57 protein-coding genes, 1 tRNA gene and 2 pseudogenes (1 of these 60 running past the window's edge) are annotated in these 56972 nt (G+C 56.2%); 34 read left to right on the top strand and 26 right to left on the bottom strand.

Features of this window, described 5'->3' with window-relative positions:
• From SHIM_RS10045 to SHIM_RS09970, 16 genes are all read left to right on the top strand, one after another.
• A protein-coding gene (locus SHIM_RS10045; RefSeq protein WP_054002526.1) for a CpaF family protein crosses the window boundary here: on the top strand, positions 1 to 1091 show its 3' portion. The gene continues 388 nt to the left of window position 1, outside the view; 1091 of the gene's 1479 nt are visible here — the last part of the coding sequence; its start codon lies off the left edge, out of view; the stop codon is at positions 1089 to 1091.
• A 5-nt stretch (positions 1092 to 1096) separates the two neighbouring features.
• Positions 1097 to 2065, top strand: a complete 969-nt coding sequence (locus SHIM_RS10040; RefSeq protein ID WP_054002525.1) for a type II secretion system F family protein — start codon at positions 1097 to 1099, stop codon at positions 2063 to 2065.
• 13 nt (positions 2066 to 2078) lie between these two features.
• Positions 2079 to 3059, top strand: coding sequence for a type II secretion system F family protein (locus SHIM_RS10035; RefSeq protein WP_054002524.1), 981 nt, complete (start codon positions 2079 to 2081; stop codon positions 3057 to 3059).
• A 147-nt stretch (positions 3060 to 3206) separates the two neighbouring features.
• Positions 3207 to 3638, top strand: coding sequence for a tetratricopeptide repeat protein (locus tag SHIM_RS10030; RefSeq protein WP_342585514.1), 432 nt, complete (start codon positions 3207 to 3209; stop codon positions 3636 to 3638).
• Positions 3639 to 3664: 26 nt separating this feature from the next.
• Complete coding sequence (locus tag SHIM_RS10025) at positions 3665 to 4513, top strand: tetratricopeptide repeat protein (RefSeq protein WP_054002523.1); 849 nt, start codon at positions 3665 to 3667, stop codon at positions 4511 to 4513.
• Between the two features lie 7 nt (positions 4514 to 4520).
• The gene (locus tag SHIM_RS10020; protein WP_054002522.1) at positions 4521 to 5054 is read left to right on the top strand and encodes an A24 family peptidase; all 534 of its coding nucleotides are present in this window, start codon (positions 4521 to 4523) and stop codon (positions 5052 to 5054) included.
• A gap of 117 nt (positions 5055 to 5171) precedes the next feature.
• Positions 5172 to 6479 (top strand): ATPase, encoded by a 1308-nt coding sequence (locus tag SHIM_RS10015; protein WP_054002927.1) that lies wholly within the window; start codon positions 5172 to 5174, stop codon positions 6477 to 6479.
• A gap of 60 nt (positions 6480 to 6539) precedes the next feature.
• Positions 6540 to 6776, top strand: a complete 237-nt coding sequence (gene yidD, locus SHIM_RS19985; protein WP_082358356.1) for a membrane protein insertion efficiency factor YidD — start codon at positions 6540 to 6542, stop codon at positions 6774 to 6776.
• Positions 6777 to 6863: 87 nt separating this feature from the next.
• Positions 6864 to 7364, top strand: coding sequence for a hypothetical protein (locus SHIM_RS10010; RefSeq protein ID WP_054002521.1), 501 nt, complete (start codon positions 6864 to 6866; stop codon positions 7362 to 7364).
• Positions 7365 to 7717: 353 nt separating this feature from the next.
• Entirely contained in the window at positions 7718 to 8587 is an 870-nt protein-coding gene (gene ttcA / locus SHIM_RS10000) for a tRNA 2-thiocytidine(32) synthetase TtcA (RefSeq protein WP_054002519.1), read from the top strand.
• A gap of 61 nt (positions 8588 to 8648) precedes the next feature.
• The gene (locus tag SHIM_RS09995) at positions 8649 to 10202 is read left to right on the top strand and encodes a putative bifunctional diguanylate cyclase/phosphodiesterase (protein WP_152926512.1); all 1554 of its coding nucleotides are present in this window, start codon (positions 8649 to 8651) and stop codon (positions 10200 to 10202) included.
• A 116-nt stretch (positions 10203 to 10318) separates the two neighbouring features.
• On the top strand, positions 10319 to 12151 hold the full coding sequence (yidC, locus tag SHIM_RS09990; RefSeq protein ID WP_054002518.1) for a membrane protein insertase YidC: 1833 nt from the start codon (positions 10319 to 10321) through the stop codon (positions 12149 to 12151).
• On the top strand, positions 12151 to 12894 hold the full coding sequence (locus tag SHIM_RS09985; RefSeq protein WP_054002517.1) for an MOSC domain-containing protein: 744 nt from the start codon (positions 12151 to 12153) through the stop codon (positions 12892 to 12894). The genes yidC and SHIM_RS09985 overlap by 1 nt, the downstream gene beginning before the upstream one ends.
• The gene (gene yihA / locus SHIM_RS09980) at positions 12894 to 13547 is read left to right on the top strand and encodes a ribosome biogenesis GTP-binding protein YihA/YsxC (RefSeq protein ID WP_054002516.1); all 654 of its coding nucleotides are present in this window, start codon (positions 12894 to 12896) and stop codon (positions 13545 to 13547) included. The genes SHIM_RS09985 and yihA overlap by 1 nt, the downstream gene beginning before the upstream one ends.
• A gap of 45 nt (positions 13548 to 13592) precedes the next feature.
• Positions 13593 to 14423: an NAD(P)-dependent oxidoreductase gene (locus SHIM_RS09975; RefSeq protein ID WP_054002515.1), complete on the top strand. Its 831-nt coding sequence runs from the start codon at positions 13593 to 13595 to the stop codon at positions 14421 to 14423.
• A gap of 112 nt (positions 14424 to 14535) precedes the next feature.
• On the top strand, positions 14536 to 15231 hold the full coding sequence (locus SHIM_RS09970) for a CDP-alcohol phosphatidyltransferase family protein (protein WP_054002514.1): 696 nt from the start codon (positions 14536 to 14538) through the stop codon (positions 15229 to 15231).
• A gap of 4 nt (positions 15232 to 15235) precedes the next feature.
• Here SHIM_RS09970 and SHIM_RS09965 read toward each other — a convergent pair whose 3' ends face one another.
• Together SHIM_RS09965 and ileS are read right to left on the bottom strand one after the other, a co-directional pair.
• Positions 15236 to 15688: a methylated-DNA--[protein]-cysteine S-methyltransferase gene (locus SHIM_RS09965; RefSeq protein WP_054002513.1), complete on the bottom strand. Its 453-nt coding sequence runs from the start codon at positions 15686 to 15688 to the stop codon at positions 15236 to 15238.
• 120 nt (positions 15689 to 15808) lie between these two features.
• On the bottom strand, positions 15809 to 18718 hold the full coding sequence (ileS, locus tag SHIM_RS09960; RefSeq protein ID WP_054002512.1) for an isoleucine--tRNA ligase: 2910 nt from the start codon (positions 18716 to 18718) through the stop codon (positions 15809 to 15811).
• A 215-nt stretch (positions 18719 to 18933) separates the two neighbouring features.
• On the opposite strand from ileS, the gene SHIM_RS09955 reads away from it, so the two are divergent.
• Both SHIM_RS09955 and SHIM_RS09950 read left to right on the top strand, forming a co-directional pair.
• A complete protein-coding gene (locus SHIM_RS09955; RefSeq protein WP_054002511.1) occupies positions 18934 to 19365 on the top strand; it encodes a hypothetical protein in 432 nt (143 codons plus the stop codon).
• 60 nt (positions 19366 to 19425) lie between these two features.
• Positions 19426 to 19833, top strand: a complete 408-nt coding sequence (locus SHIM_RS09950; protein ID WP_054002510.1) for a group III truncated hemoglobin — start codon at positions 19426 to 19428, stop codon at positions 19831 to 19833.
• A gap of 20 nt (positions 19834 to 19853) precedes the next feature.
• Here the strand turns inward: SHIM_RS09950 and SHIM_RS09945 are convergent, their stop codons facing one another.
• The 3 genes from SHIM_RS09945 to SHIM_RS09935 are packed head-to-tail and all read right to left on the bottom strand — an operon-like array spanning position 19854 to position 22987.
• Positions 19854 to 20567, bottom strand: a complete 714-nt coding sequence (locus tag SHIM_RS09945) for a VIT1/CCC1 transporter family protein (protein WP_054002509.1) — start codon at positions 20565 to 20567, stop codon at positions 19854 to 19856.
• 12 nt (positions 20568 to 20579) lie between these two features.
• A complete protein-coding gene (locus SHIM_RS09940) occupies positions 20580 to 21575 on the bottom strand; it encodes a YcjF family protein (RefSeq protein WP_054002508.1) in 996 nt (331 codons plus the stop codon).
• Entirely contained in the window at positions 21572 to 22987 is a 1416-nt protein-coding gene (locus SHIM_RS09935; RefSeq protein ID WP_054002507.1) for a YcjX family protein, read from the bottom strand. Before SHIM_RS09935 ends, SHIM_RS09940 begins: the two co-directional genes overlap by 4 nt.
• Before the next feature lie 109 nt (positions 22988 to 23096).
• Between SHIM_RS09935 and truA the strand changes: the two genes are divergently transcribed.
• Positions 23097 to 23882 carry a tRNA pseudouridine(38-40) synthase TruA gene (gene truA, locus SHIM_RS09930; protein ID WP_054002925.1) on the top strand — a complete coding sequence of 262 codons (786 nt, stop codon included), beginning with the start codon at positions 23097 to 23099 and terminating at the stop codon, positions 23880 to 23882.
• A gap of 359 nt (positions 23883 to 24241) precedes the next feature.
• Here the strand turns inward: truA and SHIM_RS09925 are convergent, their stop codons facing one another.
• The 4 genes and pseudogenes from SHIM_RS09925 to SHIM_RS09900 form a co-directional block, all read right to left on the bottom strand.
• Positions 24242 to 24724 (bottom strand): 2-oxoglutarate and iron-dependent oxygenase domain-containing protein, encoded by a 483-nt coding sequence (locus SHIM_RS09925; protein WP_152926511.1) that lies wholly within the window; start codon positions 24722 to 24724, stop codon positions 24242 to 24244.
• A 107-nt stretch (positions 24725 to 24831) separates the two neighbouring features.
• Positions 24832 to 25002, bottom strand: a pseudogene (locus tag SHIM_RS20175) (TRAP transporter large permease subunit); the annotation flags it as partial.
• 627 nt (positions 25003 to 25629) lie between these two features.
• Positions 25630 to 26871, bottom strand: a complete 1242-nt coding sequence (locus SHIM_RS09915; RefSeq protein WP_054002504.1) for an NAD(P)/FAD-dependent oxidoreductase — start codon at positions 26869 to 26871, stop codon at positions 25630 to 25632.
• Between the two features lie 751 nt (positions 26872 to 27622).
• Positions 27623 to 28306, bottom strand: a complete 684-nt coding sequence (locus tag SHIM_RS09900) for a TIGR04283 family arsenosugar biosynthesis glycosyltransferase (RefSeq protein ID WP_054002501.1) — start codon at positions 28304 to 28306, stop codon at positions 27623 to 27625.
• Positions 28307 to 28390: 84 nt separating this feature from the next.
• Here SHIM_RS09900 and ygfZ point away from each other — a divergent pair, with 84 nt between their 5' ends.
• A complete protein-coding gene (gene ygfZ, locus SHIM_RS09895; RefSeq protein ID WP_054002924.1) occupies positions 28391 to 29128 on the top strand; it encodes a CAF17-like 4Fe-4S cluster assembly/insertion protein YgfZ in 738 nt (245 codons plus the stop codon).
• A gap of 136 nt (positions 29129 to 29264) precedes the next feature.
• On the opposite strand, the gene efp is transcribed toward ygfZ, so the two are convergent.
• Positions 29265 to 29828 carry an elongation factor P gene (gene efp / locus SHIM_RS09890; RefSeq protein ID WP_054002500.1) on the bottom strand — a complete coding sequence of 188 codons (564 nt, stop codon included), beginning with the start codon at positions 29826 to 29828 and terminating at the stop codon, positions 29265 to 29267.
• 217 nt (positions 29829 to 30045) lie between these two features.
• On the opposite strand from efp, the gene SHIM_RS09885 reads away from it, so the two are divergent.
• The gene (locus SHIM_RS09885; RefSeq protein ID WP_054002499.1) at positions 30046 to 30366 is read left to right on the top strand and encodes a DUF6280 family protein; all 321 of its coding nucleotides are present in this window, start codon (positions 30046 to 30048) and stop codon (positions 30364 to 30366) included.
• Between the two features lie 71 nt (positions 30367 to 30437).
• Here SHIM_RS09885 and SHIM_RS09880 read toward each other — a convergent pair whose 3' ends face one another.
• The 3 genes from SHIM_RS09880 to SHIM_RS09870 form a co-directional block, all read right to left on the bottom strand.
• Positions 30438 to 31631: a hypothetical protein gene (locus SHIM_RS09880; RefSeq protein WP_152926510.1), complete on the bottom strand. Its 1194-nt coding sequence runs from the start codon at positions 31629 to 31631 to the stop codon at positions 30438 to 30440.
• Between the two features lie 73 nt (positions 31632 to 31704).
• Positions 31705 to 33126 (bottom strand): TolC family outer membrane protein, encoded by a 1422-nt coding sequence (locus SHIM_RS09875; protein WP_054002497.1) that lies wholly within the window; start codon positions 33124 to 33126, stop codon positions 31705 to 31707.
• 46 nt (positions 33127 to 33172) lie between these two features.
• Positions 33173 to 33826 (bottom strand): protein-L-isoaspartate O-methyltransferase family protein, encoded by a 654-nt coding sequence (locus SHIM_RS09870; protein WP_054002496.1) that lies wholly within the window; start codon positions 33824 to 33826, stop codon positions 33173 to 33175.
• A gap of 219 nt (positions 33827 to 34045) precedes the next feature.
• Between SHIM_RS09870 and SHIM_RS09865 the strand changes: the two genes are divergently transcribed.
• Positions 34046 to 34119: transfer RNA gene (locus tag SHIM_RS09865), tRNA-Cys, on the top strand.
• A 68-nt stretch (positions 34120 to 34187) separates the two neighbouring features.
• On the opposite strand, the gene SHIM_RS09860 is transcribed toward SHIM_RS09865, so the two are convergent.
• The 3 genes from SHIM_RS09860 to SHIM_RS19975 all read right to left on the bottom strand — a co-directional run bounded on the left by SHIM_RS09860 (position 34188) and on the right by SHIM_RS19975 (position 35626).
• Positions 34188 to 35135: a site-specific integrase gene (locus SHIM_RS09860; RefSeq protein ID WP_241488831.1), complete on the bottom strand. Its 948-nt coding sequence runs from the start codon at positions 35133 to 35135 to the stop codon at positions 34188 to 34190.
• 80 nt (positions 35136 to 35215) lie between these two features.
• Positions 35216 to 35407, bottom strand: coding sequence for a hypothetical protein (locus SHIM_RS09855; protein WP_054002494.1), 192 nt, complete (start codon positions 35405 to 35407; stop codon positions 35216 to 35218).
• Between the two features lie 24 nt (positions 35408 to 35431).
• Complete coding sequence (locus SHIM_RS19975) at positions 35432 to 35626, bottom strand: Arc family DNA-binding protein (RefSeq protein WP_082358355.1); 195 nt, start codon at positions 35624 to 35626, stop codon at positions 35432 to 35434.
• Positions 35627 to 35710: 84 nt separating this feature from the next.
• On the opposite strand from SHIM_RS19975, the gene SHIM_RS09850 reads away from it, so the two are divergent.
• A complete protein-coding gene (locus tag SHIM_RS09850; protein ID WP_054002493.1) occupies positions 35711 to 36025 on the top strand; it encodes an Arc family DNA-binding protein in 315 nt (104 codons plus the stop codon).
• A gap of 2 nt (positions 36026 to 36027) precedes the next feature.
• Here SHIM_RS09850 and SHIM_RS20530 read toward each other — a convergent pair whose 3' ends face one another.
• On the bottom strand, positions 36028 to 36420 hold the full coding sequence (locus SHIM_RS20530; RefSeq protein WP_241488830.1) for a hypothetical protein: 393 nt from the start codon (positions 36418 to 36420) through the stop codon (positions 36028 to 36030).
• Positions 36421 to 36827: 407 nt separating this feature from the next.
• Here SHIM_RS20530 and SHIM_RS09840 point away from each other — a divergent pair, with 407 nt between their 5' ends.
• Together SHIM_RS09840 and SHIM_RS09835 are read left to right on the top strand one after the other, a co-directional pair.
• Positions 36828 to 37040 carry a helix-turn-helix domain-containing protein gene (locus tag SHIM_RS09840; protein WP_054002491.1) on the top strand — a complete coding sequence of 71 codons (213 nt, stop codon included), beginning with the start codon at positions 36828 to 36830 and terminating at the stop codon, positions 37038 to 37040.
• A gap of 2 nt (positions 37041 to 37042) precedes the next feature.
• A complete protein-coding gene (locus tag SHIM_RS09835) occupies positions 37043 to 37243 on the top strand; it encodes a hypothetical protein (protein WP_054002490.1) in 201 nt (66 codons plus the stop codon).
• Between the two features lie 462 nt (positions 37244 to 37705).
• Here the strand turns inward: SHIM_RS09835 and SHIM_RS09830 are convergent, their stop codons facing one another.
• From SHIM_RS09830 to SHIM_RS09810, 5 genes are read right to left on the bottom strand one after another with little or no spacing between them, the layout of a single operon-like run.
• Positions 37706 to 39691: a TRAP transporter large permease subunit gene (locus SHIM_RS09830; protein ID WP_082358354.1), complete on the bottom strand. Its 1986-nt coding sequence runs from the start codon at positions 39689 to 39691 to the stop codon at positions 37706 to 37708.
• A gap of 29 nt (positions 39692 to 39720) precedes the next feature.
• A complete protein-coding gene (locus SHIM_RS09825) occupies positions 39721 to 40782 on the bottom strand; it encodes a C4-dicarboxylate TRAP transporter substrate-binding protein (protein ID WP_062946301.1) in 1062 nt (353 codons plus the stop codon).
• Between the two features lie 51 nt (positions 40783 to 40833).
• Complete coding sequence (locus SHIM_RS09820; protein WP_054002489.1) at positions 40834 to 41463, bottom strand: nuclear transport factor 2 family protein; 630 nt, start codon at positions 41461 to 41463, stop codon at positions 40834 to 40836.
• Positions 41464 to 41474: 11 nt separating this feature from the next.
• Positions 41475 to 42971: an aldehyde dehydrogenase family protein gene (locus SHIM_RS09815; protein WP_241488829.1), complete on the bottom strand. Its 1497-nt coding sequence runs from the start codon at positions 42969 to 42971 to the stop codon at positions 41475 to 41477.
• Between the two features lie 60 nt (positions 42972 to 43031).
• The gene (locus SHIM_RS09810; protein ID WP_193749902.1) at positions 43032 to 43751 is read right to left on the bottom strand and encodes a GntR family transcriptional regulator; all 720 of its coding nucleotides are present in this window, start codon (positions 43749 to 43751) and stop codon (positions 43032 to 43034) included.
• A gap of 188 nt (positions 43752 to 43939) precedes the next feature.
• Here SHIM_RS09810 and SHIM_RS09805 point away from each other — a divergent pair, with 188 nt between their 5' ends.
• From SHIM_RS09805 to SHIM_RS09775, 7 genes are all read left to right on the top strand, one after another.
• Positions 43940 to 45007, top strand: coding sequence for a maleylacetate reductase (locus SHIM_RS09805; protein ID WP_054002920.1), 1068 nt, complete (start codon positions 43940 to 43942; stop codon positions 45005 to 45007).
• A 28-nt stretch (positions 45008 to 45035) separates the two neighbouring features.
• On the top strand, positions 45036 to 45935 hold the full coding sequence (locus SHIM_RS09800) for an intradiol ring-cleavage dioxygenase (RefSeq protein ID WP_054002487.1): 900 nt from the start codon (positions 45036 to 45038) through the stop codon (positions 45933 to 45935).
• Entirely contained in the window at positions 45932 to 46480 is a 549-nt protein-coding gene (locus SHIM_RS09795; protein WP_054002486.1) for an NADPH-dependent FMN reductase, read from the top strand. Before SHIM_RS09800 ends, SHIM_RS09795 begins: the two co-directional genes overlap by 4 nt.
• 80 nt (positions 46481 to 46560) lie before the next feature.
• The gene (locus SHIM_RS09790; RefSeq protein ID WP_054002485.1) at positions 46561 to 47343 is read left to right on the top strand and encodes a coniferyl-alcohol dehydrogenase; all 783 of its coding nucleotides are present in this window, start codon (positions 46561 to 46563) and stop codon (positions 47341 to 47343) included.
• An 11-nt stretch (positions 47344 to 47354) separates the two neighbouring features.
• The gene (locus SHIM_RS09785; protein ID WP_054002484.1) at positions 47355 to 48536 is read left to right on the top strand and encodes an OsmC family protein; all 1182 of its coding nucleotides are present in this window, start codon (positions 47355 to 47357) and stop codon (positions 48534 to 48536) included.
• Between the two features lie 44 nt (positions 48537 to 48580).
• The gene (locus SHIM_RS09780; RefSeq protein ID WP_054002483.1) at positions 48581 to 49429 is read left to right on the top strand and encodes a 3-keto-5-aminohexanoate cleavage protein; all 849 of its coding nucleotides are present in this window, start codon (positions 48581 to 48583) and stop codon (positions 49427 to 49429) included.
• A 480-nt stretch (positions 49430 to 49909) separates the two neighbouring features.
• On the top strand, positions 49910 to 50320 hold the full coding sequence (locus SHIM_RS09775; protein ID WP_054002482.1) for a GFA family protein: 411 nt from the start codon (positions 49910 to 49912) through the stop codon (positions 50318 to 50320).
• Positions 50321 to 50632: 312 nt separating this feature from the next.
• Here the strand turns inward: SHIM_RS09775 and SHIM_RS09770 are convergent, their stop codons facing one another.
• The 4 genes from SHIM_RS09770 to SHIM_RS09755 all read right to left on the bottom strand — a co-directional run bounded on the left by SHIM_RS09770 (position 50633) and on the right by SHIM_RS09755 (position 55082).
• A complete protein-coding gene (locus tag SHIM_RS09770) occupies positions 50633 to 51460 on the bottom strand; it encodes a sulfite exporter TauE/SafE family protein (RefSeq protein ID WP_054002481.1) in 828 nt (275 codons plus the stop codon).
• 97 nt (positions 51461 to 51557) lie between these two features.
• Positions 51558 to 53522 (bottom strand): TRAP transporter large permease subunit, encoded by a 1965-nt coding sequence (locus SHIM_RS09765; protein ID WP_054002480.1) that lies wholly within the window; start codon positions 53520 to 53522, stop codon positions 51558 to 51560.
• Complete coding sequence (locus SHIM_RS09760; protein ID WP_054002479.1) at positions 53519 to 54592, bottom strand: C4-dicarboxylate TRAP transporter substrate-binding protein; 1074 nt, start codon at positions 54590 to 54592, stop codon at positions 53519 to 53521. Before SHIM_RS09760 ends, SHIM_RS09765 begins: the two co-directional genes overlap by 4 nt.
• A gap of 13 nt (positions 54593 to 54605) precedes the next feature.
• Positions 54606 to 55082, bottom strand: coding sequence for a RidA family protein (locus tag SHIM_RS09755; RefSeq protein WP_082358352.1), 477 nt, complete (start codon positions 55080 to 55082; stop codon positions 54606 to 54608).
• 264 nt (positions 55083 to 55346) lie between these two features.
• Here SHIM_RS09755 and SHIM_RS09750 point away from each other — a divergent pair, with 264 nt between their 5' ends.
• Both SHIM_RS09750 and SHIM_RS20525 read left to right on the top strand, forming a co-directional pair.
• Positions 55347 to 56150 carry an AraC family transcriptional regulator gene (locus tag SHIM_RS09750; RefSeq protein WP_054002477.1) on the top strand — a complete coding sequence of 268 codons (804 nt, stop codon included), beginning with the start codon at positions 55347 to 55349 and terminating at the stop codon, positions 56148 to 56150.
• Positions 56151 to 56359: 209 nt separating this feature from the next.
• Positions 56360 to 56818, top strand: a pseudogene (locus SHIM_RS20525) (DDE-type integrase/transposase/recombinase).
• Positions 56819 to 56972: the final 154 nt, after the last annotated feature.

Raw genomic sequence — 56972 nt, 5'->3', positions numbered from 1 at the left:
TTCAGGAACTTTATGACGAGGTTACCGGCCTCGGCCCATTGGAAACCCTGCTGCAAGACGACACCGTGAACGACATTCTGGTCAACGGTCCGAAACAGATTTTCGTCGAGCGAGACGGCAAATTGCAGCTGAGCGATATCGTCTTCAAAGATGAAAAGCATCTGATGCGCATCATCGACAAAATTGTATCCGCCGTGGGTCGTCGCGTCGATGAATCCAACCCATATGTGGATGCCCGTCTTCAAGACGGATCGCGTTTCAACGCCATGGTTCCACCCGTCGCGGTGGACGGATCGCTGGTGTCCATTCGTAAGTTTAAAAAGGACAAGCTGGGCATTGATGATCTGGTGCGCTTCGGGGCTTTCTCCGAAGAAATGGCCGCCTTCTTGCAAGCTGCCGTGTCCACTCGCCTGAACGTGATTGTGTCGGGCGGTACCGGTTCTGGTAAAACCACAACGCTCAACGCGCTCAGCTCCTTTATTGATGACGCCGAACGCATCCTGACCATCGAGGATACTGCGGAACTTCAACTGCAACAGACCCACGTCGGCCGCATGGAAAGCCGCCCGCCCAATGTTGAAGGCAAAGGCGAAGTCTCCCCACGCGACTGTTTGAAAAACGCCCTGCGTATGCGCCCGGACCGCATTATCGTGGGCGAGACGCGTGGCGAAGAAGTGATCGACATGCTGCAGGCCATGAACACCGGTCACGACGGCTCGATGACGACAATCCACGCCAACAACGCGCGCGACGGGATTTCCCGACTGGAAAACATGATTGCGATGGCCGGTATCGAAATGCCGCTCAAGGCTGTGCGCTCGCAGATTTCCTCGGCTGTGAACCTGATTGTACAGGCGTCACGCCTGCAAGACGGGTCGCGTCGTATGACCTCGATCACCGAAATCACTGGCATGGAAGGCGACGTGATCTCCATGCAGGAACTGTTCCGCTTTCAGCGCACCGGCCTGACGCCAGACAACAAAATTATCGGGCACTACACCGCCACCGGTGTGCGCTCGCACTATTCCGAACGTTTCCGCCTGTGGGGCTATGACCTGCCGGCGGCCATTTATGAACCGACCGCGGAGTAAGACCTATGCCATTTTCTCCCGAACTTCTTGTCTATGGTGCTATTTTCGTTGGGGTATTCTTCCTCGTCGAGGGCGTCTACCTGACCGTTTTCGGCAAATCCATCAGTCTCAACAGCCGCGTCAATCGCCGCCTCGAGATGATGGACAAAGGTGCGCGCCGCGAAGAGGTGCTTGATCAACTCCGCAAAGAGATGAGCCAGCACTCCGAAAACAGAACCATTCCGCTTTACTCAATTCTGGCGGACAAAGCGCAGAAGGCTGCCATCGCCTTTACGCCACAGCAGCTGATGTTGATGATGCTGGGTATGTCTGTGTTTGCCTTTGCCGGCTTGTCGATTGGTACCAGCACCAGCCTGGCTGTACGCAGCGGAATCGCAGTGATGGTGGGTGTTGGCGGCGTTTACACTTGGGTTTCTATGAAAGCCGGGAAGCGAATCTCCCTCATAGAAGAACAACTGCCTGACGCCATCGAACTGATGGTGCGCTCCCTGCGCGTCGGCCATCCATTTTCCTCGGCAATTCAGATCGTTTCCAAGGAGATCGAAGATCCCTTGGCCACCGAATTTGGCGTGATTGCCGACGAAAATGCCTATGGCCGCGATATGGGCGAGGCGCTCAAGGACATGTCTGATCGTCTGGACATGCAAGACATGCGCTTCCTCGCGATGGCGGTGACGATCCAGCAGCAAGCCGGTGGTAACTTGGCCGAGATCCTTGCGGGTCTGTCAAAAGTGATCCGCGCCCGCTTTCGTCTGTTCCGTCGTGTGAAAGCCATCACTGCCGAGGCGAAGTGGTCCGGCAAGTTTCTGTCCGCGTTCCCGATTGGCGCATTGATTGTCATCAACGTGATGGACCCGAATTATTACGACGAAGTGAAAACCCACGAACTGTTCATTCCTGGCTGTATCGCCGTCGGGATGTTCCTTGCCGTCAACCTGTTTGTGATGCGCGTGCTCACCAACATCAAAGTCTGAGGAGACCACCGAAATGACCACGATGGAAGCCCTCGTCCTAATGCTCACTGAAATGTTGGGGCCAAATGGTCCGATGATTGCAGTTGGTGTGATTGTTGCTTTTGTGGCGCTGGCGGCTGTGCCGCTGATCCTCACGCGTCAGGATGACCCGATCGAAAAGCTGAAACGTGCGCAGTCTGGCGGCAACGACCAAGTCGTCGACAAAAAAGAAAAACTTCGCCGCAAATCAGCCAACGCCAAGCTCGACAAATACAAAGCCTTCCTTGAACCGCAGGATGCCGAAGAACTGTCCTCTGTGCAACTCAAACTGATGCAGGCTGGTTATCCTTCCCGCGACGCAGTGCGCGCCTTTCACCTCGCCCAGATGGTGCTGGGCATTGGCGGGCTGATCGCAGGGGTGGCCTATTTCGTGATGGTCAAACAGACCGACGCGTCGACCACCAAAGACATGCTGATGTGGACACTCGGTCCCGGTGCTGCCGGCTATATGCTGCCTAAATATTGGGTCACCCGCCGCGTCGAAGCCCGCAAGGAAGAAATCACAGCTGGCTTCCCCGACAGCCTCGACATGATGCTGGTTTGCGTTGAAGCCGGCCAATCACTTGATCAGGCCATCGTGCGTGTTGCCGAGGAATTGCGTCCCTCTCACCCCGCACTTGCGCATGAGTTTCAGATCGTGGCGCACGAAATGAAGGCGGGCAAAGAGAAATCACAAGTGCTGTCTGACATGGGCGAACGGTGTGGCGTCCAGGACGTGTCGTCATTCACCACCGTTTTGGTTCAATCGGCCACTTTCGGTACGTCGATTGCCGACGCGCTGCGGGTTTACGCTAGTGAAATGCGTGACAAACGTGTGATGCGCGCCGAAGAGGCCGCAAACAAGTTGCCAACCAAAATGACGCTTGCCACAATGATGCTCACAGTGCCGCCGCTGTTGATCATTCTGGTGTCTCCATCCATCATCGGGATCATGAACTTCGGTGCACCCCAATAACCGATTGAATATGCCATGATCCGGGCCACCGCCCTTCTGATGACGATATGCTTTTTCCTGGCCGCCTGTATCACGGGCGGCCAGAGTGTTTCTCCTGACAGCCCCTTCGCCCCCCCTGTCGACACAGCCAAAGACGCCGTAGATCCAGTGATTGTCGGTTGGCGGCTGATGGAGGCAGGCGAATACGAATTGGCTTTGCAGACCTTTTATCGGGCGGCAAATGCCCATGGCCCCACGCCAGAAATTCTGGCCGCGGCGGGTACAGCTAACCTTGGACTTGGCCGATTGGGGCAGGCCGAAGATCTTTTGCGTCAATCTCTGGACAAACAACCCAAACACGCGGAAACATGGAATAATCTCGGAATTGTCCTTATGGAAAAGGGCGCGCTGCCAGAAGCGGAACTGGTTCTGAAAAAAGCATATGCGCTGGACAATGGCGAAAGTGACGCAATTCGTGATAATTTACGCTTAGTACTCGCAAAAGCTGAAAATCCTGCTTATGATGACAAAAAAATACAAGAATATAAATTGGTGCGTCGGGGAAGCAGCGACTATTTGATCCGACAGACGCCAGAATGAGGTTGAAGCAGTAAAGGACGCACACTATGCGCCATCCTTTGATCGGGACAATTTGTCTTGCAGGGACTCTGGTCCTGTCAGCGTGCGCTGACAAGGAACAGGAAAATGTTGAACGCGCCCTTCAGGACGTGAATGCCGTAGACGGTGCCAATCTTTCGGATGTGATGCTCACTGTCGCAGACCCGAACGAAGGCGTGATCTATTTCCAGCGCACTCTCCAAGAATCCCCTGACCGCGTCGATATCCAGCGCGGCCTTGCGATTTCATTTGTGCGCGCAAAACGGTTCACCGAGGCCGTGCCTGCCTGGCAACGTGTGGTCAAACACGCAGACAGCACGCCAAGCGACAAGGTTGATCTCGCGGATGCCCAAATTCGCGCGGGTCAGTGGAAAGAGGCCGAAAGCACTTTGGACGCGGTTCCGCCAACGCATGAAACCTTCAAACGCTACCGTCTCGAAGCGATGATTGCCGACGTCAATCAGGAATGGAAAAAGGCCGACAGCTTTTATGAAACAGCCGTGGGTTTGACCACCCGCCCGGCTGGCGTCATGAACAACTGGGGCTATTCCAAGCTGACCCGTGGAAACTATGCCGAAGCCGAACGCCTGTTTGGTGAAGCCATCCGTCAGGACAGCACGCTTTTCACCGCCAAAAACAATATGGTTCTGGCCCGTGGCGCCCAACGCAACTACACGCTTCCGGTTGTGCCAATGGTTCAGACTGAGCGCGCACAATTGCTGCACACGCTGGCGCTTTCGGCGATCAAACAAGGTGATACCGAAACCGGCAAAGCCCTGCTACGCGATGCAATTTCCACCCACCCACAACACTTTGAGGCCGCAGTAAGAGCGCTGCGCGCACTCGAAAACACCTGACGTTGGTATGATGCACATCCCGGCCACCACGGCATTCTGGTTTCTTTTGCCAGTGCTGCCGATTTGTGTGCACATATTTTTTGTGGACATGAAATACAAAAAGATCAGCAACCGCATCGTCTGGGTTCTGTTCCTTGTTTTTGTGATCTTTGGTCTGCTCCTGCTGCCATTTGAAGACTTCCTTTGGCGCTTTGCAAACTACGGCGTTGTTTTCGTCGTGGGCCTCTTGATGTGGATGCTGCGTCAGGTTGGCGCCGGCGATGTAAAGCTCGCCGCAGTTATGGCGCTGTTCATCGACCCCGCCGATGCGGGCGTGGTGATGTGGATTGCCTTCGCGGCCATCCTCGGCGCCACTGCAGCAACGCTCTTGGCGCGCTGGACCCCGCTCAAACGTATGGCCCCTGACTGGGCTGCATGGCGTAGCCCCGACAAAGACGACCCCAACACAGTGGGGGGCGGAACGCAATTTACCGTCCCTATGGGCACCGGTCTTGGCTTGATGCTGTGCGCCTATCTGATCCGCGCCGTGATGACCGGGTAATCAGCGCCCACATTCCCTACCGCTGGCCACAACCGGCCCCAAAATCGCCCATTTTGCATTGTTTAAGGTTTGGAAACACAGAAGGGCCAATATGGCCTGAACTTGGAGTTTTCGACGATGAACATGCAGACCGGCAACGTCATGGCCCCGCCCCCACCCAAACGGCTGGAGGACATGAAGCTTCCCGTGGTGATGATGCGGGATATCATGCTCAAAACCATGTTCCGCAAAAACATCGACATGGTGTCTGATGTTGCACGTGCCATCTGCCTGCCAACGGCGGTTACTCAGGAACTTATCGATATGGGCCGCGAGCAGCGCCTGCTCGAGGCAACCGGTACGCTCAATGCCAACAGCGGCAATGAAATGGGCTATCAGCTGACCGACGTCGGCAAAGCCCGCGCACTGGATGCACTGGCACAATCCGAATATTTCGGCGCCATGCCGGTTCCGCTGGATGTGTATCGCGAACAAATCAAACGTCAGTCGATCCGCAACATTCAAATCACGCGCGACCAGTTGACGAACGCCATGGGACATTTGATCCTGCCACCATCACTACTTGGCGAACTTGGACCAGCTGTCAGCTCCGGTCGTTCGATCCTGATGTATGGCCCGCCCGGCAACGGCAAGTCCTCGATCTCCAACGGCATCCGCGACGCAATGGGTGACAAGGTCTATGTGCCCCACGCCATCGAATATGCCGGTCAGGTTATCACGGTGTACGATCCCATCGTGCACTCGGCCGCCGAGGGTGACACGCAAGACGCCGGCAGCCTGCGCCGCACCGCACGTTTTGACAGCCGCTATGTGAAATGTGACCGCCCCACTGTGATCACCGGTGGTGAATTGTCACTTTCGATGCTTGATCTGGTCTACAACCCGACGGCCCGCACCTATCAGGCACCGCTGCAGCTGAAATCCACCGGCGGCATCTTCATCGTTGACGATTTGGGACGTCAGGAAGAACCCCCGCAGTCTCTGGTGAACCGCTGGATTGTTCCGCTAGAAGAAAGCAAAGACATCCTCGCCCTGCAATCGGGCGAAAAATTCGAGGTGCCGTTTGACACGCTGGTGATTTTTTCCACCAACTTCCACCCGAACGAAATCTTTGACCAAGCGGCGCTTCGCCGGATTTTCTACAAGATTAAAATCGACGGCCCAAGTCAGGAAAACTTCCTGAAAATTTTCGCCCTCGTGGCCAAGAAAAAAGGCCTGCCATTGAATGAGCCCGCGCTCATTCACCTGTTGAAAAACAAATACCCAACGATCGATAACATCTATGCCAACTATCAGCCGGTTTTCCTCATCGACCAGATGATCGCGATCTGCGAATTCGAGGGCATCCCCTATCAGATGACTCCCGATCTGATCGACCGCGCATGGGCAAACATGTTCGTCAAAGACGAACACATCGTGAAATAACACCAGCGGGGCCATGGTCCCGCTCTTCTCATTTCATTTCCACGTCCCTAAATAGGCGTCATGACACCGCTCGCCCACATCGCCGCCCTGCCGGTCCGACTTTATCGCCTGCTGTTCAGCCCTTGGGTGGGATTTAACTGTCGGTACCAGCCCACTTGCTCCGCCTATGCTCTGGAAGCATTGGAAAAGCATGGTGCGGTAAAAGGCAGTTGGCTCACTCTGCGCCGCATTGGCCGCTGCCATCCCCTAGGGGGAAGCGGATATGATCCCGTGCCGGACTCCAAGGACGAGCCGTGAGCGCATCCAAAGGCATTGCCAAACTGGACAGCGCCACCGCCGGGCTCTAGCGTCAGGATATTCAATCTAGGTATCCGGAGTTTTATTATGCGCATTATGTCCCACGTCTTTGCAGCCGCCTTGACCTTAACTGCCCTCCCTGCCGCCGCCGAAAAATTTGTCGGGTACGGCGCCATCGAAGGGTGGAATGTCTATGTCGATACCGAAAAAGGCACCTGCATGATCGAGGCCAAGGACGATCTGGACAACGTGGTTCAGATGGGTCTGACAGAGGAGCGCGACGTGGCCTATATCGGCGTATTCACCAAAGCCAAAACCAAAATCAAGCGCGGTTCCAAGGAAGAAGTGGCCATCCTTATCGGACCCAACCTCTATTGGGGCGAGGCAACTGGCATGCGTGGCAATATCACCAAAGGGTATAGCGGCGGCTACGTTCTCACCAATGATCCCCAAGTGATTGAAGACATCGCCAAAGAATATGTCATGACCGTATTTCCCGAGAAAGAATACGCCTTCTCTGTGAATTTGGCAGGCACCTACAAGGCAATAGAACTGGCCCGTCAGTGCAACGATGACCAACTGAACTAAACGTCGCAGTCCAATCAGCCCGGACAATTTCAGAACCGCAGCCTTGCTGCGGTTCTTTTCGTTCGCGCCAAACGATGGGTCCGAACAATCGCCGATTCTGGCCCGTTTTTGCTTCCCAAGCCGCGCCAACGATGCATCGCGCACCCAATTTGTTGGCGAATTTCCACAAACCGGGCCGAATTCGGCGGAGATTCACATCTTTTTGGCACCGCCGGACAATCCAATGTGCCGCAAAATTAAATAAATTCCGCCCAAACAGCAGACACATTACGGCCGTGCGCGGCTCTAAACGTTAATCCAACCAATCCGGGTCGCCGATTGACCACAAGTAAAGAAGTCACGTAAGCCAAGCCATGATTGATGATCTTGATGATATTCACCCACTTTTTCACGGCGCCCCAACTTCGACCTCTTTCAAGAAATTGCGCAAACGCATTGTTCGCCAAACACGTGAGGCCATCGAACAGTATGGCATGATCCAGCGCGGGACCCGCTGGCTCGTCTGCCTTTCAGGCGGCAAAGACAGCTACACCCTGCTCGCAGTGCTGCACGAACTCAAATGGCGTGGACTTTTACCCGTCGAATTGCTCGCTTGTAACCTGGATCAGGGTCAACCCCACTTTCCAGCCACAGTTTTGCCAGAGTTTTTGGAGCAAATGGGAGTCGAGCATCGAATCGAATACCAGGACACCTATTCAATTGTTAAAGACAAAGTACCAGCAGGACGCACCTATTGCGCGCTGTGCTCCCGTTTGCGGCGAGGAAACCTTTACAGGATCGCACGCGAAGAAGGGTGTTCCGCAGTGGTTCTTGGCCATCACCGCGACGATATTCTCGAGACGTTTTTCATGAATCTGTTTCACGGTGGGCGACTCGCCACGATGCCTCCAAAATTGGTTAACGAAGAGGGCGACCTCTTTGTCTACCGCCCCCTCGCCCACGTCGCCGAGGAGGACTGCGAAAAGTTCTCTAAGTCCATGAATTACCCAATTATTCCTTGTGACCTTTGCGGGTCTCAGGACGGCTTGCAACGCCAGCAAGTCAAACAAATTCTCGACCAATGGGAGCGCAACAACCCCGGACGCCGCCAAGTCATGTTCCGTGCGCTCACCAACATCCGCCCCTCACACATGCTCGACCCTAAACTCTTCGATTTTTCCGGCCTCTTAACAGAACCGTTCAAATTTGAAGAAAAGGACGAGGATGTACCCGTGTTCCGTTAACCTCAGGATGAGGAAACTCACGTAGTTTCGTCGTCACAAATATTCCGATCAGGACGTGCCCATGCCTCTGCGCAGTGCAAAACTAATTCAGTCCCTAAAGTCCGCAGCGGCGCACGATTTCATGCGACGCCGTGCGTTTCCGGCCGCCATCCCGTTTTTGACACTGGCGGCTTGGGCAGCGCTGGGTGAGGTCGGGTTGATGTTGGCCGCGACGCTTTTACCGTTGCCGTTCCTTTTGTCTCCTTTGAAATCCAGAGACCGGGAAACTTCTGATGATGGTGACTTTGACGGCCTGACCGGCCTGCTGCTACAGGCCGCGCTAGAACGCCGGATGGAAGCACAGATGGCGAACTTGACCGACGCCGGCAACGCCACATGCTGTTTTTCGATAAAAGTCGACGGGTTCGCCCGTTTACGCGAGAACCACGGCGACCAAACCGCTGAAGAAGTGTTGCGCGTTTTGGCAAACCGCATCCGCAGCGCCTTGCGTGCCCGCGACATCGTCGCACGCTCAGGTGACAGTGCGTTCCTGGTGTCTCTCGATCCGGTGGCAAACCTTGATCTCGAAACCGCGATCCAGATGGCCAACCGTTTTCAAGCTTCGGTAGAAGAAACCATTCCCCTCCAGATGGCCTCGATTTATGTCACCTGCTCTATCGGGTTCTGTCTGTCATCACGTTTAAACCGACCCAGCGCCACGGCGATGATCCAGGGGGCCGAAATGGCCATGTCCGAGGCCCATCTGTCTGGCACGTCCAACATCCGCGCCTACACCGCCGATATGGGCCGCAAGGTGATCTCGCGTCGCAAAACTGAAAGCGAAGCTGCGCGCACCCTGCAAAAAGATCAAATAAAGGCATGGTTCCAACCGCAGATCTCCACAGATACTGGCGAAGTAACCGGCTTTGAGGTTCTGGCTCGGTGGGAACACCCCGAACGCGGCATCCTCGCCCCGGTGCAGTTTCTGGATGTGTTGAACCAAACCGGTCAGATGGGCGAGCTCGCGGATCTGATGACCCGTCAGGCTCTCAATGCCGTACGAGCATGGGACGATGCCGGCTTTTATGTGCCATGTGTTGGCGTCAATTTTGCCGGTGACGAATTGCGCAGCCCCACGCTCGTGGAACGCCTTCAGTGGGAACTTGACCGCAACGAACTCAATGCGAGCCGCCTTGGCATCGAAGTTCTGGAAAGCGTGATCGCCGGCACGCCGGACGATATGGTCGTGCGCAACGTTGAGGCCATTGCCAAAATGGGCTGCAACATTGATCTCGATGACTTCGGCACCGGCCACGCGTCGATTTCTTCGATTCGCCGCCTGCCCGTTAAGCGCATCAAGATTGACCGCTCATTTGTCACCAACGTCGACCGTGACACCGATCAGCAACGCATGATCGCCGCAATCGTCACGCTGGCTGAGCGGCTCGATCTCTCGACACTGGCGGAAGGTGTTGAAAACGCAGCGGAACACGCAATGCTGTCGCAACTGGGCTGCGCCCATGTGCAGGGCTTTGGCATCGCCCGACCCATGCCCTTTGAAGACACCATCCAATGGATGGAAGATCACAAAGCCAAGCTTGGCCCCGCGATCACCATCGGGCAAAAGTCCGGCTAAGCCGCTTTTCCCCAACAAACCCGCCGACAAGCAGGTGCCCAAGCGGAATCCGCTTGACCTTTGCCCCCCTTCTCTGTTGAACCTCCCCAACGTTTCAACGACAGATGGCAGTGGCTATGGACGATCAGAACAAGAACCTCATTCTCGCGACGGTGCTCAGCTTTGCCGTCATCCTGGTCTGGTTCCTCCTGTTCCCACCCCCAGAGGCCGTGGAAGATCCTAACGCGCCCGCCGTGGCCGAGGCCACTTTGGGCGACACCGCTGTGCCCGCGGCCACCGCCAATGCAGACGCGACAGCGGCAGCAGCCAACACCGGCACATCCGATGCGGCGGATACCGCGGTTGATGCGCCTCGCGTCGACATCACCACAGACCGTTTGTCCGGCTCGATCTCGCTCCAGGGCGGGCGCATCGATGATCTGAAACTCAACGACTATCGCGAAACACTGGACGATGATGCCGCCGTTGTTTCGCTTCTGTCGCCCACAGGTTCGGCCAACGCTTATTATGCGATCTACGGCTGGGCCCCCGGTGCGGGTCTGACGCTTGATCAAGTGCCCGGCGCAAATACAATTTGGTCGGTAAGTGGCAACGACACGCTGACCTCCACTTCGCCTGTGGTCCTGACATGGGACAACGGCGCGGGCCTGACGTTCGCACGCACCATTTCTGTCGACGAAGACTTTATGTTCTCGGTCGATCAGTCCGTACAAAACTCTGGTGCTGGCGTCGTATCATTGGCGCCGTACGCCATGTTGACCCGCCATGGCGAGCCCGAGGATCTCAAAAACTTCTTCATTCTGCACGAAGGCGCGCTGCGTCAAAACGATGAAGAGCGTGAATATCTCGATTACAAAAAACTGCGCGGCTTTGAGGGCCAGAACGCATGGGCCGGCGGCGCGGTTGTCGCCGACGTGGCTCGCGTCACCCAAGGCGGCTGGACCGGTTTCACCGACCACTACTGGATGACCACGCTGATCCCCGAAACCAGCGCCGGATTTGATTCCGTGCTCCAATATGACGCCTCCCGCGACGTCTATCGCTCGGTCGCCCGTCTGGACACAATCACGCTGGCTGACGGCGAAACCAAATCCGCCACCACTCGTTTGTTTGCTGGTGCCAAGGAATGGGAAACCATCCGCAACTACGAACGCGAAGGCGGCGTACGCAACTTCCTTGATACCATCGATTGGGGTTGGTTCTTCTTCCTGACCAAACCGATCTTTGCGCTGTTGCACTGGCTGAACTCGGTCATCGGCAACATGGGCTGGGCCGTTATCGGCCTGACTGTGATCCTGAAAATCATCGTCTTCCCGCTGGCTTATAAATCTTATGCCTCCATGGCCAAGATGAAAGAACTCCAGCCACAGATGGAAAAGCTGAAAGAAGACGCTGGCGACGACCGCCAGAAGATGCAGCAAGCTATGATGGAGCTCTACAAGAAGGAAAAGGTCAATCCGGCGGCGGGCTGTTTGCCCATCCTGATCCAGATCCCGATCTTCTTCTCGCTCTACAAAGTGATCTTCGTCACACTCGAACTGCGCCACGCGCCGTGGTTTGGCTGGATCACCGACCTGTCCGCACCGGATCCGAGTTCTATCTTCAACCTGTTTGGCATCCTTCCTTTTGCCATTCCGGAACTGGGCTTCCTCGAAATCTTCAGCCTCGGCATCCTGCCAATCCTGCTGGGTATCTCAATGTGGATGCAGCAGAAACTGAACCCGGCCCCCACCGATCCGACGCAACAGATGATCTTTGCGTGGATGCCATGGGTCTTCATGTTCATGCTCGGCAGTTTTGCCTCCGGTCTGGTCGTTTACTGGATCACCAACAACGTCATCACGTTCGTGCAGCAATACGCGATCATGCGACAGCACGGGTATAAGCCAGACGTCTTTGGCAACATCCGATCCAGCTTTAAGAAGAAGGCTAAGGAGGACGCCAAGTAATGGGCCTTGTAAAAGCTCTTTGGCGACACCCAATCAAGGCCCACGGACGAGAGTCCGTGGGTCATGTTTCTTTGGTGGAGGGCCAAACCTTCCCTTGGGACCGACGCTATGCCGTCGCCCACGAAGCAGCCAAGACATCGGGTGGCGAATGGGCCGCCTGCGCCAATTTCTCACGCGCCGCGAAAGCGCCCGCGCTGCAAGCGATCACTGCCAAAGTCGACGAGGCCGCAGGCAAAATCACCCTGCAGCACCCCGACTTGTGGGAACTGACATTTGATCCTGAAACCCAAGGTGACAAACTGATCCAATGGGTCCGTCCTTTGATGCCCGCCGATCGTGCCGCCAGCACAAAACTGGTGCCCGCTGGTGATGTGGGCATGACCGACAGCCCCTTCCCATCAATCGCGATCCACACCACGGCCAGCCACCGCGCCGTCGAAGGCCGCCTTGGCCGCCGGCTCTCGACCGAACGCTGGCGCGGCAACATTTGGCTGGATGGCTACGCCCCATGGGAAGAGTTCGACTGGATCGGAAAAACGCTTTGCATCGGTGCTGCAGAAATCGAAGTCCGCGAGCGCATCACGCGCTGCTTGGCGACCACCGCCAACCCTGATACCGGCCACCGCGACACCGATACGCTAGGCGTTTTGAACGACTCCTTTGGCCATCAGGATTTTGGCGTTTATGGCGTCGTGACCAAATCCGGCGACATCTCCGTCGGCGACATTGCAGAGGTACTCTGATGCAACTTCCCTTCCCGCTGGTCGAAGACCCCGATCCCATCGCGTCTGAACGTGGCCGCAAATTGTTTGACGGGTCTAACTCCGACTTCCTCAAAGGCGTCGTTGCCATGGACGGTCTGCCCGAAGGCGACCGGCTTGAGGTCTGCTTTGCCGGGCGCTCCAACGTAGGCAAATCATCCTTGATCAACGCGCTCACGAATCGCAAAGGTCTTGCGCGCGCTTCAAACACGCCGGGCCGCACGCAGGAAGTCAACTTCTTCACACTGACCGACAGCCACTACCTCGTAGACCTTCCAGGGTATGGCTACGCCAACGCACCCATTCCGGTTGTCGAAAAATGGCAACGCCTGTTGAAACGCTACCTTTCCGGCCGCGTTAATCTGCGCCGTGCTTTTGTGCTGATCGACACACGCCATGGCGTCAAAGCAGTGGACGAAGAAATCATGAGCCTGCTCGACAGCTCCGCCGTGACGTTTCAGGTCGTTATGACCAAGGCGGACAAGGTCAAGGACCACGACCGTGAAAAGATCCTCAACCAAGTGCGCGAAAAGCTCTCCAAGCACCCCGCAGCCTACCCCGAAATGGTTCTGACCAGCTCGGAAAAAGGCGACGGCATCGCCACATTGCGCGCCATCATCGCAGGGCTGGACTAAGCCATCACCACACCGCTACCCTCCCCCAAAACAGGGGGAGACAGCATGACACTCACAGGCATTGGCATTGCGGGCTGTGGACGTATGGGCGCGCCCATGCTTGCTGCTCTGCGCGCGGCGGGTTTTGACGCCAAAGGCTTTGACGTTCGCCCCGTCACCGATTTCGGCACGCTCGCGCCCCACATGCTGCCCCTGCCCGCTTTTAGGGATCACACCGAAACCCTCATCACCGTGGTGCGCGACATCGCGCAAACCGACGACGTGCTCTTTGGCGCGCAAAACCTCGTTGGCGCCTCCCCAAACCTGCGCAGCGTCCTCATCTCTTCCACTCTATCGCCACGCTACGTAACCGACTTGCGCGCCCGCATACCGGATCACATCGCCTTGATCGACGCACCGATGTCCGGCGCTGCCGTCGCCGCAAGCGAGGCACGCCTGTCGTTCATGCTGGGCGGCGAAATACGTGACTTGGATGTGCACCAACCGCTGTTTGACGCCATGGGCGCGCACTTCCACAGAATGGGGCACTTCGGCGCTGGTATGCAGGCCAAGGTGCTCAACAATCTTCTGGCCGCCTCTAACACAGCCATGACCCGCCTTGTGCTGGATTGGGCCGATGCCGCCGGCATAGACGAAACCAGGCTTCTCGATCTGATCCACACCAGTTCCGGTCAAAACTGGTTTGCCTCCGGATTTGAGGATATCGAATTCACCCGCGACGGTTGGCAGCCTGACAACACCATTGGCATCCTCACCAAAGACGTTGCTTCCGCGTTGGACGCCGCGCCGGATCAGGCTGACACCACCCTTCCGGAAACCGTCCAGGCGGCGATCCGTGCCCTCGGCCCGCGAAACCAACACACCAAATCTTCCTAGAAAACGTTGCTGAGCCGCTGGTTTTCCTCAAAAATCCTGCGCGTTTCCTGCACCTACGCAATACCGACGCGTTACCGTTGCCAAACCGATCGGTTTCCGGCATGACGGTCGGATGACACTTCGTAGCCGCGCCCTCGCCGTTCACCTCTTCACTGCAACCGGTGCGGTTTTTGCCATGCTTGCCATGCTCGCCGCAGTAGAAGGCGACTGGAGCCTCATGTTCCTGTGGCTGGTGGTGGCCTTTGTCGTGGACGGCATCGATGGCCCTTTGGCGCGTCACTATCACGTTAAAAAGAACGCGCCCGAGTTTGACGGCGTCTTGCTTGATCTGATCATCGACTATCTGACTTATGTGTTCATCCCGGCCTTTGCCTTGTTCAAATCCGGGTTGATGGATGGCTGGACAGGCTGGTTCGCGATCATCGTAATCACCTTTGCTTCGGCGCTCTACTTTGCCGACACGCGCATGAAAACAAAGGATAATTCCTTTTCCGGCTTCCCTGGATGCTGGAACATGCTGGTGATCGTGATCTTTGCGGTACAGCCGAATTTCTGGGTCAGCTTTGCATTGGTTTCCGCTCTCGCTGTGGCCATGTTCCTCCCCATCAAATTTGTGCATCCCGTACGCACCGAACGCTGGCGTTGGCTGACACTGCCAATGGCTTTGGGCTGGACCTTCTTCGCTGGCTGGGCCGCGTGGGTAAATTTCGACCCCCAAAGCTGGGCGCATTGGGGCCTCGTGGCAACCTCGGTTTACTTGACCCTCGCGGGCGCTGCGCAGCAACTGATCTATCGCGAAAAGCTCTGATATTTCAGATCAATAGCCCACCAGCGCGCTCGTGTTTGAGCAGCCAAACTTTCGTTTCCACACCGCCAAGACCAGAAAACCCGCCCAGCCCGTTTGCCCCGAGCACACGATGGCAAGGAATAATCACCGGGATTGGATTGCCGCCACAGCCCTGCCCAATTGCCTGCGCAGGGACGCCAAGCTCTTTGGACAATTCGCCATAAGTCTTTGTTTCACCGAGCGGAATCGCAACCATCGCATCGCACACTGCCTGTTGGAACTCTGATGCCTCTACCCGTAACGGCAGGTCAAACCCATTACTGGCGTCCTCAAAATACGCCGTCAGCTGCGCGGCCGCTTGCCGCAAAAGCGGCGTGTCATCTGACCCACCGCTCTCCCATTCCGCCCGCACAATCGCGCCGTCACGCTCGCTCAGCGTCATTGGTCCGGTCGGGGTATCTACAGTGATCTGCAACATGCCCCCACCCTGCCCAACGAAAAGGCGCCCCGCAAGCGGGACGCCTCAAATTGCGCAACATTCGGAGCGGGGCCGGTTTTCCGGGCTCCCCTGCGGGGACCGTAGAACCGCGCGTGATGCCTACTCCAATGCCTCATCACAACGACCGCATACGGCTTGATGGCTATGATTTCCAACATCCGGAAGGATCTTCCAGCAGCGTTGGCACTTCTCACCGTCCGCGCGTTCAAACACCACGCCCACACCTTCCGCCTCCGGCAAGCGGAATGCTTCGGCGGGCATAGGATCATTGGTCACATCAATGGCAGATGTGATGCAGACGTCCGCAAAGTTTACCGATTTCAGCGCCTCGACCACGTCAGCGTCACGCACATGCACGACCGGCGCAGCTTCCAGCGACGCACCGATCACTTTGTCCGTCCGCTGCACTTCCAGCGCGGCGGTCACCACACGGCGCACGTCGCGCACTTCGGCCCATTTCGCGGCCAAAGGCTCGTTCAGCCAATCCGCAGGCGTGTCAGGGAAATCCACCAGATGCACCGAGTTTTCTTCACCTGGGAACCGCTCCAGCCATACTTCTTCCATGGTAAACACCAGAACCGGCGCCAACCATGTGGTCAGACGGAGGTACAAAATGTCCAACACGGTGCGCGCCGCGCGGCGGTTCACTGTGTCGCCGTCGCAATACAGAGCGTCTTTGCGGATGTCGAAGTAGAACGCCGACAACTCAACGGTGGCGAAATTAAACACCGCCGATACCACACCCTGAAAGTTGAACTCCGCATAGCCTTTGCGCACCTGATGATCGAGTTCCGCCAAACGGTGCAGAACCCAACGCTCAAGCTCGGGCATGTCGGCGACGTCCATGCGATCCGCTTCGGTGAACTCGCTTAGCGAACCCAGCATGAACCGCATTGTGTTACGCAACCTGCGATAGCTGTCCGCCACACCTTTGAGGATCTCAGGCCCGATCCGCTGATCGGCGGTATAATCGGTCTGGGCAACCCAAAGACGCAGGATATCCGCGCCGTATTGCTGCACAACTTTCTCAGGAACGATGGTGTTACCGAGCGATTTGGACATCTTGCTGCCCTTCTCGTCCAGCGTGAAACCATGTGTCACGACATTGCGATAGGGCGCGCGCCCGTTCGTGCCACAAGATTGCAACAGCGAGCTGTGGAACCATCCACGGTGCTGGTCCGTGCCTTCCATATACACGTCGGCGATGCCGTCGGCCGTACCGTCTTCACGATCCCGCAGGACAAATGCATGTGTGGACCCGCTGTCAAACCACACGTCGAGCACGTCAAAGACCTGCTCCCATTCATCAGCATTATAGCCGTCACCAAGGAAGCGCTCCTTGGCACCATCCATATACCAGCAATCCGCGCCTTCGGTTTCAAAGGCCGCCGACACCCGTGCGTTGACCTCAGGGTCACGTAGCAAGAAATCCGGATCAGTCGGCAGTTTGCCCTTGCGCACAAAACACGTGAGCGGAACGCCCCACGCACGTTGGCGCGACAGAACCCAGTCGGGCCGCGCTTCGATCATGGAATACAAACGGTTGCGGCCGGTCTGCGGCCACCATTTCACCTCTTGGTCGATGGCATTGAGCGCCCGTTCACGGATCGACGTGCCAAGCTTGTCCTGACCATCGCCCACAGCGCGGTCCACGCTCGCAAACCACTGCGGGGTGTTGCGATAGATGATCGGCGCCTTGGACCGCCAACTGTGCGGATAGCTGTGCTTGATCTTGCCACGTGCCAACAGACCGCCAACTTCGACCAGCTTGTCGATGATGGTTTTGTTGGCATCCCCTTCACCACCTTTGCGGTTCAGGATGTATTTGCCACCAAAGAATGGCAGGTCTTTGCGGAAGCCACCGTCGTCCATGACGTTATAGGTCAGGACCTGCTCCAGCATGCCCAGATCACGGTAGAGCTCAAATTCCTCCATCCCGTGGGACGGCGCGCAATGCACAAAACCTGTGCCTTCTGTGTCGGTCACGAACTCGGCAGCACGGAAATCACGCAGATCATCCCATTCGCCTTTACCGCCTTCGGCGCCATGCAAGGGGTGCGCAAGACCTACACCTTCCAGATCGCTTGCCGAAACGTCACCAACGCGTTTCCACATGGTCTCGTCCAGTCGCGCGCGTGCCATCACGTCGCCTGCCAGATTGTCTGCCAATACAAAGCGATCACCAACACTTGCCCAGCTTTCGTCCGGCGTGGATGTGACCTCATATAGACCGTATGCAATGTCCTTGCCGTAAACGACTGCTTTGTTGGACGGGATCGTCCAAGGCGTCGTCGTCCAGATCACCACGTAAGCACCCGCAAGCGCGCTATCGGTTGGCTCGGCAACACGGAACTTCACCCAGATCGTGAAGCTCTCTTTATCGTGGTATTCCACCTCAGCCTCGGCCAGCGCGGTTTTCTCCACGGGCGACCACATCACGGGTTTGGACCCCTGATAGAGCGTACCGTTCATCAGGAACTTCATGAACTCTTCGGCGATCACCGCCTCGGCGTGGTAGTCCATCGTGATATAAGGATCAGGCCAGTTGCCGGTGATGCCAAGACGTTTGAATTCCTCGCGCTGGATATCGATCCAACCTTCGGCAAACTTGCGGCATTCCTGACGGAACTCGACAATATCAACCGCGTCTTTGTCTTTACCCTTCTTGCGATACTGCTCCTCGATCTTCCACTCGATCGGCAGACCGTGACAATCCCAACCCGGAATATAGCGCGCATCATGGCCCATCATCTGATGGGAGCGGACAATCATGTCCTTGATGGTCTTGTTCAGCGCGTGACCGATGTGCAGATGCCCGTTGGCATAGGGCGGTCCGTCGTGAAGCGTAAATGGCGTGCGGCCTTCTTTTTCACGCAGACGGTCATAGACCCCAATCTTCTCCCAGCGCTCCAGCCACGCGGGCTCGCGTTTGGGCAATCCCGCGCGCATAGGAAAATCGGTCTTCGGCAGGTTCAGCGTTTCTTTGTATTCAGGTGTATCGGCACACATGTGTCCGGTCCTTTTCAGGCGGTCTATTCAGGAATGGTTCAGGGGCGGCGCGGTGTTCCATACGCCTTGTCCCGGCGGCTCGATGGATCAGAGCGCCGGGCTAATAATTCGAATAATGATGGCATGTATCTTCATCATGGCCGCGTTATAGGCCGCTCTTGTCATGTGGTAAAGCTGCGATAGGATACCCGTGAGGCATTGCAGGCAGAACTTTGATGAATAAGGGTACGATTGTGGCAATTTGTGTGGCATTTGCCGCCGGACTTTTACTGCGAGACTATCTGACACCCTGGCAACACAAAGCGACGGTTCGCACGTTGGACTGGGGGAGTGCCGTCCTTGCGCAAGATAGGCTTGGCGAGCGCAGCATGTTTTACGGTGATCGCTCGCTTTATGATGCCCGCGGCTCCTGCTTTCAGAATGCCAGATTGGTGTCGGTAAACTCCGATCTGGATCAACAAGTCGTTTTTGCCACTTGGCGCTGCGAAGCGGTCACTGTCGACGGAAACGAGATTGTCGGGCAACTGATCACGGAAGCCTTCGGGCGCAACAACTCCTGCCACCAAAAAGCATCTTACTGGTACGTGGTGACCCGAAAATCAGAGCCGTTGCCACGCTACGGGGTAGACTTTGCTCGCAACTGCTGAAGGATTGAACCCGTCAGCCGAAGTTGGTATCGCTGAGCAGCGCAAATTCGAGGTCCGACCATGGCCAGTATCCCCCCCAAATTCGACATCACCCGCCCCGAGATCGAGCGGGTCGTTGCCGCCTTCTATGCCCGCATTCGGGAACATCCTGGGCTCGGGCCGATCTTTGCGGCGCATATCTCGGATTGGGGGCCGCATGAGGCCAAAGTCGCCGATTTCTGGGCCAATGCGATCCTGTTTGAACGCTCTTATGACGGCAATCCGCTTTTGGTGCACAGAAATGCCGGCAATGTGCAGCCCGGCATGTTTGAAACGTGGCTCGCGCTCTTTGATCGCATCCTGACGCAAGAGCTGCGCGAGGATCAAGCCGCCGCCTGGTCCGCACTCGCCCACAATATCGGCCGCAGCCTGCGCGCTGGCGTGGTAGAAAAGGTCAAAAGTCCGGATGGTGTCCCGATACTCCGGTAACAGAGCGCCGACCTCGCCGATCAACCCACGTTGAACAAACTGCCAACGCCATAGGCTATCGCTGCCGCAACCCCGCCAATCGCCAGCGTCTCCAGTCCCGATTTCCACCATGGCTCTAGCGACCACTTCGCCTTCATTGTGCCAATCGCAAAAAACGTCACACAGGTCATCACCGCCGACCACCGAAAGGCATCCGGCACACCAAAAATGAACGGCAAAAGGGGCACCATCCCCGCCACAAGAAACGCCAGAAACGTTGCCATTGCGGCGCGTTGCGGACGTGGGTCCACACCGGCCAGACCGTATTCACCTTCAAGCATCAACTGAACTGCGGCCTCTTCGTTGGCTGCGATCGCATCCGTTGCTGCTTCAAGCACCTCACCTTCCAGACCTTTCAGCCGCAGTATCTCGCGGATTTCGCGACGCTCCCCTTCCGGCCATTCTTTCAGGTGACGTTTCTCCACCGACCGCAGGCGCTTCGCGTCATCAAGCTCCGCCTTTGTGCCAAGGAAATTTCCTGCGGCCATCGAAAACCCATCGGCCAGCACATTGGCAATGCCTAATGCCACGATGATAACCGGCGAAAGGCCAGCCCCCGCGACGCCAGCGACAATGGCAAAGGTCGTGACCGATCCATCAATGCCGCCATAGACTACATCGCGCAGCAATCCACGCCCCGGCGGATTGCCGATCCGAAGCTCCACTTCTTCCTGCGAATGCCCGTGCTGGGCCATACCCGTACTCTCCTAGCTTTCCTTGCTGAAAAGCCCTGCCAACGCCCGCTTGACCAAGCCTGTCACAGAGGGGCGACGCCCCTCGCCAAATGGCATTGGCCGACAGACTTCCATCGCCGCGACGCCAACCCGCGCCGTCAAAGCGCCGTTTACGATACCCTCACCAAAACGCCGGCTCAACTTTGCCAAAGCCCCGCCGCCAACCATTGTTCCGATGAGGTCGTCGCCAGCAGCGACCGCACCCGTGGCCACCAGATGCGTCATCACAGCTCGAAACAATCGCCAGTTACCTATGGCCCCTGTGCGCCCGCCGTAGATCTCGGCCACCCGACGGATCATCCGCAGGTTCGACGTCAATGCCGCAACAACATCGGCCAGTGCCAATGGCACCAGCGCCGTCACCGCTGCCACTTGCCGAGCCGCTGCCTCGATCTCCATTTGCGCGACCTTGTCCAACGGCGCCATCATCTCGGTCTCGAGCAAAACAATCAAAGCGTCGGCGTCCATCACTTCTGCGCGCCGCTTTTGCAAACTCTCGCGCCCCCATCTCAGGTCGTCTCGGTCGCGATAAAATCGCAAAATCTGATCCACCAGCTTCCGGGCTTCCCCGAGTTCTTTGGTCTCAACGGCTCGGGCGGCGGCACTCTTGATCCCGTCCACACGCCTCAGCCGCGCGAACCCGGCCAATTCACGTAGGATCATCAACAGAGCCACGACCAGCAAGCTTGCCCCCACGACGCTTACCGCCATACCCAATGTCGGCGATCGGGCTGCCAATCCAACAGCGAAATCCCACGCCGTCACCGACACCGCTGCGCCCACAAATGTCGCCAGCAAGCCCCAGAACAGGCTCGCAAGCCAACTGACCTTGCGTGCGCCCAACCGAGCCGCCACTTGCATTGCCTGCCCTTGCGCTGCACCCATGCCCAATTCCGGCACAGGGGCAGCTTCCGCCACGTCCGGCCTGACGGAATCGTCCAAATCGATCAACACCGGCCCTTTGCTCACAACAGGTCTCCAATCAAAAACTGCGCTGCCCGATCCAGCCGGATATGCGGCGGCCCTTCACTTGGGCGCAACGTCAAGGGCGCCGGGGCGAACTTCATCACCTGGTAATCCTGCCCAAGCCATCCCGTTGCCCCATCCCGGGCCGGAGCAAGCAAAACACCGGGATCTTCAGGCAAGGCGCCAGGGTAAAAAGCCGCCTGCTTGCCACTATCCAAAAGCCGCCCGCGCACGCAATCCAAGGGCTTGCCGTCGTGCATCACCGTCTCTTCCACTGTTGCACGTAGCGACGCCAAGGACACCGCCTGCGTCATTGCCCCCGCGAACTGCGCCCGATCCGCCGCGTCCCGTGTCAATGCCTGCATGATCGCCGTCAATTGTGGGTGTTGCGTGTGGTGCAAATGGTCAGCTTTGGTTGCCGCAAACAGCACTTTTTCCACCCGCTTACCGCGCATCAGGCGTGCCAAAAGCGAATTTCGTCCAGGCCGAAACGCCGCCAAAGTGTCGCGCAAGCCGCCGCGCAGATCTTCCACGGCCTGCGGTCCACAATGAATCGCGCCCAAGGCATCCACCAACACCACCTGTCGGTCCAACCGTGAAAAGTGATCCCGAAAGAACGGCGCTACAATCCGGGTCTTGTAGGCCTCAAATCGCCGTTCAAACGCTCGCCACAAGGACCGCCGCCCTGCCTTATTAACCTCTTCCAACGGCGCAAACGTCAACGCCGGCGATCCTTCAAGATCTCCGGGCAACAAAAAACGCCCCGGTGTACAATCGCTAAAACCGGCCGCGCGGGCCGTGTGCAGATAAGCCGTGAATGTCGCTGCCAACTTCTGCGCCCGCGGCTCGTCCAAGGCCGCCGCCCCGTCCACTTCTGCCAATGCCGCCAGATAGTCCTTCGCCGCCTCGCGCGCCTCAAGCGCCTTGAGTACTTCCGCGCTCCATTGCGCAAAACTCTTGTCCATCAAGGACAGATCCATCAGCCACTCACCGGGATAGTCGACAATATCGAGATGTACCGTCCGCGGTCTCTGAAGCCCTGCAAACATGCCAGACGGCTTTACTTTCATGGTAACGCGCAGTTCACTGATAGCCCGAGTGCTCTCAGGCCAGCGCGGCGCTTCGCCCGTCATCGCCGCCAAATGGGTCTCGTAATCAAATCGCGGCACCAGATCATCGGGTTGCGGCTGCAAAAAAGCCGCCACGATACGCCCTTCGGCGTGGGCCACCAATTGCGGCATCCGCCCACGATCAAGCAGGTTCGCCACGAGCGACGTAATAAACACTGTCTTGCCGGACCGCGCCATGCCGGTAACGCCGAGCCGGATCACAGGCTCAAAGAACGCCTCAGACACCCCGTCGCCCACGGCCTCAACGCGGCGGACAACTGCATCGGCTATGCTGGAAATGACCACACTCAGGGCCCCTTTTCCTGTTTCGCATCAAAACCTAAGCTCTGCCGCACGCCATTACCAGTGGTTCAAGAGCCTTCTATTTCCCCCCAAGGTGCGCTATTTGCGCGCCATGCCCAGATACGCCCTCAAAATTGAATACCACGGCAAGCCCTTTTCGGGTTGGCAACGTCAGGTCGATCATCCCTCTGTGCAGGGCGCAATCGAGGCCGCGCTGGCCAAATTGCAACCCGGGGCTCATACCATTGCGGCGGCGGGCCGAACCGACGCTGGCGTGCATGGCTTGGCGCAGGTTGCGCATTGCGATCTGGAAAAGACATGGGATCCGTTCCGCCTGTCCGAAGCGTTGAACTACCAACTCAAGCCCGCGCCGGTGGCAATCACGGCCTGCGCTCAGGTTGCCGACGATTGGCACGCACGCTTTTCGGCTCTGGAGCGTCAATACCTGTTCCGCATCCTGATGCGTCGCGCTCCCGCCACACATCAGGACGGCCTCGTCTGGCAGGTCAAGCAAGACCTCGATGAGGCCGCTATGCAAAACGCAGCCAACCGTCTGTTGGGCAACCACGATTTCACCACTTTCCGCAGCACAATTTGCCAAGCCGCCAGCCCTGTAAAAACGCTGGACGGCCTGAGCATTGAACGCGTCGAAACACTTGGCGGACCGGAAATCCATTTTCATGTCCGCGCGCGCTCATTCCTGCACAACCAAGTCCGCAGCTTTGTCGGCACACTTGAACGTGTTGGCGCTGGCTCTTGGTCACCCGATGACGTTACCGCCGCCTTGCAAGCACGCGATCGTGCCGCCTGTGGTCCGGTTTGTCCGCCACACGGCCTTTTCCTTGCAGGGATTACCTATCCGACAGACGTCTTCGCACCCTCACCAGACACACCCTAAACGCCGCCCACGCCAGCTTTTTGTTCCGTAAATACCTTGGGGGAGCCGCAGCTCGCTGCGGCGGGGGCAAAGCCCCTCGCCTGTTCCAGAATTGTACTTTTATGGAAAATTCGGAAGTGCCCCAGTGTTGGTGGCCGCACCGCGTGACTGGTTCGAAACCTACGCGCAAAAGATCTGTTCACGTCTTGTATTGCGAAAAACTCGTGGAGTTGCGGCTCGCGATGTGTTCGCCAGCCCGGACTGGCGGATACTTACTGTCGGCCGGTGACGCGCTCAAGTCGACTGGATCTACAATCGTGTTCGTATGAGGATCAAAGAAAACAGAAATGGAATACCGCGTACCTTTGCATCGGCGGCGCTTAGACCCAGCTACCGGGTTCTGAACGCATTTGAAGCCCTCCGCTGTTGTCTTGCAGCAAAACCGTGAGCACGCCAAAATCGGTTTGGGGCGCGACGCCAGAACGTCCCCCGGCTTCATCTTCTTTCGTAGACGCAGGATAAAAAACGAGCTGCCCCCTTGCGAGAGGTATGGCGTAAGCCGCATCAACAACAGGATCAATTCCGTGGTTTGAGATGTAAAAGAAACCGTGCTCGATCGCTGCTGTATGGATCGCATCCGCGACCCCTTGGATGTCACCCCCTGAAATGGCGCCAGAGATGTCGACGACGGGGATTGTTGCCGCGCTGGTCTGCATGGCATCCGCAAAGCCGGTCATCGGAAAAAATCTCCTTATGGGATGAGGTGGTTTGAATGGATCGGCGATCTCTCTGCTGGCACGTTCAACTTCCAAGGTGGTTTGGTTTCTTGAGATTACTAGGCGCAGGTGCACATCCTCCGGCAATCCCAGCAGGTCCTTTTGTGCCGTCCAAAGTGATTTTAGTTCAGGCTTCTAGCGTCAAATGTCACCGTGAGGATGTCTTCCACCGCATAGAGTTCGCAAAGATCATACAGCGCGATCAGAGCGGACGTGCGCGTTTCGCCCATAAGGCTTTCAAGAAACGTCCATAGTGTGAGTGACCGCTGAAATGCAGCCAGTATGAGGGCGCCCAGGACGCCCACAGCGGCGGCCTCAGTCGCCGTCGCCCAACCGAAATACATTGACCTAATGACAGCAAAGACATCAAGCCAGCGTTTCAAAAAATCAGTCGCGTTCAGAAAAATCGACACTCGGATATGCGCGCCGCGAGTCATCGCATAGCACAATGCAAAGAACGATGTCGCTGCACAGGATGCGGATGTTTCGTCTGCAGTTTTCTGAAGGCCCGCTTGAACTTCGGCGTCCAGACCATCCCATACTTGCGTGTTCACCATCACATAGCTGCGCGGCAACCAAGCGTTGACCTTGTAGTAGTGAGACAGATGCTCCCAAACCTGACGGTCATAGCTTGTTGCGATGAATGGCAGGTTGTCCCACCCCAAAAGTGGCGCTTCGTTGGCGTGCGCGGACGTGAAACGTCCGCCAATTGGAACCTGACCTGTCTGGATGGCGCGTATAATGTCACCGACGCCGAACAGGGAATCACCGGGGTGCACAGTGATGTCGATTGCGCTGTCTGTGTAATCCCGAACGAGATCAGCAAAGACTTCGCCATGCTAAGAGTGGAAACTGGTGGCCACATCGGCCATGGGCATGTCCCACGATTGGGCGTGGCCTATGCGATCGCGGATGTGGTCATCAATGCGCCGACTATGGCTAGGGTTGCGGATTTGATAAAAGCCATCAGAGTCCTCCCCCACATCGCCACGCTAGAGCGCGGTAAATTTCATCGGATCAAAGGCCCCCAAATCAATGTTTGGTTTCTTTCCGCTTATCAGATCCGCAATGATCCGACCCGTTTTTGGCCCACCTGTCAAACCAACGTGCTGATGTCCAAACGCGCTATAGCTTTTGCCTTGCGCGTCGTTTGCACCGATCAGAGGCAAACTATCGGCAGGCGCAGGGCGGTGCCCCATCCATTCAACGACACTGTCATAGGTCATGTCAGGCATTAGGGCGGCAACCTGCCGGTGCAGCATCTCAAAAGGTGCGCGGCTGGCCTCGAATTTCAACCCGCCAAATTCGACCACCCCAGCCGCGCGCAATCGCCCCTCCATCGGAGTCAGCACAAACTTGCCGCTCGCCACCATCATCGGTGCCGACGGCATGACGCTTGGGTTGATGAATTCCAAATGATAGCCCCGCTCGCTTTCTAACGGAACTCTCACACCCAGTTTATGCGCGATCTCTTTGGACCATGGACCCATAGCAAACACGATGTGATCCGCACTCATGGGGCCATCAGACGTTTGCAGACCGGTGATCACGCCACCGTCAACATCCACATCGGTCACCTGACTGATCTTTAGCGTGCCACCTTCGGCCACGAAATGGTCCGCCAATGCCTTGACGTAAGCCCCGGGATCGGAAACGCGCCCATGGTTTTTACAAGCGACGACAGTCTCAAAAGAGCGGCCAAACGAGCTGTCTCGCGCCGCGTAATCGGCGCCACTCATGACGTCATACTCGTACCCTGCCGCTTTGCGTTTGGCCCAGCCATAGGCATCAGCATCAAACGCGGCACGCGTTTCGTAACCGAAACAGAAATCATCAGAATGAACGAACCCTGCGGCCGGTGTTCCGTCTGCCAACTGTCGGTGCTGGTCGAGCGTGTCATGCATCAACGACGTCATCGCTTTCCCGTAGGCATCCACATGCGCATCCGTAGCGAACGACAGATACTTCACAAGAAACGGCAGTAGCTTGGGCAGATAGCCCCACCGCAAAAACAAAGGGGCATCGCGGTCTAGCAACATCTTCGGTACGCGACGCAACAACCCTGGAACCGGCACGGGAACAATTGCCCCTGCAGCCAGAACGCCCGCGTTTCCGTGGCTCGTGCCAGACGCCGGACCTGTCCTGTCCACGATTGTGACGGTGTGCCCGCTTCTTTGGAGCCAAATTGCACAAGACACCCCGACGATCCCCGCGCCCACCACGATGACGTTCATGCTCAACTCCCTTGCTCGCAAAAAACTGTCACACAGCTCAACCGCAAAGGAAAGCCTGACCAAGCCCGTCAGTTGATAGGCCCAGCGCGTGCATGTGTCTTTGGGGCTAAAACAACGTAGGCAACCCGCCATGAAAGACTGCTGATCTCGGTGCTCACCACCGTTTCGCGCCACGCGCGTGGACGATTAGTTGTGAGGTTGGGGTTTTTAAAGCGCGCAGTGCTGCTGCCCACACCAACCGTTGAAAATATACAGGCGATGGATGGCGCTATGACGATCGCTCTAGCCGTTATCGTGATCGGCCTGATGGCGGCCCTACGACCAGGGATGACGCAATCCATCAGCACAGTCGCCAGCTGGTTGGCCGCGCCTTTGTCGTGACCACAGGCATGCAAGTCCTGAGTTTCGTCATCCTTCGACGCGATCAGCCACGCGATGAGCCATGCGATGAGCCATGCGATGAGCCATGCGATGATCGCGTATCTGTGGCCAGCGTTGCAGGCAATCGCAACATCGCCATATTTCTCGTCGCCCTCCCGCCCGCGACAGCCGAGCCTTTGTTGGTGTTCTTAGGATACTACCAAGTGCACAAGTAACTCACACCGCTTCCTCTGGACCGACTTTACCGGTTTGCGTGACCTTCCGTGAAACGATAGCGCCAAGTTTGTTTTGGAGCTATGAGCCGACGTTAGACACCAAAGGCGCCAAGGTTCAAAAAAGGCCACAGAAACGCCATTGGGGTGGCACGCATTTACTTTCGATAGGATTGCGCCAGCCGTTCGGGCGACACACCCGCAAAATACCGGATCAAAGTCCACAGATTGCGTGCCCCGCGTCGGGCCCAACCTTGTGCCTGATACTTTGCAGCGCTGGTGACCGCCAAATGCTCCAACGACCGAAGCCGCCGCTTCAATGCCCGCGCCATCGCGACATCTTCCATCAATGGTATCTCGGAATAGCCGCCAACTTCTCGATACAATTTCCGTGACATCAACAAACCCTGATCGCCGTATGGCAATCCTAACACCTGTGACCTGACGTTTGCCCAGCGCGCCACGGCCCGCGCGGATGCACCGCCGGAATCAAACCCAAGCCTGAAATAGCCGGCCACATCGGGCCCTCGCGCCATGTGGGCTCCAACTGCGTCCGTCCAACCCGGCGCCAGTTCGGTGTCTGCGTGCAGGCACAAAACCCAGTCTCCGCGCGCCGCCTCCACGCCTGCCCCCAATTGCCCACCCCGCGACGGAAGTGCCGTCAGGATCATTGCCCCGGCCTCGTCTGCAATCGCGCGCGTGGCATCGTTTGAACCACCGTCGACCACGATCAACTCCCGGATCACACCCACTTCCACACCTTCATAAAGCGCAGCCAAACAGCTCGGCAACGGGACTTCCGCATTCAAAGTGGGGATCACGACTGACAGTGGTGCTCGCATTTTGTTGTTTCCTGCCCTGTTGCATGGCCCATTGGTGTCTATATGAACGAAGACGCACAAAAACAGAACAGGCTCCGAACACTCATGGATCGGCCCAGAAAAATCCTCCGCCTCACCGGAGCTGACACCAACAGCTTCTTGCAAGGTCTCATCACCAACGATCTCGATGCCATGGGCGACGGATTGCTCTATGCGGCCCTTTTGACACCCCAAGGCAAATACATCGCCGATTTCTTCCTGTGTCGTGACAGGGACAGCATTCTGCTGGACGCCGATGCGGAACAGGCTCCGGCGCTTGTCACCCGCCTTGGCATGTACAAATTGCGCGCTGATGTCACAATCGAGATGACAGACCTGCACCTGCACCGAGGCATGGACGCGGTGCCCGCCGACGGATTGAAAGACCCGCGCGCAAAGGGTCTTGGATGGCGGGCCTACCGTGAAACAGAAGCAGCCCTTAATACCGCCAACTGGACAGCGGTTTATGTGGACCATGGCGTGCCATCGTCCGGCATCGAGCTGACTGGCGACAGCTACATTCTGGAAAATGGGTTCGAACGTCTGAACGGCGTCGACTTCCGCAAAGGCTGTTATGTCGGGCAAGAAGTCACCGCGCGCATGAAACACAAAACTGAACTGCGCAAAGGGCTGGCAATTGTTTCCATCGATGGCGCCGCGCCGCTAGGCACCCCGATCACACGAGACGGGCGCAGCGTTGGCGTCCTTTTTTCGCAGGCAGATGGCAAGGCGCTCGCCTATCTGCGCTTCGACCGAGCAGGCGAGGACATGCAGGCCGGAGATGCGTCCGTCAAACTGATGTGAATTTCACTCTTTTTAAACACGAGTTAACCGGCGTACGTGGGACCCCAGCCATGCGACCGACGCGATACAGGTGCAATGCAGACAAAAAAAGCCGCCCTAAATAGGCGGCTTTTCGCTTGCTAATGGGTCACGAATTTCAGGCGCGCTCGGAATATTCCATGGTGTCAGTGTTGATCACGATGCTCTCATCCTGCCCCACAAAAGGCGGCACCATAACCTTCACACCGTTGTCCAAAATGGCCGGTTTGAACGAATTTGCCGCGGTCTGACCTTTGACCACAGGCTCCGTTTCTACGATTTTGCAGATCACTTTTTGCGGCACTGTGGCGTTCAAAGCTTCCTCGTCATGGAACTCGACAACGATGGTCATGCCGTCCTGCAAGAAGGGGCGACGATCGCCCAAGATTTCTGCAGGCAATTGAATTTGCTCATAAGTTTCAGTGTCCATGAACATCAGCATTCCATCGTCCTCGTATAGGAACTGCTGGTCTTTCTGCTCAAGGCGCACGCGCTCGACTTTGTCGGCACTGCGGAAGCGTTCGTTCAGTTTCGACCCGTTGCGCAGGTTGCGCAGCTCGACCTGTGCAAACGCCCCGCCTTTGCCGGGTTTCACGTGATCCACTTTCACCGCCGCCCACAAACCATCGTTGTGTTCCAGCACATTGCCAGGGCGAATTTCGTTACCGTTAATTTTTGGCATTGTCGTAAAACCTGTGCACAAAGGTTGATTGAAGGGTTCGAAGTCCTATATCTGGCCAGTCCCCTTGTGGCAAGGCAACCTGGGGACCAACGTTAATACTTTGGTCATGCGCTTGCAGCATAAGAGCTATGCAAATTCAGGCTACCCGAATCACGCAGATTGCTCCATAAGGGGCGTCACGCCGAAAACACAAGAGCAATAATATAAGGACGACGAGATGAGAGATTTCGTTGACGGAGCGGCTTTCAATAACGAACAAGGTAACCGTGCCCGCAAACTTTTTGCAGCCGTTGTGTTGGCTGCGCTGGATGATGCCATTGCCGACGACAAAAAGTATGGCAATGGTCCTGAGCAAATCGCTCGCTGGGCACGCTCCCGCGACGGTCGTGAGGTGCTGTCTTGCGCCGGCATCGACCCGAACGAACGCGTTGTTTCCGGACTGATGGATTTCGTCGCCAAAGGTGTACGAACTTCCGTGGCGCTGTCGCGCGAAGAAAGCGAGCGTCGCAACGCTGCTGCACAGGCCGAAGCTGCCTGATCAATTTCAAAGCTGCCAAAAAAAACGCGCCCTAAAAGGGCGCGTTTTTTTATGCCCGCAATGTAAAGCGGTCAGTCAAGTTCATGAGCCGCCAAGGCCCGGTGGATTTCGCGACGCACCAGCTTGCGCACGTTGCGGGTAATCCGCTCGCCCAAGGCGCCCTGCAATTCTTGGCGTACAATGTCTGCAACCATCTCCCGAAGGGCCTCTTCGTCGATCACCGCAGGCTCGTCCAAGGCTTCACTCAGACCCACGTCAACCGCGTCGGCAACGTCTTCCGCCGCCTGCTCTATCGCCACGGCTTCGATTACTTCTGCCGCACTTGGGGCATCCAATGTTTCGATTGGGTCTTCGTCCGTACCCCAAGCAGGCGTCGATGCCTCAGCGTCCGTGTAGTCACTATCGACAGGCTCTGCCGGGTCCGCCTCGACCTCACTGCCGTCTCCATCACGCCAATGCACCAGACGCGCCTCCAGCACCTTTTTGAAATCAAACGGTTCGTCACGCACGTCGTCCTGCGGCTCATCGACGTCATCCAACCCGGCCTCTTCATCCACGGACTCTAGACGACTGTCCATTACCTCGTCCGCGCCGCCCTCAAGCGTGAGAGACACCTCAGAGACGTCCGAGGTTTCTTCAACTGCGGCAGTTTCTTCGAGGTACGAGGGTTCATCAAAATCAGCGGAATCCATTGCCTCAGATACGGCTTCTGGCGTAATGGTGCCGGACGCTGAAAACTCTCCGTCAACGTCCTCTGTTATTTCGGCCGCTTCCAACGCGTCCTCGGAAAATTCAACATCCCACGCCTGCTCGGCGGGATCTTCCGACTCGTCAGCCAGTTCCGACGCATTCTCTATCTGCAATTCTTCTGCATCAGCAACCACGTCGTCAGGGCGGTTTTCCAGCTCATCGCCTTCCGAAAACAGCTCATCCTCGGGGATCTCAACAGCGTGGCCCGCCAAATCCAGGGCTTCTATGTCACTATCGCCGATGTCCGAAACAAAAAGCTCAGCGGCACCGTCGCTACTGTCCTCGACAAACACGTCTTCGTCTTCATCTGCGACAGCATCTGACACGCGCAACGCAGGGGTCAAAACCAGCGCCATAGGTGCATTCTTCACAGGTTCATCGCTGTTTGGTGCCGAATTCTCAGGATGCTCACCCTCAGATACGGACTCCGTTGGCACCTGCCGATTCTCTGACACGAGCCGTCGAATAGACGTCAAAACATCTTCTATTTCAGCGTTGCTGACTGGGTCTGGCATCTTTTTTCACCACTCTTACCTTGGCAAGAGTGTAACGATTGGGGTGCATGCGCACAACAGATAGGAAGAATTGTTATTCTTTTCCAATAGCTTTGAGAAGCTTATCCAACTGCGCGCCTTGTTTGGACTTCAGTACAGGCGCGTCTTTCACCAAATTATAGTACGCCTCAGGGTCGTAGCGCGTCACTTTCAGGTTCAGTTGATCCACCGTTAGCTGCCCCATCGACGACAAAAGCGCATAGGCAGCGATAATCTGCGTGGCCTGCGCCGAGATCCTGTCAGCTTCGGCATCCAACAAATCCTGTTCGGCGGTCAGCACGTCCAATGTGGTTCGTGCACCCAGCTTGGCTTCTTCGCGTACACCTTCAAATGCGATACGCGCGGCCTCAACTTGGCGGGCGCTGGCTTGTATCTGCGCACCGGCAGCCAACAGCCGAGACCAGCTGGTACCAGCCTGCTGACGGATACTGTGCCGGGTAATGTGCAGATTGGCGAGCTGCTGGTCGCGCTGTGCCATGGCTTTGCGTATCAAAGCAGAAAGGCGTCCGCCCTGATAAATTGGCGCGTTTACACTAACGCCCACGCTGGCACCTTCTTGGAAGGCGTTGGCCCCAAATTCATGCGTGACGGAGAGGCCGCCGTTAAGGCTAATTGACGGGTTCAAAGCCGCACGCGCACCATCGACATTCAACTCGGTCGCGGCGATAAAATGCTGGACCTGGATCATGTCAGGATGCGAACGAATGGCCACGGCCTTGGCATCTTCGATCGATTTTGCCGTGCGTGGCAACGAGCGTGGCGCAACGAGATTGCCGGGACGCGTCCCGACTGTCGCCGCATAAAATTCCTGACTTGCCGCAAAATCACCTTGTGCTGCAGCAAGTTGTGCGCGTGCGCCAGCAAGCCGGGCCTCGGCAAGGGAAACGTCGGTTCGGGTTACTTCGCCCACTTCAAACCTGTCCTGAGCCGCCTGCAGTTCCCGCTCCAGTAGGCGCAGGTTGTTTTGGCGCAACTCGACGATTTCGCGATTTGCCACAACTTCCATAAAGGATTGAACAGTGCTCAACAAAACAGTTTGCTCTACCGAAATCAGCCCTTGGCGCGTCGCCAGAACGGATTCTTTTGCAGCTTCGCCAGCCAAACGCGCAGCGCCGCCGTCAAACACAAGAAGGCTGGCGCTCAGGCCAATCTGCGCGTCCGGGGTCCGCGAGATGTTTGTCACTGGTCCAAGAAAACTAGGTGTCCGGACCCTACCATAGCTGTAATCCACACTTCCTGACCAGCTTATGATGGGTCGCAAAGCCGACAAGGCAATCGCTACATCTTCATCTGCCGCCCGCAGCAAAGCGCGGTTCTGATCCAACAGACCGTTGTGCTCGTATGCCATGGCCATTGCGTCGGCCAGGGTCTGCGACGCCGCCACCTGCACTGTCCCGAATGAAACCGAGAGCGCCAGTGCGCCGACATGAACCGCTTTCTGAAGCTTTTGCAGCATGGTAATCCTTGTTGCTCCGCATTTTACGCGTGGGGCGCGTCTTGTTTTAGAGTTGAAAGGCGCGACTTTTTTCAAAGCCGGGCAAAACAGGAGCGCTCGCGTTGAACGCAAAACGCCAATTCATCTTACCATCGATTTTATAACCAATACGCACAACCCCCAAAGCGCCGTCAACAAACAAAACTGCGATCCGGCCGCCCTCTTTGACTTGCGCTAAAATGGCGTCTGGCAGTTGCTCCACGGCTCCCTGCAGCAGAACACAGTCATATGGACCGTGTTCGGCCGCACCGTCGCTCAGCGGGCCCACGTGCACAATGGCGTTGTCCACACCTTGCTCTGACAGTGTCGTCTGTGCATCTTCGGCCCGCGACTCGTCGCTCTCTAGTGCAATTACGGCTTCCGCCATGCGCGCCATTACAGCTGCAGAATAGCCAAATCCTGTGCCGACATCGAGAACCAACTCGTCATTCTGGATGTCCAGTTCGTCCAGGATCTTTGCGAGAACGCGTGGATCAAGCACCACACGACCATCTTCCAGCGCAACATGTTCGCCAACATAAGCCGCGTCACGTTTCGCGCTGGGAACAAAAGCTTCGCGTGGGACGGACAACATAGCTTCGATGACCGTGTATTTTGTAACGTCAGAAGGACGGATTTGCGTATCAACCATAGTTGTTCGGAGGGCAGTATAGTCTGTCATTTCCAACTCATTTGATCGGACTCATCTGCTGATCTCATGCCACAATTGACTTAGTTGAGCAACGCCTGCCAGACGGATTTCACAACAGGTGTCCAATATGTCGCCGCGCGGATCGGCATTATCGACACGCGAAAATGCGCGAAAAAACCACTTGCACGTCCGCTGAATTCATTTCATGTATGCGCGACTTCGAGGGCAAGGCTCCGAAGCACCACGGATGGCGAGTTGGCGGAGTGGTGACGCAGCGGATTGCAAATCCGTGTACACCGGTTCGATTCCGGTACTCGCCTCCAATAAAATCAATGACTTGCGTCATCCCAACTCTCCTTCACTGCCATTTTTGAAACAACCGTTGAAACTTTCACGTTTCGGTCTTGCTTCGTTCCATTTGATTTCTTGCCTCTTGAGCGCGCTTCGCGAGCTCTCTTTGCCGGATCGGCCCACCGTACTTTTTTAGCATCTCAACGCCTGAGTGACCTGTGACAGCCTTGACCATCTCGTCATCACATCCTGCCAGATACAGCTCGATCGTCGCGTTTTTCCTCAGCCCGTGCGTTTTGTAGTAGCTCGCCTTCTCGTGCTTCATCTTCCTTTTGATGGTACGCATTTCCTCGGCAACGATACGGTAGCTCACTGGTCGACCCTTCGCGTCGGTCACAACAGTGCCGTCTGTTCGCGCGATGCCTTCGAGATGGGTTTTCAGTCGGTCGGTAAGCGGGATCCACAACGGCTTGTCGGTTTTACCCTGCGTAAAATCGAAACCTTCATCGGAAAAGTGCTCCCACTTCATCTTCACGACATCGCCAATGCGTTGGCCTGTACCAACGCAAAGCTCGTAAACCAGCCGCGCCCTCTTTGAAGCCAGCGCTTCGAACTCGGCACGAACATCGTCTGGCCAAGGCTCCCAGCCGTCGCTCTGCTGCTTAAAGAGCGGGATGCCCTTCGCCGGGTTGCCATGCTCTTTCTTGATAAAGCCAATCAATCGCGCGTGGTTCATCAAGACGACCATGACCTGAACGAGATAGTTGGCTTGCCTCCAATGATCCGCATTGGCGCGGTGCAGTTCGTAAATGTGATGGGTTTCGATCCTGGCCGGGTCTTTCTCGGCCCAGATCTCACGAATGTGGCTGATGTACCGCCGATAGTCGGATCTCGTCCGGGGCTTCAGCTTCTTGTAGGCGTCACTCTCGTAGTAGCTAAGAATCAGCGCTTCAAAATTGCGCCTCACCGGCGCAGGCGCTGGCTTTCCCTTCAGCAGTCGATTGTAGTGATCCCAGAATTCCGGCGTGCCCGCTTCTTCGTGCATCATGACTGAGATACCGCGTGAGCGCCGAATAAACCGAAGGTACCCCCTATCATTGTAGACGTATTTTGGAAGGCTCTTGCGGGTCATTCGCCCATTCTCAGGTCACTGTTGAGGAAGTCGTCTGCTGCCTCGGCCGCCACCATGTTGGCGTCAACGATGATGCTGCCATCGGGTTTGATCTCGAACTTCGCGCGTTGCCAGCCTGCCTCCCGCGCCTCGCGGATAAAGGCCGAGGCCGCTTGTTTCGCTTTCGTCTGTACACTTGCTTTGGTCATAGTACCAACACCTCTCTCACCGGGTTAACAACGCGCATTATCGCCCTGATCCATAATGATATTTCCAATTGTTCCAGGTGTAGAGCGCCTGTCCTTTGCCGCGCGAATGGCGCGGATCACTTCAGAATTCTGGGAGTTGCCGTTGCGATCGGACTCCGCCTTGATCCACTCTTTGAGCTCTTGCGGAAGCCGAAGCTGCATTGGTTTACGACTGTTCATGAAACGCCTCCAGGTTGAAACCACAACCCGTTAGTGGCACTTAGCCACTATTGCGTCAATCGAATTTTATGGCACAGTGCCACCATGTCAGAACAAAGTGCTCAAAATCAGGACAAGTTCATTGTGCGATTGCCGGATGGCCTTCGTGACCGGATACGGCTTGCGGCCGAGAGCAATCACCGTAGCATGAACGCTGAGGTCGTTGCCCTCCTTGAAGAAAACTACCCCGCGCCAGTCCCGGAAAACATCAGCGACCCTGCAGCCCGAATGCTATTCTGGCTCGCCAAACGAATCCGACGGAGAAGCCCGAAACCGGGCTCACCCAGAGACAAGCAAGCCGCCCTATACGAGCGTATTGCGGGCGATATTTCGGAACGCATGAAGGATATCGGGGAATAGCCTTAGTAGGCCACCCACTCGTATCCATGGTTGCCTTCGTGATCTTCCCATTCAACGCCGACCCCGCGACGCCAATTCGATGACGAACACCGTCGCGACGGCAGCACCCATTGCGGGGCCGCTGCTGGTGTCGTTCGTTGCCAGCTAAATTCACCCTGCGTGCCATAGGTCCCGAGGCGCATATTGTAACTCTCAGAGCAATCATCGTCGCGACCGCGTTCGCGATGGCTGTAGTACCGAACATCCCAGACGCGGATCGAGCGCACGAAATCAAACTCGAGGCCGCTGATGTCGATATCGGCGCCGCCTTCGACCACCTGCGCTAAAATGAATTGACCAAGGTTCTCTCCCGTTAGAGTGATTGCGTCCCAAACTCGTGGTGCCGTGCTTTGCAACGGACCTCGCTCCGCAACCCCCATCGGACACCGCCAGATCTGCAACGGCGGCTCGATCGGCCAGGGCGTAATCCGCCTAATGAAAACCACACGAGCATGGGCACATTCTGCTGAAGCTGGCCACCCGCCAGCCAGGCAAAGCAGAATGGCGCAATCAACCTGGTAGGCTTTTGCCGCCTGCGGAGCCAAGCTGGAAACGACACCTACGGCGACCCCGCCAAGCAAATTACGGATCGATTTGAGCCACATATCAATAAGCGCCTTTCGACTTCATTCCTATAATATTGAAGGTTGTTGCCCAACTTCGCCCAGCACACCATATGCGAGCAAGCGATTAGGTCCACTCGCGCGCGTTTTGTGGAATATATTCCGTAGAGCAATTCTTGTGATCTGCCCGAATACAGGCCATGAAATTACGGGAACAAGTAGGGTTAAATATCCGGAATCTAAGAAATTCCAGAGGATTGAGCCAAGAACAATTAGCTTTAGCTGCCGACATGGATCGCAGCTATACCAGCGAGATCGAGCTCGCGAAATTCTCAGCATCGATCGATGTTCTGGAGCGGATCGCACATGCTCTCGAGGTCGCTCCCAAGGAATTGTTTAACGAGAGGGGCTAGTTTTGCCCGAATTTGAGAGTAGTCGCACAACCGCCGAAGCCATCGGCCGTATTACGTGCATCAAAACAGGCGTCGAAATCGGCCTACTTTATCAGTGGGATAACGGCGACACGCAGGCCGCGCTGCACGAAGACGGCCTGCTTCGATCGACAATCTGCCCGGAGCAACATGCAGTACCGGACCTTGGTGCAAATCGCGGCTAAGGGCCGGAATGAGCCCATTCCGACCGATGCTGCACGGCGCACCGATGGCTGCTGCAAGGAAATTCGCAAAGACTCGAGAGATGCAAACCGAGCAAGACATTGGGCTATTTTGTTTTCGGAACTGGAGCGCGTTCTTCTTCCTCACATTTGCCGCGCAGGCTGCGGTTTGCGTTGGAACAGTGGATTATTCCGTTACTCGCATCGGGTCGACCAGTGCTCCTCGTCGCCCGCGAAAAGTGCTTTGACTGTTGCTGTAGTATGACGAACATGCGGTCCCTGCAAACGTCCAAACGTACACTCTGCTCCTAACGCTTGGTGTATCCCTGCACTAAGTCGGCAACCATTCCGCAGGAATTGAGCGGAGAACGGATGTGTTTTTCAAAACGTTTCACCCAAGCCAACTAGCGAGGTTTTTTCTGTCTCCCTCCCGACCTGGGCCAACGCCACGGTCGCTTTCCAAGGCTATTTCTGGAAGGTCATCGACGCGAGGTCCGGGAAAAGGATGATCAGAATCGTCATCAAAAACATCACAAAGACAAAGGGCTGCACGCCCTTAAAGATGTCGACCAAATCGATCCCCTTGTCCCTGAGGGTCGCCGCGACGACATAGCAAGACAGGCCAAAAGGCGGTGTCAGCAGACCGATTTCAACAGCGATCACCGTCAGAATGCCAAACCAGATCGGATCACCACCCAGCGCTGCCACGGTTGGCAAAGCAATTGGCACTACAATCAACATGATCGAAACGGATTCCAGGAACATCCCCAGGATAACGAGCAAGATCACATAAATTGCTGCAAATTGAAGAAGGCTCAGGTCCAGGCTGTTGATCAACGTCCCGACGTTTTGCACGAAACCGGAAGAGGCCAGCATGATCGTGAATATGTTCGCAGCTAAGATAAGGAACAGTACGGTGGTCGCAATCTGGCCAGTCTCGACCATCACCTGCCATAGCTTTTGCATCGGTAACCGGCGGCGTAGGATTGCATAGATCAGGGCACCCGCCGATCCGACGGCGCCTCCTTCGGTAGGTGTGAAGAACCCGCCGTAAATCCCGCCAAGAACAAGGACGATCAGCCCGATGATTGGTGCCAGATAAAGGGCCGCTTGGCCAATGCCAGATATCGCGTCAACGTCGGATCCGGCATCCGGTGCGGTGTCGAATACTTTGTGTGGACGAAACGTTGCATTGAACCAAATCATAAAGGACATCGCAAATGCCAGGATAAGGCCAGGAACGATAGCGGCAATAAAGAGGTACCCCACCGATTGTTCAGCCAGAAACCCATAGACAATCAAAAGCAGGCTGGGCGGGATCAACATGCCCAGCACCGAGCTGCCCGCAACAACCCCAACCGAGAATTGTTTGTTATATCCGTGACGGATCATTTCCGGTGTGGCTACTTTGGAAAAGACAGTGGCCGAGGCGACCGAAGATCCGGTGATTGCCGCAAACATAGCGTTGGCCCCAACCGTTGCAATACCCAGACCACCCCGAATGGGTCGGGTTAGCCAGCTAGCCACAGCAAACGTTTCTTTGCCAATATCTGCAGCGGCGACCAAGAGGCCCATCAACACGAACAGTGGCACAGCGCTGAAATAGTAGTTCGCGAGAAATTCGTTTCCGGCCAGTCCCAACATGGAATAGCCAAAGCCGATCCGGCCCTTTAACAGCCACAATCCGATAAAGCCGATCAGCAGCATGGCGACACCAATATGTACGCCCGTCATAACGACAAGGATCAACGTTGCCAGCAGGATCGCACCGATTGCAAATGTCGAGAGTCTTGCATCCATAACCATTGGGAACACGGTGAACCACAGGATCGTGAGTGTAGCCAATGTCAGGACCAAGCCAATCATTCCAGCTTTGCCGTGGTTAGCATAGACGCTGCCGACTTTTTGAAACGCCCGCGCCAGGAATGCCAGCGCGGTCATCGCGCTACCGATCAGGACAAGAAACCGCAATGGCCAGACCTGAAACGAAAACTCGCCCGGAACACCGACGATTTCCGCATCAACATAGGCATCGACCAGTTTGGGCCACGTGGCTTGAGCCAGCAATACCATGGCGATCAGGCCAATGATCGAAACAACGACCTCGATCACTGCGACGCTCAGCGGAAACCGTTTGCCGAAAATGGACAGCATGAAATCTGCCCGTGCCATCCGTTCGGCGTAAACCGTGTTGGCAAGTTGAAGGAACGCAGCCCCCACAATCGAATAGGCCGCAATTTCTGTCACACCACGAATGGGTGACAGAAAAAACTCGCGGGCCACGATTTCGGTGCAGATCAGGATCACCAGAGCAAAGAACCAGACGGTGCCAATGCTACTCATGAATTCTGTGGTGCGCCTAAGTACTTTGTTGGACACCGTGGCAAGTGGATTGGCCGAGCCGTGCTCGTCCTCCAAAACAGATCTGGATACTGGAGTTTGATCGGCCATTTCATTTTCCCTACGTAAAGTCTGGTTTCTTATTCAGCCCAATCGCGCAGCGGCTCAAAGCCACGGCTGCGAGCAGCATCAAGGAACGCATTCAGTACGTCGGCAGCAGGAAGGCCCGCCTCTTCGTTCCGCGCAACCCAATCGCCAGCGAGATCAGGAAGTCCAGCGGCCCATGCCTGACGATCCGCATCACTGAGGGTCGAAACAATTGCCCCCTCCGCAACCATGAGATCCATAAATCTTGCTTCGCGTGATGCGACTTGATCAGCCACCATTGTGCTGTATTCGCCGCCAAGATCGGTAAGTACGGATTGCACATCTTCGGGAAGACTATCCCAAGTGTCATTGTTGATTGTCAGCGCGCCTGTGATCGGACCGCCCATATCAACCAGTGTGATATACGGGGCCACCTCATGAATCTTGAACGGATACATACCGTTCGTCGTCATGACAGCACCGTCGGCAATACCGGTGGAAATGTTGTTGTAGAATTCAGGAAAGGCCGCGTCGACGGCAATAGCGCCAGTGCCATGCAGCCAGTTTGCAACCGCACCCGCCGCAAGAAGCTTCATCCCACGCAGATCTTCGATCGAGTTGATGGGTTTATTGGTGATCAGGTGATAAGATCCGTCAGCCATCGCCCCAAGAAAGCGCTGGTTGTAATCATCCCACTGCTCGTTCATTGCGGGCACGGTTTCATGCAATTCGTTACCAATCTCAGTCAAGGCATGAACGTCGCCCACCAGGAACGGTGCATAGAAATGGACATTTTGCAGCGGCAGGTTGGCCGGTTCAAAAATCGTGCCTACCCAAGCCAGATCAGCCAGGCCAATCTCGACGCCTTCTAGGGCATTTGGGGCGTTGAACAGGGCGCCAGCATAGGCTTCTGTCCATTCGATTTGATGTTCGCTGCCCATCGCAGTGAGCCGCGCATTGGTTTCAGGCACCACGTGGTTGGTGATGACTTCGACCCAGGGCAACACTGGGGGATGGCTGGACCCGGCAGTTAAGCGGATCGTATCTGCGGATGCAAATGTGGTTGCTGCGGCGACACAGACGGTCGCCCACAGGAATGTACATTTGAGTTTCATTGGTTTCTCCTCCCAAAAAATAGCGTCGCGGAAGATCCCGCGATCCTTAGTTCATTTCCAAGTGTTTCCGGCCCAGTTGACCGCGCCGCCGCTTAGCCATTTTTCGCCCTCGGCATATAGCTCTTCGACGCGGTCCCCTTTCAGGCCCGGCATGTTTTTTTCGACCTCATACCCAACCTTGGTTTGGATATAGGCTAGATGGCGGTAACCGATTGGAAACTGATCCAGCAGCGCCTGATCCAGCACCAGTTCTGCATTCCGATCAACGGCGTCCAGACGGTCTTTTTCGTAGATCGGCTGACGCAGGCACATGCCCCATTTTCCGTCACGCTTTTCCAGAAAGTCATAGAACCGCCCGGTGCAGACAACGTCACAGGACACCCCATGCACATCGCCACGTTGGGAAATGGTCATTTTGGTTTGCGTCACTGCGCGTGTGCCTTGGATGTCAGCGGTGAATCCCCCCAAAAAGTGCAGGATTGAAACGCCACGTTTCCAGCCTTCTTTGTTCATCGCAATGAATTCGTCGGCCGTACCTTGTGTCCAAGTGGCCATCATGCGCCCATCATCGTGCCAGACCGTGCGGAATTTTTCCCACATCCCGGCGTCACGCCAGATGGCCCAATTGTCGATAAGTTGCCTGAGCTCCAGGCGATCCAACAGATCCTGATTCACGTTCATATCCCTTTCAATTAAAACGGTGTTTTCCGACCACCGCGTTCGATTGTCAGCCACCGGGTCTGGGTAAATGTCTCAACCGACCAACGCCCACCATGGCGACCCATTCCGCTGTTTTTCACGCCTCCGAACGGCACAGTCGGCTCGTCGTAGATTGTTGTGTCGTTGACATGCGCCATGCCGCTTTCGATGCGGTGCGCGACGCGCAGGCCACGGGCCTCGTCGCGGGTCATCACCGAGGCCGACAGCCCATATTCACTGTTGTTGGCCAGTGCGATCGACTCATCTTCGCCGTCGGCAAAAATGATGTTCGCAACTGGTCCAAAGACCTCTTCGTGAAAGATGTTCATGTCAGGTGTCGCGCCGGTGATCACTGTGGGTTCAAAGAACAGCCCATCGCGTTTACCGCCATGTTCAAGGGTCACACCCTGTTCAATGGCTTGGGCCAGACGACGATCAACGGCTTCGACTTGTTTCTGGTTGATGATCGGCCCGATCTGGTTCTCCATTTTCGTTGGATCACCCAGTTTCAGTTCGTTGGTGGCCGCTATGAATTTCGTCAGGAATTCATCAGCCCGTGATCGGTCAACAATGATCTTTTCCGTGGCCATGCAGATCTGACCCTGATGAAAAAACGCGCCGAACCGGGCCGCACTGATTGCCCGATCAAGATCGGCGTCATCCAGAACCAGCAGGGAATCCTTGCTGCCCAGTTCCACACAGGCCTTTTTCAGCAATCCGCCTGCAGTCGCGGCGATGTTTTTGCCCACGGCAGTAGAGCCGGTAAAGCTGATCGCCTTGACCAATGGATTGATGACCAATTCGTCGCCGACCTCGGCCACACGATCACGCGAGCAGGTCACAACGTTCAAAACGCCCGGCGGCATTCCGGCCTCTTCAAAGACTTCGGCCAGCATCAGACCACCGGTGACAGGTGTTTCCTCGGAGGGTTTCAAAACGATGGTGTTGCCAACCGCAAGCGCCACACCCAGCCCACGGCTGGACAGCAACAGCGGCACGTTCCACGGCGAGATGACTGAAATGACACCCAACGGCGACCGTTCAACCTGACTGACCTTGTGGCTTTCGGACCGCAGCGTTTCGCCCATAGCTGAATAGGCCTCGGCGGCGGCGGCGCGATAAACCGTTGGGGCATAGGTGATTTCGAACATGCTTTTGCGGACCCAGCCGCCACATTCTGCTGTCAGCGCGGCAATGAATTCGTCACGGCGGCGTTCCAGCACATCGGCCACACGGTTCAGCAGGATGGCCCGTTCGGTAAAGGGCAATGCAGCCCAGGCTGGCTGCGCTTTGGATGCAGCGCTGATGGCAGCGGCGGCATCCTGGCGACTGGCATCGGCAACTTCGCTCCAAACCCTGCCCGTGGCAGGGTTCATAACCTCAAAGGTCTTGCCATCATGGGCTTGCACCCACTCGCCGCCAATCGGCATGCCCTTTTTGGCAAATCGCGCGCTCAGTTTTTGATCTTTCATCAGTTCATCAAGTGACACAACGGGTCTCCCAATCATCGGTTTGAGCAATAGCGATCCTGAAACGTGCCACCGCCGAGTTTATTTTCCTGTTGCAAGCTTGAGAGATGGGACATGAGCGTCCACATCCTGCCCGACAAACAGTCGCGCATAATCAAGCGTTGCATTCGAGTGTTCACGCATCACCATTTCGGCGCGCATCGCATCACCGCGCAAAATCGCGTCGTGAATGACAGCGTGTTGCGCGTGACCAATCGACATCCGCAAAAATTCGCCATCCAAACGGTCCGTGCGTGACGCAACAGAGCCCAGTTCAGCCAATGGCAAATGGCGAATGCGTTCATAGGCCATCATGATGTATTCATTGCCGCAATGTTCCATGATCGTCTTATGAAACAGCGTGTTCGCGTTCTGATATTCCTCGACATCACTGACCGTCGCGGATTTTCTTTCGATGATGCTTTCGGTGACCCGCAAGGAATGCGAAAACGCCTGACGGGCATCTTCAGGGGCGCCATGTCTGGCCATATAGCCTGCGGCGGTTCCTTCCAGGACACCACGCGCCATCAGGATCTTTTCGACATCGCCAATTTTGACTTCTCGGACCGTGTAGCCACGACCGGGTCGTTTTTCGACCAATCCATTCATTTCAAGGCGCGCCAAGGCGAGCTTTGCGGGAGTGCGGGAAACGCCCAGCATTTCGGCGACGACGACTTCGGAAATTTTTTCTCCAGCATCAATTTCACCCTCCAAAATCATGCGTCTTAGCTCGGATAGAACCCTTTGCTCTGCATCTGCCATTTGTGGTCTCCCATTTTTTACTCTTTGCATTATGGGATCCATTTTACGGCCTTTTCAGCGAATATTGAAGAGATATCGCCAAGTTTGGATTCGGTCAACACAAAATGCATCCAATAAAGCGATTTTGTGTCCGCTATTGACTTACCGCGCAACTTAATGGATCCATAATGAAAGTGCAGGAGGTGCAGATGAATCAATTCTCATACAAATCCGGGGCAGCGCGCATCGAATTTGGCCGTGGAAATTTTGGCCGTGTTCGCGATCTGGTGTTGGACCTGTCCTGCACAAGAGCGGTTGTTTTAGCGACTGAACAACAAGGAGAAATCGCCGAAACCGCGACCAAGCATCTTGGATCGGTTGCCGGTGGATCCTTTGCGGGTGCCGTCATGCACACCCCCATTGAGGTGACAGAGGGGGCGGCCGCCTATTGTGATTCTGTTCAGGCGGATTGTCTTGTTTCTGTTGGTGGGGGATCGACAACCGGGCTGGGCAAAGCGATTTCGTACAGAACCGGATTGCCCCATATCGTGGTTCCGACGACCTATGCAGGGTCTGAGGTCACGCCGATTCTGGGGCAAACGGAACAGGGTCTAAAAACCACCATCAATGATACCAAAGTGCTGCCAACGGCTGTGATTTATGATCCGGACCTGACCGATACGTTGCCATTAAAGATGAGCATAGTCAGCGGCTTGAACGCCATGGCACATGCTGCGGAGGCGCTTTATGCCCAAAACAGAAACCCGATTTCATCGATGCTGGCGGTCGAAGGACTGTCTGCAATGAAGGATGGTTTGGGACAGATCGCCTCAGATCCGCAAAGCAAGTCTGGACGCGATTCGGCTTTGTATGGCGCGTGGCTGTGTGGAACTGTCCTTGGGCAGGTCGGAATGGCCCTGCACCACAAGATTTGTCACACGCTGGGCGGGTCGTTCGACATGCCCCACGCCGAGACACACGCAGTCATGCTACCCCACACCATTGGCTACAACGCACAGGCTGTGCCAGATGTGTTGCAGCCAATTGCCACCCTGTTTGGCGGCGAACCTGGGCCCGCTCTATATGAGTATGCGAAATCGGTGGGATCACCTGTCGCTCTCAAGGATCTGGGTTTCAAAGAAGAGGACTTGGATCGAGCGGCATCTATCGCCGCCAGCAATCCATATTGGAATCCAAGACCCATTGATGAGGCCGGACTAAGGGTCATGCTTCAAAACGCATTTGACGGCGCGACGCCGCCCCACACCCCACAATAATCAAATCAAAGATAGCGAGGATCACAAGATGGACGCGCATGAATTTGGGTACTTTACCGAAGAAAACTCGGTCGAAGTTGTCACCAACCGGAACAAGAATACGCAGAACCCACGCCTGAAAGAGGTGATGGAGGTCATCACCCGCAAATTACATGAAGCGGTCAAAGAGATTGAACCGACGGACGAAGAATGGATGCACGCCATCCAGTTCCTGACCAAAACCGGCCAAATCTGTGATGATTACCGCCAGGAATACATCCTGCTGTCAGATATTCTGGGCGTTTCGATGTTGGCCGACGCCATCCAAAGCCGCAGACCCTCTGGCGCGACGGAAAACACAGTGCTGGGACCATTTCATGTGGGTGAAGTGCCCGAAATGGAGATGGGATCGAACATCTGTCTCGACCAAAAGGGCGAACCGATGTTGGTCCATGGCTGCATCCGTGATCTGGCCGGGAACCCGTTGAAGGGTGCGCGCATTGATGTCTGGCAAGCCAATGACGAAGGCTTTTACGACGTGCAGCAGCGCGGCGTTCAGCCCGATTTCAACCTGCGGGGAGTGTTTCATACCGGCGAAGATGGCCGGTATTGGTTCAAAGCGATCAAGCCGAGATACTATCCAATCCCCGATGACGGCCCTGTTGGACAATTGTTGGGAATGCTGGGTCGACATCCCAATCGCCCGGCACATTTCCACTATCTGATCACGCTGGATGGATATCAGAAACTGACCACGCACATCTTTGATCCTGACGACAAATACATCCACTCGGATGCGGTGTTTGGCGTCAAGGAAAGCCTGATGGCCGAATTCAAACGCATCGATGATCCCGCCAAAGTAAAGGAGCATGGGTTTTCGGATGTCTACTATGACGTCGAATACGACTTTGTTCTGGCGCAATCCACGGACAAGGAAACCGCCGCATGAAAAACGTTCTATTCATCTATGGCAGCCTGCGCGAACAATCGTCGTCAAAGGCATTGACCCTTGCGTTGGCCGACCGGCTTGGCGATCAATGTATCGTTACAATCGCCCAAATCGGCGATCTGCCGCACTTTAACTCGGACATCGAACGCAATGGCGCGGTCACAACCTTTGTTGATCAGATCGCGGCAGCTGACGGCATCGTCATTGTCACGCCAGAATATAATTACAGCGTGCCGGGTCCGTTGAAAAATGCCATCGACTGGGCATCGCGCCCCGCGTTGAATTCAGTGTTCAAAGGCAAACCGGTTTTCGTGATTTCGGTGTCAGCGGGCGCCTTGGGAGGCGTCCGTGCGCAGGCACATTTGAAATACATCCTCAATGGGATGCTCGCGCAGGTTTATCCCGCCCCGGAAATCGTTGTGGCCCATTCAATCGCCGCCGTGGAAGACGGGATATTCGCCAATGTTGCGACCCTGGATTTTGCTGCCGAGAACCTAAGCGGATTTTTCGACGTGCTGGACGCGCGCGAAGCTGCTCCGGAATAGCCGCCTAACCCAAAGACACAATTCAGAAGTTCAAATTTCGACGCATCCTCGCGATGTCGGAAATAGATCGGAGATCCCGAATGCATGATGGAAATACATATATTGTCACCGGCGTCGCGTCAGGCATCGGCGCAGAAACCGCACGTTTTCTACAAGAAAACGGTGCAAAAGTTATCGGTGTGGACCGCAACGAAACAGATGCTGTCGATCAGTTTCACAAGGTTGATCTAAGCGATCCGGCCTCGATTGACGCGCTCATTGATGCATTGCCATCCGGAGTGGACGGACTGGCCAATATCGCAGGTCTGCCACCAACCATGCCCTCTGACATGGTTCTCAAGGTCAACCTGTATGGCCTGCAACGCTTGACATTGGGATGTGTACCCAAGCTCGCTGATAATGCGTCGATTGTTAACTTGGCCTCTCTTGCCGGGTTTGGCTGGGCTAATGCGCTTCCTCAGGTCAAAGCCGCATTAGATCTGACTCTGGTCGATGACATAAAAGGGTTTTGTGACGCACAGGCGCTTAGCACGGATGCCAGTGGCAGGTCCTATTTTCTGAGCAAAGAGGCGTTGATCGTCTGGACCATGGCCAATCGCTGGACTTGGCGGGATCGTGGGATCACCATGAATTGCGTCAGCCCAGGACCTGTCGACACGCCGATCCTAGGAGATTTCCTAGAAACCCTGGGCGCGCGCGCAGAAGAAGACATGAAGGTCATGGATCGCCCAGGCACCCCACAGGATCTGGCGCCAGTTGTGGCGTTCGCCCTGAGCCAACACGCCAAATGGTTCCGCGGTGCGAACCTGACATCCGATGGTGGCATGTCTAACCACATCCTATCCAACATCCACGAATTTTAAAGGAACGCCCAATGGCTAAACTTGGCGAAGATATCATCGGAACAAGCGGGATTGCCCCATTTTTCAAAGTCTCGAATGCGGATGACGTGTCGATTGACGCTCCGGAAAACCGACTGGGCGATGCGTTGCGCACCTGGGTGCGGTCCCTCAGCGGGTTCCAAAAAGAGGCGCTGGTGCGTTCTGCGAAAACGGGTGACACATGGCGTCTTGTTTCGGATGAAGGACCTTATCTGAGCGGGCATGACGCCGCCCCTTGCCCCTTGGCGTTTCTGTCCAGCGGGATGGTCGCTAGCTACATGAACGAGATTGTCGCGCTTGCTGAAATTCAGGGCGTCAAGATTCGCAAGCTGCGCCTGATTCAGGACAATTATTATACGATGAAGGGCTCGATGCCCAAACGCACCATGGTCGGCGGCGCCGAGCCGGTCGAACTGGTGGTTGAGATCGACTGCGACCTGGATGACGGCGCGCTGACGCAGTTTCTGATGAATGCGGTTCATGCCTCGCCCTTGAACGGGCTGATGCGCGGTAAACTTGAAAGCCTGTTTAAGTTGGGCAAAAATGGCATTCCGCTGAAAACTGCAAAGGTCGCGGAACTAGACGCGCCATTGTTCCCAGACCCGGGCGATCATTTTGCTAAATCTGATGTAACACCAACCGACTTGCCCCTGATGGAACCAATCGGGCTAACACCGAAAAAGAACGTGTCAGGCGGCACGGTCAGCGCGGCTGGCAGTCTCGCAGCTGAACAGGATCGACGCCTGAATATCGGCGCTGTTGCGGTTCTGCGTGAGGATGGCATCAAGGACATCCAACAGATGCAGTATTCGCCCCACGGCACCTCGTTTCGGTTCCTGAGTTCCGAAGATGGCAGGGCGCCGGACGCCAATACGCTGATCAGTGCGGGCATCGGGTTCTGCTTTATGACGCAGTTCGGTCGGTTCGTGTCGATGCTGAAACTTGACCTGCCCGAATATCGGATCGTTCAGGATACACATTTTGGGTTGGGTGGCGCATCGGGCGGCACAGGCAAAGCTGGCACAGCCGATCCGATTGAAACGCATGTGTATCTGAACACAAGCGAGAGCGATGAAACCGCTCAGGAAATGCTTGATATCTCTGAGCAGACCTGCTTCTTGCATGCGTTCTGTCGCACCGACCTAAAAACGAAACTCAAGATCAACCGGGTCTAACGGTTGATCGCACAGCTCGATCGTCAGCCGAACAAGGAATCGATATGACATACCCCTGCATCATCTGCGTCGCCATCACGGGATCTCTTCCGACCAAAGCCGACAATCCGGCAGTTCCGATTTCAATTGAGGAACAGGTTGAAAGTACTCAGGAGGCGTATGAGGCAGGGGCAACAATTTGCCATGCACATATCCGCAATCCTGACCAAACCCCCAGTTCAGATCCTGAAAAATTCAGCCGCCTGAAAGAAGGGTTGGAAAAGCATTGCCCGGGGATGATCATCCAGTTTTCCACCGGCGGGCGTTCGGGCGCCGGTCAAGAGCGTGGCGGAATGCTTTCATTGAAACCAGACATGGCATCCTTGTCCGTCGGGTCAACCAATTTCCCAACACGGGTTTATGAGAACCCACCTGCGTTGGTAGACTGGCTTGCGGGCGAGATGAAAGGCCATGGGATCAAAACTGAAGTCGAAGCATTTGACTTGGGCCATATTTTTCGGGCAGCAGAGATGTATCGGGAAGGCCTGATTTCGGGGCTTCCTTATGTGCAATTCGTGATGGGTGTGAAAAACGCGATGCCTGCAGATCGCAAGGTTTTTGATTTCTACGTCGCGACCACAAAGCGTCTGTTCGGGGAAGAAACGCCGTGGTGTGCGGCGGGTATCGGGCCCAACCAGATCATCTTGAATGATTGGGCAATTTCATCTGGCGGGCATGCGAGGACCGGACTTGAGGACAACGTACGTCTTGATCGGGCCACACTGGCGCCATCGAACGCCGCCCTAGTTCAACGAGTTGTGCATTTGTGTGAATCCTACGAACGTCCCGTGGCATCAAGCAGCGAAGCTCGTGAGATCCTCGGATTGGCTCCCCTTTTGACAACAACCCCATGATTTCCCAGAAGGCCCGGCTTCATCTTTGCCGACCGTCGGTAATCATGTTGGCCCGTCATCCGAGTACACCAAACAGATTGACCATTGGACCCAGTAGGCTCCTGTTAGGGCCTGAAGCCTATCCGATCAAACAGTTCAAATGAGGGAAGTTAGCATTGGTGTGTCATTAAAAAGCAGACCCTAATTCATTATCCGCGAACTAGCGCATTGTCCGCATTGCCGCCATCGAACGGATCAAAATGCTGCGCAACCGCTCCAAAGTCCGCTTCGGGGAGGCTGCGGCGCAGCGACGCAAGGTAGGGTCAATGTCCGGTGTGGGCCGTGAACGACGAAAGGCATGATTTTCGATCCGCTGATGCTCTGCGACGCCGAAACTGTCTTTCTTTTAGCCCCTTTTGACCCGGATCCAACACGCGGATACAAAGGAACAATGAAATGCGTTCGACTGGCGGCAGGGCTTACCGGTCGCGAGGAGTGTGAATGGACAACAATCCGACCACGGGACAATGCCTTTGTGGCGCTGTGAAATTCCGCATATCAGGAGAGTTCGAGAGCTTTTTCCTATGCCACTGTTCCCGCTGCCGCAAGGACAGCGGTTCTGCCCATTCGGCAAACCTGTTTTCGTCCACTGCCAAAATCACCTGGGTGTCAGGCGCTGCAAACATCAAGACGTTTCATCTCCCTGGTTCGCGCCACATGAAGAGCTTTTGCTCCGACTGCGGATCCGCACTGCCTATTTCCCAGCCGGAGATTGGTTTGATTGTGGTGCCCGCGGGCTCGCTTGACAGCCCAATCGACATTCGACCCAACGCGCATATCTGTTGTTCCAGTCGCGCGAACTGGGACGAAGCTCTGGCCTCCATCGAAAGGATCGACGGACTTCCCGGCTGAACGGTCGCGCCGATGATGCATTTCTGACAACAGCCAGACGATAAGGACGCGACCATCGGCGTCGTCCGGCTCTGCTGTCATTCGAGGGACAGAGATGCTGCGTGATGCACGAATGGCCGCAATGGCGGACCGCATTGCAGCATTTAGAAGTGATGGCCAAGGTCCGCAACGGGCCGGTCGCATCGATCGACACGACAGGCGGAAACCGGGCTTATGCTACTCTTGCAAACGGTTCGCTTTAAGCGATTCAACGTTCCTTCGGTAATATACGCCCCGCACCGAACGTGTGTCCCCATTAAACACCTTTGCCGCTTAGGCCACAGCGACGTTTACAGCGAGGATAATCAGAATAACTCCAAAAATTCGCTTTTGCATGTTCCCTTGAGCGCGCATTGCCAACCACGCGCCGAAAGGTGCGCTTGCCATGCTGCCGATTCCTATACCTAATGCCGCAGGTAAATAGATAAGGCCGAGAGTCGGTCCTGGGAGCGTCGAAAGGTTTGGAGGTGTTGTTTGCAGGGCGTAGAACAGCAGGCCGACGAGAACAACAGGCAATCCAATGGCCGTGGATGTCCCTACGGCTGTGGGCATTTTTCTTCCGCGCCGCGACAACCACGGTACAAGGAAAATACCGCCGCCTGCACCAATAAGGCTCCCCGCCAGTCCTGTCAGGAAAGACACGCCCAGATCGAAGGGGCCGTTTGAAGGCGTTTCGCAGTTCTCTTGTGCCTTTGGCGTTTTAGAGCGCTTGGAGGGGCGCAGCATCATCCATGCAATCATCAATTCCATGATGCAGATGCACCATCGCAGCGCTTCTGCGGGGATGACTTCAATGGCTAAAATGCTACCCACCCCCATGCCGCCAACAGCGAGCGGCATCAGCGCCCAGAAGGTTTTGTAGTCGACGTTACCGTGCTTTGCGTGGGCGCTGACGGAGGTGAGTGCGCCCATTGCCACGCATCCCAAAGTGGTAGCCAGTGCTACAAGGGGCACCTCCGCTGTGGGCAGCCCGAAATGTGGAAGGGCAACGATGAGCGCGGGGGCCGCAATTAGCGCCATTCCAATGCCAAGAAAGCCGAGAAGTAAGCCCCCTACGGCGCCCGCCGCAAGGAAAATAAGAGCAAATAGGATCGGGGTCATGTTAGTCCTTTGGGTGTCAGAAGCCGCGCCACCCCCACTGTGGGAGCAGATCTTGGGGCTTACGGTGGAAATGGGAGGGCTGGTTTGAAAAAGTGGGTTAGCGGAACATCGTCACGATCTCTGGCACGCATACCAGTACACCAATGATGGCCAGCATTGCCCCGACAAAGGGCATAGCGCCGATGAAGACATCCGTTAGTGTTACGCCTTGGCGCGATAGAACCTCGCGCACGGTGTAGGCCGATAAACCGAAGGGGGGGGTCAAAAGGCCAACCTCAACCGCGATCACCAGCACCACGCCAAACCATATCGGATCCGCTCCTGCTTGAATGATCAGCGGCAGCGCAATAGGCGTCAGCACAAGGATGATCGAGACGGAATCAAGAACCGACCCGAGCAAGAGGGCGACAACAATGACCACGAACATCAACGCCATGAGTTGCAAGTCAGCCGATTGTAGCAATGCATCAAGCTCCATGGGCAGTCGAGAGAACGCGAGCAAGCGCGTATAGGCACTCGCCGCTGCCATCAAGATGAGCATTGCGGAGGAGATCAGCCCAGCCTCCAGTGCGGTATGGCCGAGGCCACTCAGGGTGATGGTGCGTCGCACCATCGCGATGACAATCGCCGCTGCAAGCCCCACACCCGCCGCTTCCGTCGGGGTGAACCAACCAGAGTAGATGCCGCCAAGCACCAACGCCACAAGCAAGGCCACGGGCCCAAGGCGCGACGCAATTTCGCGCAGGCTCATACTGTCCTCAATGCTAACGCGCGGCACATCTGTACTGGTATCGTCCTCGGCATTTGCCGAAGCCTTGACATTCTTCGGGGCGAGCAGCCATGCCACCACGGCGAAGGCACATGCGAGGAGGAGGCCCGGAACGATAGCGGCAACAAACAGCTGCCCGATGCTTTGCTCGGCGGTGAGGCCAAAAACGATGAGAAGCAGCGACGGCGGTATGAGCATCCCGAGAACCGACGACCCCGCCACCGTCCCAACGGCACGACGCGGTGAGTATCCTGCCGAGATCATGGGGCCTACGGCGACGCGAGAAAAGACCGCCGCTGACGCGATGGAGGAGCCGACGACAGATGCAAAGATGGCGTTTGCTATTACCGTTGAAATCGCCAAGCCGCCACGGACGCGGCGCAGCAGATAGGCTGCGACAGAGAAGGCATCCTCGCCCAATCGCGCTTTGTCGAGGACAAGGCCCATCGCCACAAAGAGCGGTACGACGGCAAACTCGAAATTGGCAATGGAGCGCGTGAGGGCGACGCCGATGGCGACCTCGGTGACGCGGAAATTCTCACGAATAAGGTAAATGCCGAGCGCAGAGAGGACGATCAAAATCGTCGCAATGGGAAACCCGAGCATCAAGAAGATGAACAGCGCGGCGATAAAAGTTGCGCCAACGAAAAGGGGATCGGTTGGCATGATGGCGACGAATACTGCAAAGCCAGCCATGGTGAGCAGGAGCACCCCGACCCGCCACGTCGCGGAACGGGCCAACCCACCGTCACCCAAGAGGGTGGTAAGGTTAACCGCCAGCAACGCCACGGCCGCCAGCGCGCTTGCCGCAACGCCGAAGACTACAATAGCAAGGAACGGCCATGTCGAGATCGCAAATGCGCCCGTTGACCCCACATAGTCCCCCTCGATATAGGCATCTATCGCCTCGGACCCGACCCATGGGCCAAACAGGGCAAACACCGCGAGAAGCACGATGGCATAGGTAATGCCAAAGGGGGCGTGGCGCGGGTTATCGTGATCGAGTGGCCCGGTGAACAGCTCCACGCGAAACAGTTTCCCTGTGAGGAGCAGCATCGGCAATTGAAGGAACACCACGGGGGGAACGGAAAGGGCGATGAATTCGGTTAGCCCTGTAAGTGGATTGTTGAACACGGATCGCGCGATCACCTCTGAACAGATCAACACCGCAATTGCGCAGGTCCAAGCGGCGCCTGCCGCCGCTGGAACCATTGCAATACGCCGCGCCAATTCAAGGAGCGCGATTCCGCTCCCGTGGGAGCGGACGCCAAGTACCGTATTCACGGCCGTCATTGTGCTACACTCCAGTCACGCAGTGGCTCGCTGTCGGTGGCTTCTATGGCGGAGAGGAACAGATCAATCGCCTGACGCCCATCGACGCCGCGTCTCTCTTGCTCCGCAACCCACGCGCCTGCAATGTCGGGAAGAGCGTCGGCCCATTCGGCGCGTTCCTCTGGCGTCAGACGGATCAAGGTAGCGCCGTCTTCTTCCATCTTGTTCAAGGCGACGTCGCGCAGTTGAATAATCTCTTTCGCCAGCGCCGTATTGTAGTTTTGTCCCAGCTCACGCAGGACCGTTTGCGCCCCCAGCGGAAGGCTTTCCCACGTGTCGAGGTTCATCGCCACACCGCCGCCGGGCGCGGGGCCCATGTCCAGCACAGTCACATAATTGCCGACCTCGTGCAGGCTAATCGACAACGCGCCGGAGGTGATCAAGAAGGCCGCATCACCGACGCCTGTTTCGAGTTGGTTATAGAGCGCAGGGATACCAGTATTGACGAAGGTTGCGCCATAGCCTTCGATCCAAGGCCCGATGGAGGCAACACCCAACACCTTTAACCCCTTAAGGTCCGCAGGTGTGCGGATCGGTGTTTTTGAAAAGATCTGGTAACCGTCGGTCGACATGGTGCCGAGATAGACCATGTTGTTTTTGGTCCATTCGTCGGAATAGAGCGGACTTGTTGTGCTCAAACGGTCGAGGATTTCCAAGGCGTCTATGGGATCCGGTGTCGAGAAGGGGACCGCATAGGGCGCATTGTGTACGGGCATTTTGCCAGGCTCGAACAGCGCGCCGACCCACCCCATATCAACCAGCCCGTCGGATACCGCTTCGAGAGTATCACCGACACCGTAGAGGACGCCGCCGTAATTCTCTGTCCAATCGACGCGTAAGTCCACACCCGCCTCTTCAAGTGCGGGATTGAGGCGGTCCACAATCTCGGATTTCATATTCGCCACCCAAGGGATCACCTCGGGGTGGCTCGATCCCACGTTGAGGCGCAAAACGTCCTGCGCATGGGCCGCAAGGCTCATGGATGCAATCAGTGAGGCTGTGAGGGCAGTTGTGCAAATGAAGCGTTTCATTTCTCGATATCCCTTATGCGTTGGTTTTTGGGTAAGTGGCGATAACGTCCAGCTCGATCCGCGCGCCGGGGGTCGAGAGAGAGTTGACGCAGATCATCGTGCTCGCGGGCTTCCAGTCGCCGAAGTATTCGCTCAACACGGTGTTGAGGCCGTCTTGGTCGCGCATGTCCGTGAGGTACTTTGTGACCTTGACCACATCGGTGACGCCCAGCCCCTGATGCTCAAGGATTGAGAGCACATTCAGCATGGCTTTGTGTGCTTGGGCTTCGATGTCGTTAGCGTGGTTGTGGTCCTCCCACTCGTGCGGATGTGCGTGGTAGAGGGGCGAGGCCGTCGCCCCCGAGAGGAACAACATGTCGCCGGGTGCTTCCAATCGGATTGCTGGCGCATAGGGCATGTCCGTGTGGCGTTCGGGAATGGTTTGAATTTCTTGAACGACAGGGTTGCTGGGGGAGGAGCGAAAGGCGGGACCGCGAGTGGGTGTCGACATGATGCAAGATCCTTACGTTGCAATTGGTTCCAATTTTTGAGCGTGCGCGGCGCTGGAATAGGCAGGTGCCCATTTTGCGTCCCGTGGCTGATGCAAACGATAAGAACGACCTTCCGTGAGGCCGTCAGTGGGGCAGGATAGATGTGGCAAAGAGACATAAGACAATGGCACGAAATCATAGGTGGCTAAGGCTGCGTGCATGAAAGGAGGCGGGTTTGCCTGAATTTTGTGCTGCGGACGATTTGCCGCAGAACGGATAGGGCGATGGGGATTCAGCAACCACAGACCGTAGAAGTCGAACGCAGCATATGGGATGCGGCCAATCTCGAGGCGTCTGACGACTTCGTGGCGAAGATGAAGGACGTCTCCAATCGCGATTCAGAAATTCCAATGCACGCGCATACGAGGGGGCAGTTGCTGCACGTGCGACGGGGCGTCATTGTCGTGGGCACAGCGACGGCCACCTACACCTTGCCTCCGGGGCGGGCGATCTGGCTGCCCCCTCAGGTGCCGCATTGGGCGCGGTATCCTCAGGCGTCGTCGATGGGGACAATCTTTTTCGAAAAGGACGCGATCGCGTGGGATAATCCTGCGGATGTGCAAATCTACCGACTGGATGAGCTGTCGACTGCTTTGTTGAATGAAGCCACCAAATTCGCCTTCAGCGCCACGTCCGACAAGATGCAGTACATGACATTGGTAATGCTCGTGACGCGGATGGAGAAACTCGACGACCGCGGGCTGTCATTGCCTGAAGGGCATGACCCTAGATTGCGGCTCGCGACGCGCTGGTTGCGCAACAACCCGACGGACAGAGAAGATCTCGACACGCTGTCTCGCTTCGCGAACTGTTCTCGACGGACGCTCTACCGCTTGTTTGATAGCGAGCTTGGCATGACCCCCGGCATCTGGCGTCGCCACATGCGTATGAGCCTCGCGTTGCAAATGCTGGCGACTGGCGCGCCGGTGAGCAAAGTCGCCGGAGAACTGGGGTTCACCAATCCGGGAAATTTTTCGGCGACCTTTAAGTCTATATTCGGAAAATCACCCAGCGCGTTCTTCTCGTAAATTGGCCAATAGGGAATAAGTCCAACAAAGCGCATAAATAAGCAGCCTGACAAGTAACGACGGAACACATCAACTGAAGTGGACCCTTTTTACGCCGCGATCTGGTCCCTTTTTACACTGCGATTGACAGGAGAACAGAGACTGGTTCGCATGGCACTGTCAGAGGAAACTCACTTATGAAGGGCAGGGTGGTTTTGTGGTTTGACTGGATGACGAAACGTTCTCCTTTTCGCTATTTCAAAACCAGTCCGGAAGTCATTCTCCTTGCGGCGATGCTATAGGTACGGTTTCCGCTCTCGCTGCGGAATGTGGAGGATTTGCTGCACGAACGGGGTATCGAAAGCAGCCATAAAACGTTACGGCAAGCCGGAGGTCGTCGTCACAGACAAACTGCGTTCATATGGCGCGGCGATGAAAGTTATTGGGAATGTGGCCGGGCAAGAAACCGGCCGTTGGCTGAACAACCGAGTGGAGAATTCACATCTACCTTTTCGAAGGCGAGAGCGAGCCATGCTTCGCTTTAGTCGTCTGCGAAGCTTGCAAAAATTTGTCTCCGTCCATGCTTCCGTTTTCAACCATTTCAATCAGGCAGACTTTCCCAAAGAGATCCTTTCAAGTTGAACCGCAACGCTGCTCTTGCTGAGTGGCGTGGCCTTTGCTCGGCATAAAGGTCAGCCTCACCGGCCTAGCAGAGACTGGTTCGAATTCGTCTGACACCACCGCCACTTACCTCATATCGAATGTTCTCTAACGCCTGCAGTGCTTACTGTCCGTCATCAGATAATTTGAGACAGATGGCAGTTTGACTTTGAGAGGTCATCG

This window comes from Shimia sp. SK013, from assembly GCF_001292625.1.
Taxonomy (GTDB): Bacteria; Pseudomonadota; Alphaproteobacteria; order Rhodobacterales; family Rhodobacteraceae; genus Shimia.
The sequence above is the reverse complement of the archived record's forward strand: the minus strand, read 5'-3'. Positions and strand labels throughout refer to the sequence as shown.

Bases quoted from the DNA above. Each gene is read 5' to 3' on its own strand.
- SHIM_RS09855 (WP_054002494.1), bottom strand. From the start codon at position 35,407: ATGACCAAAGCAAGTGTACAGACGAAAGCGAAACAAGCGGCCTCGGCC.
- SHIM_RS09800 (WP_054002487.1), top strand. From the start codon at position 45,036: ATGGACGCGCATGAATTTGGGTACTTTACCGAAGAAAACTCGGTCGAA.
- ttcA (WP_054002519.1), top strand. From the start codon at position 7,718: ATGATTGATGATCTTGATGATATTCACCCACTTTTTCACGGCGCCCCA.
- SHIM_RS09880 (WP_152926510.1), bottom strand. From the start codon at position 31,631: ATGCCAGACCCAGTCAGCAACGCTGAAATAGAAGATGTTTTGACGTCT.
- SHIM_RS09875 (WP_054002497.1), bottom strand. From the start codon at position 33,126: ATGCTGCAAAAGCTTCAGAAAGCGGTTCATGTCGGCGCACTGGCGCTC.
- SHIM_RS09950 (WP_054002510.1), top strand. From the start codon at position 19,426: ATGGCCAGTATCCCCCCCAAATTCGACATCACCCGCCCCGAGATCGAG.
- SHIM_RS09945 (WP_054002509.1), bottom strand. From the start codon at position 20,567: ATGGCCCAGCACGGGCATTCGCAGGAAGAAGTGGAGCTTCGGATCGGC.
- SHIM_RS09830 (WP_082358354.1), bottom strand. From the start codon at position 39,691: ATGGCCGATCAAACTCCAGTATCCAGATCTGTTTTGGAGGACGAGCAC.
- SHIM_RS10020 (WP_054002522.1), top strand. From the start codon at position 4,521: ATGATGCACATCCCGGCCACCACGGCATTCTGGTTTCTTTTGCCAGTG.
- SHIM_RS09775 (WP_054002482.1), top strand. From the start codon at position 49,910: ATGGACAACAATCCGACCACGGGACAATGCCTTTGTGGCGCTGTGAAA.
- SHIM_RS09810 (WP_193749902.1), bottom strand. From the start codon at position 43,751: ATGGCAGATGCAGAGCAAAGGGTTCTATCCGAGCTAAGACGCATGATT.
- SHIM_RS09965 (WP_054002513.1), bottom strand. From the start codon at position 15,688: ATGTTGCAGATCACTGTAGATACCCCGACCGGACCAATGACGCTGAGC.
- SHIM_RS09885 (WP_054002499.1), top strand. From the start codon at position 30,046: ATGAGAGATTTCGTTGACGGAGCGGCTTTCAATAACGAACAAGGTAAC.
- SHIM_RS09820 (WP_054002489.1), bottom strand. From the start codon at position 41,463: ATGAACGTGAATCAGGATCTGTTGGATCGCCTGGAGCTCAGGCAACTT.
- SHIM_RS09785 (WP_054002484.1), top strand. From the start codon at position 47,355: ATGGCTAAACTTGGCGAAGATATCATCGGAACAAGCGGGATTGCCCCA.
- SHIM_RS10010 (WP_054002521.1), top strand. From the start codon at position 6,864: ATGCGCATTATGTCCCACGTCTTTGCAGCCGCCTTGACCTTAACTGCC.
- SHIM_RS09780 (WP_054002483.1), top strand. From the start codon at position 48,581: ATGACATACCCCTGCATCATCTGCGTCGCCATCACGGGATCTCTTCCG.
- SHIM_RS09985 (WP_054002517.1), top strand. From the start codon at position 12,151: ATGGGCCTTGTAAAAGCTCTTTGGCGACACCCAATCAAGGCCCACGGA.
- SHIM_RS09915 (WP_054002504.1), bottom strand. From the start codon at position 26,871: ATGAACGTCATCGTGGTGGGCGCGGGGATCGTCGGGGTGTCTTGTGCA.
- SHIM_RS09765 (WP_054002480.1), bottom strand. From the start codon at position 53,522: ATGACGGCCGTGAATACGGTACTTGGCGTCCGCTCCCACGGGAGCGGA.
- SHIM_RS10025 (WP_054002523.1), top strand. From the start codon at position 3,665: ATGCGCCATCCTTTGATCGGGACAATTTGTCTTGCAGGGACTCTGGTC.
- ileS (WP_054002512.1), bottom strand. From the start codon at position 18,718: ATGTGTGCCGATACACCTGAATACAAAGAAACGCTGAACCTGCCGAAG.
- yihA (WP_054002516.1), top strand. From the start codon at position 12,894: ATGCAACTTCCCTTCCCGCTGGTCGAAGACCCCGATCCCATCGCGTCT.
- yidD (WP_082358356.1), top strand. From the start codon at position 6,540: ATGACACCGCTCGCCCACATCGCCGCCCTGCCGGTCCGACTTTATCGC.
- SHIM_RS09750 (WP_054002477.1), top strand. From the start codon at position 55,347: ATGGGGATTCAGCAACCACAGACCGTAGAAGTCGAACGCAGCATATGG.
- SHIM_RS09860 (WP_241488831.1), bottom strand. From the start codon at position 35,135: ATGATGCACGAAGAAGCGGGCACGCCGGAATTCTGGGATCACTACAAT.
- SHIM_RS09790 (WP_054002485.1), top strand. From the start codon at position 46,561: ATGCATGATGGAAATACATATATTGTCACCGGCGTCGCGTCAGGCATC.
- SHIM_RS09825 (WP_062946301.1), bottom strand. From the start codon at position 40,782: ATGAAACTCAAATGTACATTCCTGTGGGCGACCGTCTGTGTCGCCGCA.
- SHIM_RS09795 (WP_054002486.1), top strand. From the start codon at position 45,932: ATGAAAAACGTTCTATTCATCTATGGCAGCCTGCGCGAACAATCGTCG.
- SHIM_RS09770 (WP_054002481.1), bottom strand. From the start codon at position 51,460: ATGACCCCGATCCTATTTGCTCTTATTTTCCTTGCGGCGGGCGCCGTA.
- SHIM_RS10035 (WP_054002524.1), top strand. From the start codon at position 2,079: ATGACCACGATGGAAGCCCTCGTCCTAATGCTCACTGAAATGTTGGGG.
- SHIM_RS09805 (WP_054002920.1), top strand. From the start codon at position 43,940: ATGAATCAATTCTCATACAAATCCGGGGCAGCGCGCATCGAATTTGGC.
- SHIM_RS09840 (WP_054002491.1), top strand. From the start codon at position 36,828: ATGAAATTACGGGAACAAGTAGGGTTAAATATCCGGAATCTAAGAAAT.
- SHIM_RS09900 (WP_054002501.1), bottom strand. From the start codon at position 28,306: ATGCGAGCACCACTGTCAGTCGTGATCCCCACTTTGAATGCGGAAGTC.
- SHIM_RS10040 (WP_054002525.1), top strand. From the start codon at position 1,097: ATGCCATTTTCTCCCGAACTTCTTGTCTATGGTGCTATTTTCGTTGGG.
- SHIM_RS09970 (WP_054002514.1), top strand. From the start codon at position 14,536: ATGACACTTCGTAGCCGCGCCCTCGCCGTTCACCTCTTCACTGCAACC.
- SHIM_RS09850 (WP_054002493.1), top strand. From the start codon at position 35,711: ATGTCAGAACAAAGTGCTCAAAATCAGGACAAGTTCATTGTGCGATTG.
- SHIM_RS10015 (WP_054002927.1), top strand. From the start codon at position 5,172: ATGAACATGCAGACCGGCAACGTCATGGCCCCGCCCCCACCCAAACGG.
- SHIM_RS09760 (WP_054002479.1), bottom strand. From the start codon at position 54,592: ATGAAACGCTTCATTTGCACAACTGCCCTCACAGCCTCACTGATTGCA.
- SHIM_RS09975 (WP_054002515.1), top strand. From the start codon at position 13,593: ATGACACTCACAGGCATTGGCATTGCGGGCTGTGGACGTATGGGCGCG.
- SHIM_RS09870 (WP_054002496.1), bottom strand. From the start codon at position 33,826: ATGACAGACTATACTGCCCTCCGAACAACTATGGTTGATACGCAAATC.
- SHIM_RS09955 (WP_054002511.1), top strand. From the start codon at position 18,934: ATGAATAAGGGTACGATTGTGGCAATTTGTGTGGCATTTGCCGCCGGA.
- SHIM_RS09755 (WP_082358352.1), bottom strand. From the start codon at position 55,082: ATGTCGACACCCACTCGCGGTCCCGCCTTTCGCTCCTCCCCCAGCAAC.
- truA (WP_054002925.1), top strand. From the start codon at position 23,097: ATGCCCAGATACGCCCTCAAAATTGAATACCACGGCAAGCCCTTTTCG.
- efp (WP_054002500.1), bottom strand. From the start codon at position 29,828: ATGCCAAAAATTAACGGTAACGAAATTCGCCCTGGCAATGTGCTGGAA.
- SHIM_RS19975 (WP_082358355.1), bottom strand. From the start codon at position 35,626: ATGAACAGTCGTAAACCAATGCAGCTTCGGCTTCCGCAAGAGCTCAAA.
- ygfZ (WP_054002924.1), top strand. From the start codon at position 28,391: ATGGATCGGCCCAGAAAAATCCTCCGCCTCACCGGAGCTGACACCAAC.
- SHIM_RS09995 (WP_152926512.1), top strand. From the start codon at position 8,649: ATGCCTCTGCGCAGTGCAAAACTAATTCAGTCCCTAAAGTCCGCAGCG.
- yidC (WP_054002518.1), top strand. From the start codon at position 10,319: ATGGACGATCAGAACAAGAACCTCATTCTCGCGACGGTGCTCAGCTTT.